Here is a 57,671-nt window from a genome sequence, read left to right on the forward strand (position 1 = left end):
TATAATTTATTAAAAAATCTTTTTTAATTCTTCTAAAGCCTTAAATCTGTGGCTAATTTTATTTTTTTCATCTTGACTAAGCTCTGCAAAAGTCTTACTTAATCCTAAAGGAATAAACATACTATCATAGCCAAAACCATTATTACCGCTTTCTATTTTACTAATCGTTCCATCGCAAACGCCTTTTGCAAATTCTATCTTTGAATTAGTAATTAAGCATAGAACACAAACAAAACTAGCTTTACTAAAATCAACTCCAACTTTTGTTAATTCAAGGCGTAATTTTTCTCTATTTTTAGCATCTTTTTCATCACTAAAATCATTTGCGTATCTAGCAGAAAAAATGCCTGGAGCATTATCTAAAGCCTCAACGCAAAGACCACTATCATCAGCTAATACTGCATAATTTTTCTTATCTTCTTCGCTTAATTTATCCCACAATGCTTTTGCTTTAATTTTTGCATTTTGTTTAAAGCTATTTCCATTTTCAATAGGATTAAAATCACTAACAAAATCACTTGCTAAATAAAGCTCGCAATTTGTTAATAATTCTTTAAATTCTTTTAATTTACCACTATTTGAACTCGCAATTATTATTTTCATTATCTATCCTTTATAATTTTTAGTATTATAAGTAATAAAAATACCAAAAGGACAAACCATTAAAGATTTAATAATTATTGGAGCTGGAGCAGCGGGATTATTTTTGGCTGCTAATTTGAAAAAAAATGCTTTAATTTTAGAGCAAAATAACGCCGTTGCTAAAAAACTTTTAATAAGTGGTGGTGGCAAATGCAATGTAACAAATGAAAATATCAATATTAAATCGTATTTATGCGATGATTATGATAAATTAAAGCAAAGTTTAGATGAGTTTAGCTATCAAGATAATCTTAATTTTTTTAAAGGAATTAAGTTTAATAAAATTAGAAATAAGCAGTTTTTTGCTCCTAATTCTTCGTTAATCCTTGATAAATTATTAAGTCAAAATAAATCAAAAATTATGCTAAATACTAAAGTTTTAGGCTTAGAAAAGGCAAATAATTCTTATAAAATCATCACAAATAAAGGCGAGTTTTTAGCTAAAAATGTAGTAATTGCTACTGGTGGAATTTCTTTTGCTACTTTAGGAGTAAGCGATATTGCATTAAAAATTGCAAAAGAATTTCAAATAGGATTTAGCGAGTTTTTACCTGCTTTAGTGCCACTTACTTTACAAAAAGATGAGTTTTTTATGAAAAATCTTAGTGGAATTAGCATTGAAGTTTGCATTAATGATATTTTTAAAGGTTCTATGTTATTTACCCATAAAAGTATTAGCGGCCCTGTGGTTTTGAGTGCTTCATTGTTTTGGACTAAAGGCAAAATCAAAATTAATTTTCTAAATGATTTTAAAATAGATTTTAGTAGTTTAAAGCAAGCTAGCACGCATTTATCTTTACCTAAAGCTTTTATTAAAGAATACTTAAATGCAAATAATTTAAGCGATAAAGCAATGAATAAATATAATTTAGAAGAAAAAGAGATTATAAATAAATTATATAATTATGAGTTCGCACCAGCAGGAAATCTAGGATTTAATAAAGCAGAAGTTTGTAAAGGTGGAATTAGCCTAAAAAGCCTAAATGAGCATTATGAAAGCTTAGAAAATAAAGGTTTATTTTTCATAGGTGAATGTTTAAATGTAGCAGGGATTTTAGGCGGATTTAATATACATTTTGCATTTGCTAGTGCAAAAAAATTGGCAAATTATTTAAACAAGGAGTTAAAAGATGATTGATTTATCAAATAATGAAAATACCTTAATAAAACACGATTTTAAAAGCATTATGAATGATTATGATTTAATGTGTAAATACCCTTGCGATAGCGAGTATTTGCTAAAAGAAGAACTAGCCAAAAAGCATAATGTAAAATCAAATAACATAAGCTTAGGTTGTGGCTCAAGCGATATTATTTATAGAACAATTTGTGCTTTAAATGCAAGAGCAAAAAGCGAAAATAAAGAGCTTAATTTAATAGTTCCTATGCCAACATTTGATTTGGTTTTAAGCATTGCAAAAGCTTTAAAAGTAAAAATCACTTATATTTATTTAAAAGATGATTTTATCCTAAATGTAAATGATATAAAGCCATTAAAAAACTCATATAATTTAATTTATATTACCAACCCAAACAACCCAAGTGCAAAAGAGCTTAGCCAAAATGATTTAGGGTATTTATGCTCAATTTGTAAGGATAATACTTATATGATTTTAGATGAAGCTTATGCCGAATACAATACTAATTTTATAAGTATTAAAAAATGTCAAAAAAATATAATAATTACTAGAACCTTTTCTAAAATCTATGCTCTAGCGGGACTTAGAATAGGATATGCTATTGCTGAAAATGAATTGCTTTCTTTTATTGATGAGTTTATTTTAATAGACAATATCAATGCTTATGCTTTATTTTGTGCTATAAATGCTTTAAAAGATGAAGAATTTGTAAGTAAAACAAGAGCTATGACTTTAGAAAATAAGGCTAAATTAGAACAGGTTTTAAATGAATTGGATATTTTTTATTTTAAATCTAATGCTAATTTTATTTTACATAAAATAAAAAGTGAAAATTATCATAATTTTATGCTAGAAAACGGCGTTAAAGTAGGTAGAAAAATACATAATTATCCTTTATTTAACAGAATTAGCGTAGGAAATATTGAAGAATTAAATGTATTTTTTAAAGCCTTAAAATTAGCAAAAGAAAAAGATTTGGTGTAAAAATAAATTAAGAATTTAATTCTTAATTTATATCAAATAAAGAAGGTGTATAACCACTTAATTTTAAAAGCGAATAAGCTTTAGTGGTTGCTACTCTTCCTTTTGCACTTTTTTCTATGTAATTATTTGCTATTAAATAAGGCTCGATTACATCTTCAATAGTTCTTTCATCTTCGCTTAAAGCTGCTGCAATAGTATTTAAGCCCACTGCTTTTTTAGCCTTGCATAAAAACTCAAGATAATTTAAATCGCACTCATCAAGACCTAATTCATTTACACCTAAACTCTCAAGCGCTAATTTAGCTCTTTTTAAAGTGATTTTTGTTTCATTATTTACTATGGCAAAATCCCTAACTCTTTTAAGAAGTCTAAGGGCAATTCTTGGGGTGCTTCTGCATCTTTTAGCTATTTCTTTACTAGCGTCGTTATCACAGGTAATATCAAGCTTTAAAGCAGCTTTGCTAATAATTAAAGCAAGTTCATCAGGGGTATAAAACTCTAGCCTACAATTAATCCCAAATCTATCCCTAAGCGGAGTTGAAATTCCACCGCTTTTAGTAGTAGCAGCAATTAAGCAAAACTTAGCTAAATCAATTTTAACGGTTTGAGCTGCAGGGCCACTTCCTATTATAATATCAAGACGAAAGTCCTCCATCGCTGGATATAAAACTTCTTCAATAGCAGGGCTTAAGCGATGAATTTCATCAATAAATAATATATCTCCATCTTCAAGATTTGTAAGAATTGCAGCTAAATCTCCGCTTTTTTCTATCATAGGCGCTGCTGTTGTTTTAATATTTACTCCCATTTCATTTGCAATTATATTTGCTAAAGTGGTTTTTCCAAGACCTGCAGGGCCAAAAAATAAAGTATGATCTAGTGGGGCATTTCTTAACTTTGCTGATTTTATAAATACTTTTAAATTCTCTTTAGTTTTGTTTTGACCTACATATTCATCAAAAGTGCTTGGTCTTAGGCTAATTTCATATTTGCTATCATCTTTAAATTGTTCAATTTCAACTATTCTTTCCATTTTTTACCTTAAATAATGTTTGTAAATAATTTGTATAATCTTAGCAAAATATAAAAACGAGTGATTACATGAATAAAAATTTAGGACTTTTAGGGCAATTAGAATTAGAATTTGATTTTGATATCGTTGATGATTTTATGACCCATTTTAATATTTTTTGCGATTCTTTAGAGCCTGTTATTATCGCACTTGAAGATGAAGATAAATATAAAAATAAAGTAAATGAGCTTTTTAGAATGTTTCATAATATGAAAAGCGCTAGTGGTTTTTTAAAAATTAATCAATTCGTAAATATTTGTAAAATTGTTGAAGATGTCTTAGATGAAGCTAGAGATATGAGAGGTCCTGCTAGCGATGAATTAGTAGATTGGCTACTTTTTGTAACTGACCAATTTATGATATACAAAAGAGATTTTAACGATAATAATCCTTATCTATCAGCTTTAAATCCAAAAATTATTCACCTACCACAAAGGCTAAATAAATGAATGCTAAATATTTTATAACAGCTATTGTTTTATTGGTTTTATGTTGTTTGCTTTATTTATTTAAACCTTTTTTATTAACTATTGCAATCGCTGTTTTAATGGCAGTTGCTACTGCAAATCTTCATCATAAAATATTCATAAAAACAAAAAGAAAATATGTAGCTCCAATAGTTTTAACAACTATGATGTCTTTATTATTTTTTGCTCCACTTGCATACACTAGCTTTTCTTTAGCAAGTTCAATTAAAGACTTAGATATAGTTCAAATTCAAACAACAATTACAAAATTAAAATCAGCAGAATTTAATTTACCAAGCAATTTAGACTACATAGAGCCAAAAGTAAAAGAAGCTTTAAATGAAATAGATTTAAATAATGTAGGTAAAAATATATTAAATTATGCTTCAAATTTTACAAAATCAGGTGTTAAATTCTTTACTGAACTTATATTAATAATAATATTTTATTTCTTCGCAAATTATTACGGAGTAGAACTTGTAGGATTTTTTAGAAAACTTATGCCGCTTAAAAAAAGTGAATTTGAAAATGTATTAGGCGAAGTATCTAATGTAATGAGCGTTGTGTTTTATTCTGTAATTATTACTGCTGTTTTTGAAGGTTTATTATTTGCAGTATTTTTAATGTATTTTGGATATAACGGACTTTTAATGGGTATTTTATATGCAATATCTTCGCTAATTCCATTAATAGGCGGTGCTTTACTTTGGGTTCCTGTTAGTTTGTATGAATACTCTCACGGCAATACAGCAAATGCTATAATAATTGCACTTTATTCAATTATTATGATTTCTATTATTGCAGATACTTTTGTAAAGCCATTAATAATTAGATGGATTAATGAAAAATTGTTAAAAACTCCAGCAAATGTCAATGAGCTTTTGATATTTTTTGCAATGATTGCTGGTATTTCTACATTTGGCTTTTGGGGAGTTATATTAGGGCCTGCTATTTTGGCTTTATTTTTATCAGTTGTAAAACTTTATGTATTAATTATAGAAAAGCATTAAATTATTATTTTTTTAATACTTGGATTTAATCTAACTAAAGCTTCATAAACATTAGTATTAAAATAATTTGCGTATTTTAAAGCATCGTTAAATACGCAGATATTTTCTTTATTAGTATCTTCAATACTAAAGCTATCCATTGAGATTTTGCCTAAAACTTGTTCATTATTTGCTAATTTAAATTCTTTTAAACCTTTATAATATAAAAGCCCATCTCCATATCCTAAATCATAATTAGCAACTTTTAAATCCTTATTAGATACAAAAATCTCATCATATCCAATACTATCTCCAGCACTAATAATTCTTGAGCTAATTTTTTCAGCCCAAAGACTTAAAACCGGCTTTAAATTAGCCTTTACATCGCAATATCCAAATTGTGCTAAACCTACTCTAGCAGCCTTATCGTATTCATTTTCATCTAAAAATAAAGTGCTAGAATTTGCAGAGTGAAAAAACACTTCATCAGAATAATTATTCTTTATAAACTCGCACATTTTTATATAAAGTGGTTTTTGATTTTTAATATTATTTGGACTTGAATAATGAGTGAAAGCTGATACTAATTTCAGCTTTTTTTCTTTAATAATTTTTAGAGCTAATTCTAAATTGTTTTCACATATTCCACTTCTATGCATATTAGTATCAAGTTTTAAAGCGACTTTATCTTCATTATTTAAATAATCAAAATAACTCAAATCATTAATCGCTAAAATATAATTATCGCAAGCTTTATAATGCTTTGGAATTTGAGATAGTATTAATATATTTTTAAATTTATTTTGAATAATACTAGCTTCATTTATGTTTTTTACTGCGACATTTTTAATACCAAATTCTAAAGCCAAATCACTAATTATATTAATATCGTGCCCGTAAGCATTGTCCTTTAAAATAATGATTAATTTATCAATGCTACTAACTTTTTTTAAGCACTCATTTAAATTATGAAAATAATTTGCTTTATTAATTGTGATAAATGCCATTATTGCTCCGTTAAGATTGATATTTTTCCATTTACTAATTCAACATATAAAACTTTTTCGCCATTAAAAGTATAACTTGAAGTAGCATAATTTTCATAAAAAGTAATCTTAAATATTTTTCTTTGCTCTAAATTAGGATAAGGAATTATATTTATATCTTTAAATTGTATTGTTTTATCCTGCTTTCTACTAAAAATTGCCTTTTTTTGCTCCTTAAAAGCAGATATTTTCGTGCCATCATATTTAATAAACTCATCACTATAATAACTAAGATATGTTTTATAATCATTGTTAGTCCAAGCATTTTTCCAGTCAAATAAATTAGCCAATATTAAAGCAATTTCATCAGCATTTGTGCTAACAACGCCTTTTTCATTAATTAATACATATATTTTTTTATTATTTACAATGCCATTAAAATCTAGCAAAACATCATTAGTCATTACAACACAACCCTTAGTCTTATAAGCATCATATCTTACATCGCCTTCAAGTGGAAAACCATGAATCCAAATTCCAGAGCCTGTTTTTTTACGAACTTTATCATATAAATTAGGATAGTTTAAAACAAAAGCATAAGGTCCATAATAATTATCAGGTGGAACCATTTTGTTTAAAACCTGATAAGCTCCAATAGGGGTTTTTAAGTCCCCTTCTCTTTCTTTATTACCCATAAGACCTGTTATTACACTTTGCTCGAATTTAGGTGTTAATTTGTTGTTTTTTTCTTCAAATAAAACTAATTTTTGTTTATCTTTATCAACTACTACCACCATAGCATCATCGCTATAGTATCCATATTTTAAATCAAGTCCTTGCAATTGAGTTTGCCAAAACTTAACATCACTAAGTCCAGCTTCAAGCTTATTTTCAACTGCACCTATGCCATCTTTTAAATAAATTTGTAATAAATTGTCTGAATATAAATAAATTGATAATAATAAAATTATGATTTTTTTCACTATTAGCTCCTATAAAAGTTAAGGACTAATTATAAAAAGTAATTTTAAAGCTAAGTTAATACCAAAAATGTTTTTTTGATTATTGCTTTCATTAAGAAAAATTTATTTATAATCCTTATCGTTTTTATTAAAAAGGAGAATTCAATGAAAAAGATATTATTAGCGTTAAGTTTAGGTGCAAGTTTATTTGCAAACAATATAGAAATAAGTGAGCCTTATGTTAAAATTACCCCACCAAATGCAAAAAATTCAGCTATTTTTATGAGTATTAAAAACAACTCAAATGAAGATATAAAGTTAGTTGATGCTAAATGTGATTTTGCAAAAAATACAGAAATCCACACTCATATTCACGAAGATGGTATGATGAAAATGATTAGAATACAAGACGCAACAATCAAGGCAAATGATACTTTAGAACTAAAACCAAAAAGCTATCATATTATGCTAATGGATATTAAAGATAGCATTAAAGAAGATACTAAACTTAATTTAGAACTAAGCTTTAGTAATGGCGAAAAAGTTGAATTAAAAGACATTCCAGCAAAATCAATAATTCACGCTCATTAATGAAAAAATTAATATTTTTATTAGTAATAATTGCTATTTTTGCAAGTTTGTTTTATTTTTATCCAAATTCTAAAAAAAGGGAGTTAATCACTACATTAACTCCACTTAGTTGCGATTTAAATGTAAGTGAGTGTGAAGTAGATTATAATGGTAAAAAAATCATATTTGATTTAAGTCCAAAACCGCTAAAAACCTTAGAAGAAACAAAAGTAATTATTAAAAATTTAGAAGATTTTCCCAAATTAAATGCAAGACTTTATGGGCTTAATATGTATATGGGAGATATTGTAGGAGAATTTGAAAAGATTAATAATGCTTATATTGCAGATATTGTTTTTAGTGCTTGTACTGAAAATACTATGAGATATAGATTAGAATTATTTAATGACAATAAAAGCCTTGATTTATCTATAGATTTTGATGTTAGGAGATAGTATGAAAAAGCTAATTATTTTTATTTTTTTAGGATTAATCTTAACTGCTTGTTTTAATAATAAATATGATTTTAATTTAAAAGGAGCAGGTGATAAAACTTATACCCTTAAAGATTTTAAAGGAGATAATTTATTAATTTACTTTGGCTACACATTGTGTGCTGATATATGCCCTACTTCTTTAGCTATTGCCACTAAAGCTTTAAATGAATTAAATAGAAATGATATAAAAATATTATTTATTAGTCTTGACCCTAAAAGAGATACGGCAAATGATATAAATGAATATGTGCAATATTTTTATAAAAACTCACTAGGACTTGTGCCTAGCGAAGATGAGCTTAAAAGAATTTCAAAAAACTATGGGGTAAAATATGAGTATATTTATCAAGATAGTGCTGCTGAATACACCGTAGCTCATAGCTCAAGTTTTTATATAATTGATAAAGATGGTAATTTCAAAGGAGAAATAAGCAATTTAACAAATGCGAATGTTAAGAAAAAAATTAGCGAATTTTTAGGTAATAATTAACTATTTACTTTTACAATTCGGTTTTTAAATATATAAAGGAGAAATAATGGCTACTAAAAAAACTAGCGAAAAAGAAACAAAGCAAACAGCTAAAAAAACTACTGCTAAAAAAGAAACGGCTAAAAAAGAAGTAAGTAAAAAAGAAACTTCTAAAGAAGTAGCAAAAAAACCAACTGCAACAAAAGCTGAAAAAGTAGAAAAAGAAGTAGTTGAAGATAAAGCTGTTAAATCTAAATCAAAGGAAACTACATTGTCTAACGAAGTAAGTAAAGTTGAAGAATTACAAAATGAAATTGAAAAATTAAAAGCTGAACTTGGTATTATGAAACAATTCAATAATAATCGTGATAAAAACTCAAGCGATAAAATCTTTATGGAACTTGAAAAATTAAAAGAGATTATTTATGGTTTAGAAGATAGAATTGAAGAGCTTGAATATCAAGTAAGCGAAAAAGACGATTATTAATATTCATTCCGTTTTTCGGAATGAATTAAACTTATGCTATTTACATTTATTCTTTCATTAATTAGTTTTGTTGTTTTAATTATTTTTAAAGGTATTGATTTTACTTATTTAAATTCTTTATATGATTTTATAAGTTTTAAGACACTTGCCTTACTTTCTATGTTTATAGCTGTTAATAAATCCTTAGAATTAATAGGAGCATTTAAGCTACTTGCCTTTTATGTATTAAACAAAATTACCAAATTAAAAACCATAGCAATTTTACTAATACTAATATGTTTTTTTAGCTCTATGTTGGTTACTAATGATGTAGCATTGCTTTGTTTTGTGCCTTTTAGTATTTATTTATTAAAAGAATTAAAAGCGAAAAAATTTACTATGCAAATCATAATATTACAAACAATAGCAGCAAATCTTGGCTCAATGCTAACCCCATTTGGAAATCCACAAAATTTATTTATATTCACATATTTTCATTTAGATTTTTTAAGCTTTTTTAAAAGCACTTATATTTACTGCATTATATCTTTAATATTATTATTTATTTTTACCATAAATATTAAAAACAAAAACATAAAACTAAAAAATCTTATAAAAACTCAAATAAATCAAAAATTATTTATCCAAAACCTAGCATTATTTTTCATATCAATTTTATGTGTTAGTGATATTTTAAATATATTTTTAGGCTTTTTTATAGTTTTTATAAGCTTATTTATTAGCAATAAAAACGCAATTTTTAAAGCTGATTTTTCTCTTATTATAATTTTTATAAATCTTTTTATATTTGTAAAAAATATAAGTTATTTTATAAGTATTAAAGAATTTGATATTTTTTATCTAAGTATATTTTTATCTTGGATTATTAGCAATGTTCCTGCTTGTGTGTTTTTAGCTAGTTTTACAAATGATTATAAAGAATTATTACTAGGGGTAAATATTGGCTCATTAGGGACTTTAATAGCTTCTATGGCGAGTTTAATTTCTTATAAATACTATATTAATTCTTATAAAAATAAAGCTTTTAAATACATAATCAATTTTACTTGGATAAATATTGTATTTTTAATAATTTTAGTAGTTTTTAAAGAATTATCCCGAATTTAATCGGGATAAAATTATTTCGTATTAAATATAAATTCCTTATCAAAATCAACTTCTACAAAAGATTTCAAATTCCCTTGTAAAATAAGCTCACTAAGTCTTGAATCAATTTCTTGATATATAGTTCTTTTTAAGGCTCTAGCACCATATTCATCACTATATCCTAGATTTAAAATTTCTAATTTTGCATTCTCACTAATACTAAAGCTAATTCCAAGTTCTGCTAATTTATTGCTAGTATTTTTAAGCAAAATATCAACAATTTGTAAGCATAAATCTTTGTCTAAAGCATTAAATCCTACTATTTCATCAAGCCTATTTACAAATTCTGGTTTAAAGTATTTTAATAATTCTTTATTTATTAATTCATTTCTTTCTTTTTCATCTTTAATCTCTACAAACTTAGCTGCTCCAATATTACTTGTAAATATTATTAAAGTGTTTTTAAAATCAACCCTAAAGCCTTTATTATCACTCAAAGCTCCTTCATCTAACATATTTAAAAATATATTAAAAATCTCAGGATGAGCTTTTTCTATCTCATCAAAAAGTAACACCGAATAAGGTCTATTTTTAACAGCTTCTGTTAATTGTCCGCCTTCATCACTTCCTACATAACCAACCGCAGAACCTATTAAATTGCTTACTCTATAGCTTTCAGCATATTCATTCATATCAAAACGAATTAAAGCCTTTTCATCATCAAAAAGCTCTTTTGCAATTGCTTTTGCTAATTCAGTTTTACCAACTCCTGTAGGCCCTAAGAATAAAAAGCTTCCTATAGGACGATTGCTATCACTAAGCCCTGCTTTATTTGCCCTTACTGCACGAGCTAAAGCTTTTATAGCTTTATCTTGTCCTACCACACGAGTTTGTAAATTATTTTCAAGATTTAAGTATTTTTCACTCTCATTGCTTAGTAATTTACTAACCTTTATTCCTGTCATTTTTGCCAAAATTAAAGCGACTTGCTCATCATCAACTTCGTTTTTAAGTAAAGTTCCGCTTTGTTTTAACTCTTGCCAATTTGCCTTAGCATTCTCAAGCTCATTTTTAACTTGTGGGATTTTTCCGTATTCAATCTCTCCTGCTTTTTGATAATCTCCTTTATTTTTTGCAATATTTGCTTCATTTTGCAAATTATTAATCTCGTTCATTTTCTTTGAAATTTCGGCAAATACTCTTTGCTCGTTTTCAAATTTCATTCTTAATTTTCTTTCTTCTTCGCTAAATTCACTTAATTCATTTTCAATTTCTTTTAATCTTTCTTTATTTTTTTCTTCGCCTTCCATTAATAAAGCTTCTTTTTCAACTCTTAATCTAACGATATTATTTTTTACATTTCTTAAAGCACTTGGCTCACTTTCAATTTGCATTTTAAGTTCAGCCGCAGCTTCATCTATTAAATCTATTGCCTTATCAGGCAAAAATCTTCCTTGAATATAACGATTACTAAGCTTAACAGCAGCTACTAAAGCTTTATCATTAATACTTACATTATGATGAGCGCTTAATCTTTCTTTAAGACCCCTAAGCATTGCTATTGCATCATTTACGCTTGGTTCATTCACAATTATGCTTTGAAATCTTCTTTGCATTGCAGCATCTTTTTCAAAATATTTTTTATATTCTTTTAAAGTGGTTGCACCAATGGTTTTAAACTCGCCCCTACTTAAAGCAGGTTTAAGTATATTAGCAGCATCCATACTTCCTTCGCTTGCACCTGCACCTAATATTGTATGAATTTCATCAATAAAAATTATAATATTAGGATTTGCTTTTACACTTTCAATTATATTTTTAAGTCTTTCTTCAAATTCTCCGCGGTATTTTGCTCCTGCAACAAGTGCTGCTAAATCAAGACTTAATATTTGTTTATTAGCTAAAGAGCTTGGCACTTGTTTATTAGCAATTGCTTGAGCTAGAGCTTCTACTATAGCTGTTTTACCAACTCCTGGCTCACCTAATAAAATAGGATTATTTTTGCTTTTTCTAATTAAGATTTGCATAAGCCTTTCTAATTCATTATCCCTTCCTGTAATCGGGTCAAGTTTGCCTGATTTTGCTAATTCAACTAGATTTGTGGTGTATTTTTCTAATTCTTTATTACTTATATCATCTTGCTCTTTTTCGCTAATTTTTCTATCACCTCTTAAAGCATTTAATTCACTTTTTAATACAAGTAAATCTAAATAATCTTTTAATAACTCACAAATTCCACCCTTATCACACTCACTAATTATCCACATATCAGTGCTTAAGTAGCTATCACCTTTGCTTAAAGCAAATCCAATAGCCTTTTCAAGTGAAGTTAAAAGTGCATTACTAGGTTTTACATTATTAGCATTTACTCCATCGCTTTTTACTAAATTATCAGCCTTGCTTTTTAGCATTAATGAAATTGCAGTTTTATCTATTGATAATTTATTAAATACTTGATTAAGAATAGAACTTGAATCATTAGCAATAGCCCATAAAATATGAAATGGTTCTATATTTGGATTTTTATTAAATACACATAAGCTCACTGCTTGACTTAAAGTTTCATTAAATTGATTTGTTAATTTATCTTGAATATTCATATTATCTCCTTTAATTGATATGGTTCGCATTATATTACTTTAGTCTATTATTGTCAAGTATAAAATTAAATTTATCACTTAAATATCTTAAGTGCTAAGTTTTTTATTTAAAAATACATATAATTGCTTACTTGTATTTAAAAAATTGCGTTAAAATCACAGCTTTAATCTTAAATCTTATTGGAGCTATCGTGAATTTTAATAAAAAGATATTTTTGTGTGTTGCACTTGGAATTTCGTTGTTTGCAAAAACTGATGAAGAAGCTGAAAGACAAGCATTCTCAAAGCTTATTAAGACTTTTAGAATGATTGAAGCAAATTATGTTGATGAAATCAGTATAGAGCAACTTGTGGATAAATCTTTAGAAGGATTATTGAGTAATCTTGACGCACATTCAGCATTTTTAAATGAAAAGAATTTCAAATCTTTACAAGAAAGCACAAACGGAGAATTTGGCGGTCTTGGAATGACTTTATCAATTAAAGATAATGCAATAACCGTTATTGCACCGATTGAAGGAACACCTGCTGATAAAATTGGTATAAAATCAGGCGATGTTATTTTAAAAATTGAAAATGAAAGCACGATAGGAATGAATCTTGATGACGCAGTTTCTAAAATGCGTGGCAAACCAAATACTAAGATTAATATTACAATATATAGAAAAGGCGAGAAAAAGCCACTAGATTTTACGATAACAAGAGATATTATAAAAGTTGAAAGCGTTTATACTAAAAAAATAGAAAATACAGACTTTTTATACATTAGAATTACAAGTTTTGATAGAAATGTTGTAAGTAAAGTAAAAGACGCATTAGCTATTAATAAGGATATTAAAGGGATAGTAATTGATTTAAGAAACAATCCAGGTGGTTTATTAAACCAAGCTACAGATTTATTGAATTTATTTATTGATAAAGGTATTTTAGTATCTCAAAAAGGAAGAGATGAAAGTGCTAAAATAGATACTTTAGCAATTAAAGGTGCTGCAATAAATACAAAAATACCTATTAGTATAATTGTAAATGGTGGAAGTGCAAGTGCAAGCGAAATCGTAAGTGGAGCTATGCAAGATAGAAAAAGAGCGATTATTGTTGGTGAGAAGACTTTTGGTAAAGGAAGTGTTCAAATGATTAGAGAAATCAATGATAAAGAAGGTATAAAACTAACAATTGCAAAATACTACCTACCAAGTGGAAGAACAATTCAAGCAGTAGGAGTTACTCCTGATATTATTGTGTATCCTGGTAAGGTAAATACTGAAGATAGTGGCTTTAGTATAAAAGAAAGTGAACTTAAAAAACACCTAGAAAATGAATTAGAAAAAATTGATGGTAAAAAAGAAAACAAAACCGATAAAAATACGCTAACTCAAGAGCAAATCAATGAAGATTCTCAATTAAAATCAGCAATTGACGCTTTAAAAATCTTAGTAATTAAAGGAAATTAATGAAAAAAATAATCTTTTTGATATTTGCTAGTATTTTATTTGCAGCTCCATCAAAAGAATTAAGTGTAATGGACGCTCAAGTTTATACAAACCTTAATCAAAATAATGAAGATGCAAATAGTTTTACTAGCGATATTAAAGAAGAATTTAATGATAAAGTAGAACTTGCTATTAATGCTAATTTTTCAAAAAATTCTGTAAAAACTAAAGAAGTTTTTTATATAGATATAACAATTAATTCTAATTACAAAACAAATTTTACTCCGCAAATTAATTTTGAAAAAAGCATTGATATGCAACAATTAAATAAAGATATTAAATTTAATAGCGAAAATGGAATTTATACTACTCGTGTTTATTTTCAAGCAAATACAGCAAATGCTAAACTAAACTCAATTGATGCTAAGTTATTTAGAAATACTCAAGAAGTAGGAAATGCTAAAATCAGCCTAGATAATTTAAAAATTGAAGAATTAAAATTTAATAAAGATTATGTAGAGTTAGTTGCAAGTGATTTAAAAATTACGAATTTAAAATGCACTGAATATGATGAAACTAGCGTTATATGTGGAATGGACGCAAAAGCAAATAACACTAATTTTAATAATTTTTCTTTAAAAACTGCAAAATCACAAAGCATTACAAATGTCGGAAAAGACTATGAAAATGCAAAATGCTCAATTGCTTTAATTTTTCCTAATAATATGAAAAATTTCTCTTTTTCATATTATGACCCATTAGAAAATAAATTCATAGAATATTCTAATAAAATCATAGTAGAATCTGAAGAAATAAGCACTCAAACAGACTTAAATCCAATAACAAAAGAAATTAATTTTTATTTACAAATTGGAAGCTTAATCTTAGCTGTAATTTGTCTCATAATTGTAGTAATTTTTAAAAGGTTTTTTTCTTTAATAGCACTTGCTATAGTTTTTGTGGCTTTTAGCTTTATTGATGGTGGGAATTTTAGTAGTGCTAAATTAAAATCAGGTGCAAGTGTTAGAATTTTACCAACTAATAATTCAACTATTTTTTATAAAAATACTGACATAAAAGAAGTAAAAATCATAACCAAAAAAGACAATTTTGTAAAAATAGCACTTGATGAAAATACAAGTGGTTGGGTAAAAAATGAAGATATTGAATAAAATCTTAAGTATTTTTCTAGCAATAATCATAGCAATCAGCATTGCTTTTGTAATTGTTTTAATGTTTATTTTCCCTAAAAAAAATTGGGTTATTAGAAAAACTTGGGCAAAATTTATCCGTAAATTGTGCTGTTATAAAATAGAAATAAAAGGCGATTTTAATCCTAATGCAAGAATGATTATCCTAAATCATCGCTCAATGCTAGATATTATCGCACTTGAAGATGTATATCCATACGATTTAGCTTGGATTGCAAAAAAACAGATTGAAGAATTATTTTTCTTTGGAAATATCATAAAATTACCTAAAATGATTTCAATAGATAGAGAAAACGCAAGAGATTTTGTAAGAGTTATAAATGAAGCAAACGATAGATTAAATAATAATAGAAACATATCTATGTTTCCTGAAGGAACTAGAAGTGATGGTTATGAGTTATTAAGATTTAAAAAAGGCGCTTCAATGCTAGCTACTAAGTTAGATGTTTTAGTTCAACCTGTTGTAATTATTGGTTCAAAAGAGATTTTAGATAGTAAAAGAATAACAATTCACTTAGGTAAAAAACTTACAATAATACCTTTACAACCACTAAAAGCTAATGAATTAGACAATGCAAAAGACTTAATGCAAGAAGCAATTAATGAATATTTCAAGGCTAATGAGTGAATATTTTTATGGTTGCTTTAGGTGGAGCCATTGGTGCTGTTTTAAGATATATTTTAAGCACTTTTATAAATCGTAATTTTGATTTTAAATTCTTTATAGCTGGGACATTAATCGTTAATTTAATAGGCTGTTTTTTGATAGGATTATTTTATGCACTAGCTAAAAATTACGAGAGTTTAAACGAGATAAGATTATTAATAGTAGTAGGATTTTTGGGTGCTTTTACTACTTTTTCATCAATTACTTATGAGAGCATAACATTATTAAAATCATTAGGCTTCGTTGCCTTTAGTGCAAATATTATTTTAAATGTAGTATTTGGACTAATAGCAACTTATATTGCTTTAAATTTTTTTAAATAGGAGAAAATATGGAATTTAAAACCGAAGTAAATCAATTACTTAATTTAATGATTCATTCACTTTACTCAAATAAAGAAATATTTTTAAGAGAGCTTATATCAAACTCAAGCGACGCTATAGATAAGCTAAATTTCTTAAGCCTTAGCGATGAAGCTTATAAAGGAATTAGCTTTAATCCTAGTATTAAAATTAGTATTAATAAAGACGCTAAATTATTAATCATAGAAGATAACGGCATAGGTATGGACGAAGCTGATTTAAATAATAATTTAGGCACAATTGCTTCAAGTGGAACTAAGAAATTCTTAGAAAATTTAAGCGAAGATGCTAAGAAAAATAGCGATTTGATAGGTCAATTTGGTGTTGGATTTTATTCAGCATTTATGGTTGCAAATAAAATTGAAGTTTATACTAAAAAAGCCTTAAGCAATGATTCGTTTTTATGGAGTTCTGATACAAATGGTTATGAAATCACTAAAACAAATAAAGATAGTTTTGGCACAAAAATAGTTCTACATTTAAAAGATGATGAGTTTTTAAACACTCACACTATTGAAAATCTAGTTAGCAAGTATTCAAATCATATTTCTTATCCGATTTTCTTGGAAAAAGAGATAAGTGTTGGAGAAGGAGAAAACGCTAAAACTGAATTAAAATTCGAGCAAATCAATAAAGCAAAAGCTTTATGGAGAGAAAACAAAGCAAGTCTTAAAAAAGAAGATTATTTAAAATTCTATGAAGGTATAAGTTATGATAGCAAAGAGCCGATTTTATATGTTCATACTAAAAGTGAGGGCGGTTCTTTAGAATATTCAAGCTTATTTTTTATCCCTGCAAATGCTCCACACGATTTATATAGAGTAGATTATGAAAAAGGTATAAAACTTTATGTAAAAAGAGTATTAATTAGCGAAAAAGAAGAGATTTTACCAAGTTACTTAAGATTTGTTAAAGGTGTGCTTGATGTTGAGGATTTACCTTTAAATGTAAGTCGTGAGATACTACAAGAAAATGTAATTTTAAGAAAAATCAAAGAAATCAGCACTAAAAAGATTTTAGGTGAATTAGAAAAATTACAAAAAAATGACGCTAATAAATATGATGAGTTTTATAAATTATTTGGTGCTGTATTAAAAGAAGCATTGTTTGACCCAAGTGCGAACAAAGATGAGATTTTAGCATTATGCAAATTTGATAATAGTCAAAACGATACTCAAATCACACTTGATGAATATTGTGCTAATTTAGGTGAAAACAAAACTATTTATTATCTAATCGGTGAAAATAAAGAATTATTAAAACACTCACCTTTACTTGAAAGCTACAAAAAAAATAGCATAAATGTATTGCTTTTAAGCGACAAGATTGACCCAATCGTAATTCCTATGGTTCATAAATATAAAGATTTTGATTTAAAAGCTATAAACGAAGTTGATGAAATCAAAAAAGATGAATTAAACGATGAGCAAAAAGGCTTTTGTGAAAAACTAAGCAAAATATTAGAAAATGATGTAAAAGAAGTAGTTCTATCTAATTCTTTAGAAAGCTCATTATCAAGCTTAGTTTATGATACTAAAGACCAAGAATATATGATGGCTAAAATGATGGCTCAATTTAGCGGAGAAAAAATGAATGCTAAAGGCGTTTTACAACTAAATGCAAAACACGAATTAGTAGCAAAACTAATAAACGAAAATAACGAAGATAGCCTTAAAAATCTAGCATTTATAGCTTATGGCACCGCAGCACTTGCTCAAGGCTTAGAATTTGCTAAGGTTAGTGAGTTTAACGAAGCTGTTATAAATCTAGCTAAAAAAGCGTTTTAATGCAAGAAAACAAAGCCTATTTAAGCGAACAAATAATTACTTATTTAGGCAATAAACGCTCATTATTAGGCTTTATTGAAAAAGGCGTAAAATATGCAAAAACCGAGCTTAAAAAAGATAAATTAAGCTCGGTTGATTTGTTTAGTGGTAGTGGCATTGTCGCAAGATTTTTAAAACAACACTCAAGCTATTTAATAGCAAATGATTTAGAAAGTTATAGCAAAGCAATCAATGAATGCTATTTATCAAATATTGATAATAATTTTTATAAAGAGCTTGAAATAGAGCATAAAAAACTAAAAGAACAAATCATTAATAATTTTAATGAAAACGGCTTTATAAGAGAGCTTTACTCTCCTAAAGATGAGCTAAATATCACTCAAAATGATAGAGCTTTTTATACAAATTATAATGCTAGTTATATTGATACAGCAAGATTATTACTAGAAAATCACAAATATAAAAAATACTTTTTAGCACCACTTTTATATGAAGCTAGTGTAAAAGTAAATACAAGTGGTGTTTTTAAAGGCTTTTACAAAAATAAAAACGGCATAGGAGAATGGGGTGGAAGTGGCAAAAATGCTCTTAGTAGAATTATTGCTAATATTGAATTAGCAATGCCTATTTTTTCAAACCATAATGTGCCTTTTAATGTGTTTTGGCAAGACGCAAATGTTTTAGCAAATGAGCTTGATTGTGATTTATGCTATATTGACCCACCTTACAATCAACACCCTTATGGCTCAAATTATTTTATGCTAAATCTAATTACAAATTATATTAAACCACAAGATATTTCTAAGGTTTCAGGTATTACAAAGGATTGGAATAAAAGCGTTTATAATTCTAAAAAAACAGCTAGCGAAAGCTTTTTTGAGCTAATAAACAATCTAAAAGCAAAAATAATTTTAATCTCATATAACAACGAAGGCATAATAAGTGAAGATGAATTTAAAAATACTCTTTTAAAATTTGGTAGCTTAAATATATTAGAGCAAAAATATAATACCTTTAGAGCAAGTAGAAATCTAAACAATCGTAAAATCCATGTAAAAGAGATTTTATATATCCTTAAAAAAATATAAAATAATATATGATTTAATATACTTAATCATAAAAACTACCTAAAGCCTTGTTTTTATCTACAAACTATACTACTTATAATAAACACTTAAAATTATCATAAATATTTATATTTTTATTAAAAGAATTTAAAAACACACTTCAAAATATATTTTTATAAAATAAAAAGCTTTATTATTAGTGTTTAATAAAATACTAATTAATAAAAATTATTATTTATATTATCCATAGATATAATATTTAAAATATAATTACCTATGCAAATATTATTTGTATAAATTATTTAAGGAGTTTTTATGAAAAAAATCATTTTTTCTTTACTTTGTTGTAGCAATTTATTAATATCTCAAACTTTTATAGAATTTAACACTCTAGGTGCAAGTATTAAAGACAAAAATAATATTTTTGACAATGATTTATCTAGCACCTTAAACGCAAGTGTATATTTATATAAAATGGATAATTATGATAATGATTTTGTAGGTGGAATAGACTTTAGCCATTTTAATATATATTCAAGGTTTTTTATAGGCAATCAAGGAAGCAAAACTGATATTGATTTATATAATTTCACAGCTTTAGGTGGATATGGATTTTATAATGATATTTACAATATATCGCTTTCTTTATTAGGCGGTGTAGGATATGAAAAGGCTAAATATAATTTAAGTAGTGATATTATAAAAAACGCTAATTTTAATAAGAATTTAAAATCAAATCTATTAACGCTAGGAATTGCTGCTAAATCGTATTTGGACAGCAATTTAATACTTGGAATGAGATTATTTGCTAAGCACTACACAAACAATAATATAAAAGAAAAATCAGTCCTATCAGGAGATATATCATTAGGTTATAGTATTTCAAGACAACTTAATGGGTTTTATACTCAAGTAAAAGTAGGCTATGATAATAATTTAGTAGGTAAAGGCGTTAATTTTGGAATAGGATTAGGCTATTCATTTTAAAACTTAGGTTTTTTATCCAAAAGATAAAAAACCTTAAATTAAATCTCTTTTATAAATTCTTTTTAACTTTCTATCTAATTTATAGCATACTTCATAAATTGCAGGAATAGCAAAAAGTGTTAATATGGTTGAACTAATAAGACCACTAATTACTGCAACTGCCATAGGAGAATTGCTCTCATAACCAGCTCCGTGTGAAATAGCTAAAGGTAGCATTGCAAAAATCATAGCAATCGTAGTCATTAATATCGCTCTAATTCTACTTTTACCAGCTATTTTAAGAGCTTCTTTAACCCCTACTCCGCTATCACATAATTTATTTGCAACATCAATTAATAAAATTGCGTTTTTGCCAACCATTCCAAATAACAAAATAAGAGCAACCAAAACAAATAAAGAAAATGTATTGCCTGTCAAATAAAGACCAATACAAGCTCCTGCAAACGCAAGTGGCATTGTAATCATTATTACAAATGGAACGATAAAGCTTTCATAAAGAGCTGCTAATACTAAATAAATTAATAAAAACGACAAAATCATAACCATAATAAAACCAATAATCGTTTCTTCTAAAAGGTCAATAAAACCAGTAAATGTATATCTTAATCCAGTATTTTGCATAATTTTACTCATATTAGTTTCTAGTTTTGTTTTTACCTCATCTAAAGAAACTCTATCAACTCCTGCAGTAATTTTTACAGAACGAGTTTTATTAAGTCTATTGATACTACTACTATCCTTAATTAGTTTGATATTTACTACATTTAATAAACTAATTACATTATTATCCATAGTTCTTATTTGTATTTTTTCAAGTGATTTCATATCTTCTTTAGATACTTTTTCAAGTTGAATAAATATATCTTTACTATCTTTTAAACCATCTAAAACCCCAACATTAGCGTGAGCAAAAGAAGTTTGAATTATCCCTGCTAATTCTTGAGTATTTACATTTAATTTTCTTGCTTTTTCTTTATCTATATAAATAGCTAAAACATCTGCATAAGCATCAATATCATCGCTAATATCAACAACGCCTTTTAATTCGCTTAAAATATTTTTTGCTCTTCTACTAGCACTTACTAAAGAAGGGAAATCATCACCTAATAATACAAACTGAACCGGCTCATCAATACCCGCACCTTCAAATTTAGGTATTTCTAAAACTTTGATTTTAAATTCTTTTAAACTCAAACTATCTCTTAGATTAGAAACAACTTCTTTTTGTCTTTCAGTTCTTTCATCTAATGGTTTTAACTTAACATATATTTTAGATTTTTTTCTATCTTTTGCATCATCGTAGCCTACTAATAAATAAGCATAATCTACATTTTTATTTTCTTTAATTTGTTTTAAAACTTCTAAAGATTTAGTTTCCATAATATCTATTGATACATCTTTTTTAGATTCTATTTGAACTTGAAGTTCGCTATCATCTTCCATAGGTAAGAAATCAAGTCCTATTTTAGGTGCTAAAGAAAAAGATAAAGCACATAAAATAAAAATAATACCTATAAAAATCTTTTTGTATTCTAATATAGTATCAAGAGTATTTTCATACCATTGTTCTAGTCTAGTAAAATACTTTTCTGTATTATCGTGAAACTTACTATCTTTAACATTTAAAAATCTAGCACTAATGGTTGGGACTAAAAATACACAAACCAAAAACGAAATAATTACCCCAAAAGCAACGCTCATTCCTAATGTATTAAAAAACAAACCAGAAATACTATTCATAAACGAAATCGGAATAAACACGCATAATAAAACTATACTGATACTAAATACAGAAAAAGCAATATCCTTAATACCTTCATAACTTGCATATAAAGCATTTTTTTCTGTTTTAATCTTTTTACTAATATTCTCAATTACAACTATAGCATCATCTACAAATATACCAATAGATAAAGTAAGTGCTATTAATGTCAAACGATTTAAATCGTATCCAAATAAATCTATTAAAAAAAAGCTAGAAATAATTGAAGTAGGAATTGCTATGCTAGCAATAATAGTAGCACTGATATTTCTTAAAAATAAAAACACTATTAAAATTGTTAAAATCACCCCTAAACACATATCAAATACAACTTGATATATGTGTTTTGTAATATTTTCTGATTTATCATACACAACACTAAAATCTATATTTTTATGATAATCTTGAATACCTATTAAGGCTTGTTTAATATTTTTAGCAACTTCTAAACTATTTTGACCTGTGATTTTTTTAAGCTCTATTAAAACTCCATTATCTCCATTAAAATAAGCATAACTATCTTTTGAAGTATAGCCTATACTAATATCTGCTACATCTTTTAAAAATACTCCTGGAGCTATTCTTAATTGTTCTAATTCTTCTACACTATTTGAATCAAAATAACCTTTAATAGTAATATTTTTAGCTTCATTTTCAATACTTCCTAAAAAGGTTTTAAAATTCTGCATTTTTATCAGTTTTGCCACATCTAAAGAGTTAATATGGTATTTGTTTAATTCATCTATATTTAAATCAATTTTTACATTGTTTTTTAAATACCCTACCATTTTAACTTCTCCAACGCCTTTTATACGCTGAAAGTCGCCTTCTAAATCATCTTCAATCAACTGCATTAAATCTTTATCGTTTAAATCTTTAGATGAGATAAAAATACTCATAACTGCACCTGCATCTGATGAGACTTTTTCAACACTTGGTGGGTATTCTAATTTCATTTTTGATATTTTTTCACGAATATCATTTACTGCTATTTCTAAATCTTTACCTAGTTCAAATTCTACGACTATTACGCTTAGATTATTAAAACTTTTTGAACTAATTCTTTTTATCTGGCTAACACCTGAAATTTGATTTTCTAACTTTTTAGTAATTTGAGATTCTACATAGCTTAAATCAGCATTTGCAAATGTAGTGATTTTAACAAGTGGAATATCAACATTAGGATATAAATTAATTGGCATTGTAAAAATTGATATAACACCAAAAATCAATAACCCTAAAAAAGTCATCAAAATAGTAACAGGTCTATTAATTGCAATTTTTAACATTTATTTATCCGTAATAATATAACCATCTCCAAATGAACCAATTTGTATATCATTTGCTAAGACTTCTGCATAAATTTTTCTAGTTTTTATATCAATATTTGGATATATTTTACTAATTACACCTTTCATATTTAAGCCATTTATACTATATTCATAAGTATTACCTACTTTAACTTTATCAGAGTATTTTTCATCAAAACTTAAAAGTAATTTAACTTCAGGGTAACTATCTAAAATCAATAAAGGTTGATTAGGACTTGCTACGCCTTCTCCAACTTCAATATATTTTGCCGTAATTACTCCATCAAAAGGAGCTTTTAATTTTTTTTGATTTATTAAAGTTTCATATTTTTTACTAGACATTCTTGCTGATTTTAGTCTTTGTTCTGCTTCACTTTTTTTAAAGTTAATTTCATCTAAAATTTGTTCATTCAATACTGATTTTACTTGCTCGTATCTTTTAAGAGTGCTAATTGCTAAAGTTAAAGCTTCATTTGCTAATTTTTGTTGAACATTTGATTCTTCTAATCCAACTTGCTCAATTGAACTATCAAGTTCTAATAAAATATCACCTTTTTTCACGCTTTTACCTACATCTACATTAATTTTATTTACAATTCCAAAAGATTGCAGTGATAATTTAGCACTTTTTTGAGCAACCACATCAAAACTAGCATAAATAGAATCTGCAAATAAATTAAGACTAATTAACAAAAATAATAATTTTTTCAACATTTCTCCTATAAATCAATTACAAAATCTTTAATAATAATACCTTTAGCAAGTAATAATTCTGCCTTAGTTATTTCAAATTTAGCTTTACTTAAGCTAAGCTTCGCCAAAGCTCCTTGCATAGTTTCTAAAGAATTTAAATATTCAACATATCCAACAAGTCCAGCTTCATATTTTTTAGCAATACTCTCATAAGCAATTTTGCTAGCATTTAAAAGCTTTTCATTGGCATTGATTTCTTCTTGTAAAAATGAAATTTTTTGAATTAATAGTTTTTCCTTTTCACTAACTGATTTTTTACTATATATATTCATTTCTTTAGCGGCTAAATTACTAAGTTTTGCACTCTCATAAGCTTTTTTGTCAGCTCCAAAAGAAAAAACATTCCAAGATAAACCTAGCATAAATATATTTGAAAACATTTTTTCTTTTACTCTTTCTTTTACTATCATATCAAAAGGAGCATATAAAGAATAATTGAAATTATTTTTTGAAAATCCCACAATATTTTTTACAAAAATAGTAGGTTTAAATGGTGCTAATGATAAATCCTTATTAAGCTCGCTCATCTCTTCTTTTAAAGAATTTATTTTAATATCATAAGATTTATTAGCACTATCTTCATAAATAATAGCACTGCCTTTTGTAGGAATAAAATTATTATTAGTTATTAAATAAATATTACTTAATATCTCATCTTTTTGATAATTTAAATTATTTAATTCACTTTTATTTAATTCTACTTTTGCTCTAAATATTTCTAGCTCATCATTAGGTCTTAAGCCTACTTTATTTAAATTTTCTAATCTACTTAAACTCGCATTTAAATATTTTAAATTCTGCTCTTTATATTCAATATTTTCAATTAAAGCTAAATAAGAATAATATAAACTTGCTAAATTAAATTCCAATTCATTTTTAGCCTTTTCTAATTCAATTTGACTTAATTCGTGATTTTTTTTCGCAAGATTTATATTAGAATTTCTTTTACCATCATAAATTAAAGCATCTATTGCTAAGCTCACATTTGTTAAATTATTTGGATTTATTATATATCTATCATAATCAAAACTAACAAATCCAACTTGTAAAGTAGCACTAGGATAGTATTTGTATTTTACGCTTTTTGCACTTTCTTCTTTGCTTAAAGTTTCATAATTTTTAGCTTTTAATTGCTCATTATTCTCAATACTTTCTAGCATAGTTTTTAAGCTAGTTGCATTCAGCAAACTAAGACTTAATAAAATTAAAGATAATTTTTTCATATTTTTTCCTATGTAAAACTTTTAACCAAATTACCAATTAATAAATTCCAACCATCAACTAAGACAAAAATTAGAATTTTAAATGGTAAAGATATCATAACCGGCGGCAACATCATCATACCCATAGCCATTAATACCGATGATACAACCATATCAATTACTAAAAAAGGTAAGTATAGCAAAAATCCTATCTCAAATGCAGTTTTTAATTCACTAATCATAAAAGCAGGAACTAAAGTTACTAAATCTACATCATCAATACTCTTAGGATTATCAATATTTCTTAAGCGATAAAATAGTGCTAAATCCTTTTCTCTAGTATTTTTAAGCATAAATTCTTTAAACGGCTTAACACTTAATGCAAATGCTTCTTCATAGCCTATTTTTTCTTCCAAATAAGGCTTAATTCCTGTTTCATAAGATTTATTAGCAGCTGGTTGCATTATAAAAAAAGTTATCACAAGTGCTAAAGATATTAAAATTGTATTAGGCGGCATTGCTTGTGTTCCCATAGCTTGTCTCATAAACGAAAACACTATAACTAATCTTAAAAACGAAGTGCATACAAATATAATACTAGGAGCTAAAGCCAATATAGTTAAAACTATGACTACATTTAAAGTAGTTACTAATTGACTAGGCGTTTCTGGTGCGCTTAGATTTAGATTTAATGTAGGAACGCTAAGTGGAGTATCAGCATAAATAAACACTGAAAACAATAATAAAAGCAATAGTTTTTTCACTAATTTCCTTAAATAGTTTTTAAAAATGTTATCCAAAACTTGCTAACATTTTCTTAAAATCTAAAGGAAAAATATGAAATTAAGCATAGTAATACTAGCAGCTGGTTTTGGCACTAGAATGAATAGTAATTTAGCAAAACCTTTGCATACAATTTGTGGAAAATCTTTAATTAAAATTATTATTGAAAATGCTTTGCAACTTAGTGATGATATAACTTTGATTTTACACCATCAAGCAGACGCTATAAAAGAGCATTTAAAAGATTATTCTAATTTAAAATATATATATCAAGATATGCAAAATCATAAAGGCACAGGCGGGGCTTTAATAAATTATGAGCCAAAATACGAAGAAGCGTTGATTTTAAATGCTGATATGCCTTTAATCACACAAAATAGTCTAAAAATTATAGCTAATACAAATTCTAAAATAGTTTTAAGCACTTTTAATAAATATAGTGCTAATTCTTACGGAAGAGTGATTAAAGAAAACGATAAAATAAGTAAAATTGTAGAAACAAAAGACGCAAACAATGAAGAATTAAAATGCACTTTATGTAATGCTGGAATTTATAAAATCAGTAAAGATATATTAAAAACTTACATTCCTAAGCTAAACAACAACAACGCTCAAAAAGAATATTATCTAACTGATATTATCAAAATGGCTATAGATGATAAAATAAGCGTTAGCGAATGCACCTTTGATGAGATTGAGTTTTTAGGCATTAATAATAAATTAGATTTAGAACAAGCCGAGCAAATTATGCAAAAAAGAATAAAAGATGAATTGCTTATAAATGGCGTTATTATGCATAATAAAGATAGTATTTTCATAGAGCTTGATACACAAATTAGTAATGATTGTGAGATTGAAAGTGGAGTTGTGATTAAGGCAAATTCTATTATAAAAAGCTCAAAAATCTTAGCAAATAGCGTTATAGAAAATAGTGAGATAATTAATTCAAGCATAGGGCCAATGGCTAGAATTCGTCCAAAATGCGTTATTAAAGATAGTAAAATCGGTAATTTCGTAGAATGCAAAAATGCAAAATTAGAAAATGTAAAAGCTGGGCATTTAGCTTATTTAGGAGATTGCGAGATTAGTAGTGGTGTAAATATTGGCTGTGGTGTGATAATTTGTAATTACGATGGCAAAAACAAACACCTAAGCAAAATCGGTAAAAATGTCTTCATAGGCTCAAACTCAAACCTAATAGCACCAATTAACATACCTAGCGATACTTTAATTGCAGCAGGTAGCACGATTAGCAATAAAGACGCTGCTAAATTAAAAGCAAAAGATTTATTTATAGAGCGTAATAAAGGCGTGATTTTTAATAATTTTAAGGATTTTTAATGAAAGTATTATTATGTGTTAGTGGAAGTATTAGCTTTTATAAAAGCTTTGAATTAATTTCTATGTTTAAAGAAGAAGGAATTAAAGTAAAAGCTTTATTAAGTGATGGGGCTTTGAAATTCGTCAATAAATTAGCTTATGAAGCATTATGTGAAAGTGTTTTAACAAGTGAGAATGAAAGCTGGGAAAATGATAAAAATCACATAATGTTTTCAAAAGATTGTGATGCTGTTGTATTTGCTCCTGCTAGTGTTAATTCAATAAATAAACTAGCTAATGGAGTTTGTGATAATGTATTTTTAAGCACCTTAATTGCTTCAAACAAACCACTAATAATAGCACCTGCAGCAAATACTAATATGTATTTAGCAAGTCAAACTCAAAAAAGCTTAGAATATTTAAAGAGTTTAGGTGTGAAAATAGTAAAGCCAATTAGCAAAACCTTAGCTTGTAAAGAATTTGGAATAGGAGCTTTAGCTAATACAAAAGATATTTTTCTAGCAACTTTAAGAGAAATTTATAAAGATAAATTCTATATGGGAAAAAATATTTTAATAACAGGTGGCGGCACTCGTGAGAGCATTGATTTGGTAAGAAATATAGGAAATTATTCAAGTGGAACTATGTCAGATGCACTAGCTAAACAAGCTTATTTAAGGGGTGCAAATGTGGTGTATTTAAAGGCTAGATGTGATGAGATTAAAAATGAAAATTTCACACAATTAAGCTACGATACAAGTGCTGAATTAAAAGCCTTAATGCAAGATTATAAAGAATTTGATTATTTATTTATGTGTGCTGCGGTTAGTGATTTTATCCCTATCAAACAAGAAAGAAAAATAAAAAGAGATGAATTTGATGAAGAATTTAATATCAAAATAAGACCCAATGATGATTTATTAGCTACTTTTAATTTTTCGGGTAAAAAAATCGGCTTTAAGCTAGAGTGTGATGAAAAGACTGCCTATGATAATGCAAAAAAAGCTTTAGTAAATAAAGGTTTAAGCTTATTATGTCTTAATATTTTAGGAGAACATACTCAATTTGGCTCAAGTAAAAACGAGATATTTTTCTGTGATTATTCAGGCATTAGTGAAGGGTATTTTGATACTAAAGAAAACTTAGCAAAAATTATTTTTGATAGAGTAAAAGCTGATGTTTAATGATGTTTTGCCAATTAAATTTAAAGTAATTGATAAATTAATGTTTAATCGCTACAAATTATTAATTGGTAAAAAAGAATTAACCACAAAATCAAACATTAATTTAGAGCCAAATACTTATTATTTAGCTGAAATTTATGATAGTTTAGTCTTTAAAAATCTTCAAGCTGATAAGGTTTTTGCCTATATTGATTATGATTGTTTTGAGTTATTAAAAATCGCTTTTAGAGATGATTTTAAATACACGCTAATTAATTCATTAATCCAAACAAATCAAAAATCAGATTATGAATGCTATAAAACAATGCTTTTTGCTTTGAATGAAGATATTTTATATTTACCTTGTTTGCTTGAAGGAAAACCTATATTAATTGAATATAGAAAGAAAAAAAATGAATTAGCAATTTATTATGATGTTTTTGCTAAATTAAGCCTTTTTTTAAATGATAATAAAATATTAACTAGCTTTTCTAAGGTTCAAAAAATCTGCTTTGAATATTCGCAAAATGTAGAATTGACTACTTATAAAGATGATTTTTTTAGCCTTAGTTATAAAGGAAATTTATGAACGAGTTAAATCATTTAGCAATCATTATGGATGGTAATGGCAGATGGGCTAAAAATCAAGGTTTATTAAGAAGTTTCGGGCATAAAGCAGGTGCAAAAACTATTGAAAGATTGGTAAAAGCTTGTATTGAAGAAGGCGTTTTAGAGCTTAGTTTGTTTGCATTTTCTACCGAAAATTGGAAAAGACCTAAAGAAGAAATTGAGTTTATTTTCAAACTACTTAAAGAATACTTATCTAGTGAATTAAACAATTTTATAAAAAACGAAATTAGATTTAAAAGCTTTGGAGATATTAGTGTTCTTGATTTGGATACTAAGAATTTAATTAATGAGTTTGAAGAAAAAACTAAAAATTACTCAAGAATTATTTTTAATCTAGGCATAAATTACGGCGGAAAAGATGAGATTTTAAGAGCTTTTAAAAAATTAAAAGCAAGTGATGAAGAAATAGATGAAAATAATTTTAATAAATATTTAGATATTAAAAACAATGTTGATTTATTGATTAGAACTGGCGGACATTTTAGGATTTCAAATTTCTTACTTTGGCAATGTGCTTATGCAGAGTTTGTTTTTACCCCTACTTTGTTTCCTGATTTTAAAGAAGATGAATTAAAAGAAATTATTAAAAATTATAGAATTTGTAAAAGGAATTTCGGTGGAGTTTAGTATTTTAGTTTTTATATTTGGGCTTGTTTTTGGCTCGTTTTTAAATGTATTGATTTTAAGACTACCTGAGAGAAAAAGTATTTTTTATCCGCCAAGTTCTTGTGGAAGCTGTAATAACAAATTGAAATTCTATCACAATATCCCTATTATTTCTTGGCTAGTTTTAGGTGGTAAATGTGGGTTTTGTAAAAGCAAAATAAGCATTCAGTATCCATTAATTGAGCTAATTGTTGGCTTTATATTTTTATATTGCATAGATATTAGTAGTTTAGAAAATCTTGCTTATTCTATTTGCTTAGCATTATCATTTAGCTTATTATTTGCACTTTGCATTATTGATGTTCGCTACCTTGCTGTGCCTAGCTTTACTTTAATGCTAACTTTGATTTTTGCTCTAATTTATACTCATTCAATAAGTAGTTTTAAAGATGCTTTAATCTTTGCAGGTGGTGCGTATTTGCTAAAATCTTTAATAGAGAGCATAATGAATGCAAAAGCAAAAAGCGATGATGAATGTATTCAAGTAATGGGCGAAGCTGATATTGAAATAATGGCATTAATTGGAGCGTTATTAGGAATTAAACTTGGTTTTGTGGCTATATTTTTAGGAGCTGTTGTGAGTTTGCCTGTTTTTATGTATCTTAGAATAAAAGGCAAGGAAAACATACAAGTTCCTTTTATACCATTTTTAAGCATAGGACTTGCTTTAGTATGGTTTTTCCCTAGCGTTGGGCAATTTTGTTTAGATTATGTGCAATGATTAAAAAATATTTATTTAGACAATTCATAGGCTCTTTTTTATCAATATTTTTAACGCTATTTTTAGTAAGCTCTATCATTGTCTTATTTCAAATAGCAAAAATTACTTCTTATATAGAATTAAGCTTATATGAATTATTTAAATTATATTCTCTTATGAGTGTAAAACTCATCATTTTTACTACTCCTATTAGCTTTTTTATTACCTGTTTTATGTGTATTCTAAGACTATCTAAAGAAAACGAAATAATTATGCTTTTTTCTCTAGGATTAAACCCTAGAAAAATAGCTAATTTTATTAGCTTTTTAGCCTTTATAGTAAGTTTGGTTTTATTAGTAATTAGCATAGTTTTAATGCCACTTAGCTTTTCTTTATATGATAATTTTATTGATTATAAAAAAGCCTTTTCTAAAATTAATCTTAAAAATGCTAATTTTGGTCAAAAATTAGGAGATTATATATATTTTGCAGATGAATTAGAGAATGGAATTTATAAAAATATTGTTTTATATTTGCCAAAAACAAATTCTAAAAACGAACAAATATTATTAGCCAATCAAGGAACAATCCTAAACGAAGATAATAAAATCACATTTAATTTAGACAATGTAATGCTATATAATTTCAAGCAAAATACAGAAATTGCAAAGATTAAAAACCTTAGCTTTAGCACCTTAATTAATTCAAAAATTACTAATATTCAATCATTTAAAGACTATTGGAAAGATTATAAAACCCCTTCAAAATCAAAAGAATTAGTAATTTATGTCCTACTTAGCCTACTTCCTATTGCAAGTGTTCATTACGCACTAGCATTTAGCATTATTAGCTCAAGGTATGAAAAAAGCCACGAGTATTTAGCTATGCTTGTGTTTTTGATAATTTATCTAGTTCCTATGATGATGTTTTTAAATTATCATTTTTATACTATTACTTTTGTATTTTTCACTTCGCTAATAATTTCTAAGATTTGCTTTAGGAAAAAGATTTTATCAAGGTATTAAATGTTTTCAACTCTTAAGATTTTTAATAAAAATATGATTATTTTAAGAGATGATTTATTAGGCGAAATTAACGGCAATAAAGCAAGAAAATTAGATATATTTAAAGACTTAAAACTCCCTTATAAACACATAATCTGCTATGGCTCAAGTCAATCAAATGCTATGCAAGCACTAGCACTCTGGACTAAAAATAATAATTATAATTTTTCTTTTGTCTGTGCTAGAAGATGCGAAATTAGTGGGAATTTAAAAAGTGCATTAGAAAATAATGCTGTGATTTATTATGCGAATAATCCTAAAGAATTTGCAAAAACTTTGCATAAAAATGATAATAATAGCTTTTTAATTAGCGAAGGTGTTTGTGAAGATTATGCTAGATTTGGCTTTTATAAAATGGCAAAAGAAATAGCAAAAATTGTAAATGAATTAGATTGTGATGTGGTATTAGCAAGTGGGACTTATACAAGTGCGATTTATCTTGAAAAATATCTAAGCACACTTTCAAATGCTAGAGTTTTTACAGCATCTTGCGTAAATGCTAATGAATATTTTGTAAAACAAATAAACAAACTTAATCCAAATTCCAAGCTAAAATTATTAAAAACTGCTAGAAAATATCATTTTGCAAATCTTTATGAAGAGCTATTTATATTAACAAAAAATATTAGCGATATTGAGTTTGATTTGCTTTATGATAGCGTTTGTCTAAAAGCAATTTATGAAAACCTTGATGAACTAAAAGAAAATATCTTATACATTCATCAAGGCGGATTAATTGGTTCTAAGAATTTAGAACTTCGTTATAATAAAAAATATAATCTCATAAATTAAAATTTCTTATTCTTAGCACCAAAGTGGCAAAGTAAAGAAAACACAATACACATAATACAAGCAAATAAAAGCATATATAAACCTGCATTCCAACCAAAAGCATCAACCATAGCACCTAAAAGCATAGTTCCTAAAGAAGCTCCTACGACATAGCTCATAAATCCACGAAGACCAACGCAAGAACCTACAGCAAAAGCAGGAACAACTTCCATAGTTTGAACACTTGCTAAAAATTGTGGCACATATACTAAACACCCAGCTGCTGCTGCAAAAAATATAGTGTAGTAAATATTATCGCTCGTAAAATATCCAATAATCATAAAAAATATTATACAAACAGCAAGAATTGCAGGTGGCATTCTATATCCTTTAAATAATCTATCAGATATAATTCCTGCTAACATTGTTGATGGAATTGCAGCCCATTCAAAGAATAAAAACGCTGTATGCATTTGCTCTTTACTAAAGCCTTTTACAGATAAAAGATAAATAGGAAGCCAATTTATCAACCCAAATCTAATCATATAAACAAAAGTATCCATCCAAGCAACATACCAAGCATTAGGGTTTTTTAGAACATATTTAACAAATATTTCTTTACTACTTAAATCAGTAGTTGAAGCTGAGTTTTTAATATCTTCTTCATAACCTCTTAATTTATTAATCTCGTTTAATTCTTTTAACCCTTCATTTTTAGGATTATCCTTAACAGCGTATAAAACATAAACACTAATTAACAAGGCTAAAATTGCTGGGACATAAAAGTGATTTACTTTCCAATAAGTAGCATTAAAATCAGCCGCAGCAATCCCTAATACAGGAGATAATATTAAAACAGATTTAGAAATAATTGGAGCTACCAAACCCCCTCCAATATTATGGCTTATATTCCAAATAGCAGTATAAATTCCTCTTTCTTTTTTAGGATACCAATTAGCAAGAGTAATAAAACTAGGTCCAACGCCCATTCCTTGAAAAACTCCAAGTGCAATAACAGCACCTACATAAGCATATAAAGCATTGCAAAAGCCTAATAATACATTAATTAACGCACATAAAATAAGACCTAAAGCCATATATCTTTTTGGGTCAGCCTTATCACTTAAAGCACTCATAACGCCTTTACTAATACCATAAGCAATTAACATAGAACCAGTAATTAAACCTATATCAGAATTATTTACTGCTAAATCAGTCTTAATTAATGGAGTAGATAGGGTAATATTGTTTCTTACTAAATAATATCCCATATAACCAACAAACACACCACTTAACGAAAGTTTTCTATACTTATAATAAGTGCTTAGCAACTCATCATCTTTAACCACCCTATCCTTTTTGACAGGTCTTAAAAAAGAAATCATCTTTAATCCTTTTAAAAAATTTTTAGAGATTTTATTTCAATTTATTTTAAAATAATATTAATTGTTAAGCCATACTAAGAATAATTTTTGTTTTATAGTATTAATAAATATTTATTATTAAAAGTTTAAGAATTTAATTATTCATAATTAATTATAAGTGCAAAATATAATGATTTTACTTTATTATAAAAGCTAAAATTAATTGATTAAATTATCTAATTAGTATGAAAATTTTATTTTAAATTGTTTTAATATAAGAATATTTGTTTTTAAGAATTTGAAATTATTTTTATTTATAAATATTAAATGCCTAAAAATAGGCATTTAATTAAGCTTTTATATCTACTACATTGCCGCCTAATTCAGCTATTTTATCATCTATAGCTTTTACAGCGCGTTCAATTGTAGCATTCGCAATATCAGCATATCCTTTGCTAAAACCACCTAAAGTCTTATCGGCGTCTTTAAAACCACGCATAATTCCTTCACGACCTGCTTTTAACTTTTCAATATCATCTCCAGCACCAGCTAGAACAAAACCAGCTATTCTATCGCCAGTTTGCTTACTACCCCAATAGCCATCTTCACTAATTAATTCTTTAGCTTTTGCAGGAGTTAAGTTTTGTAAATTCTCAAAACCATCACCTAATTTACCTAAAGTTCCAAGAAAAGTATTAAGTTGCATTTCATTTTTTGAAAAACTAAATATACTTCCTTGAGTATTAAATTGAGAAAAGCTAATTTGCATACTTTGTGCTATATAAGCATTTGTAATATCCTTACCACTAATACTACTTAAATCCCTATCTCCTAAGTCAATGCCTATATTTTTTAAATTATCTTTTATAGCATTTCTTGCATCATCTTGAGTTTTTACACTTTTTGGTAAGCCACTCGTAAAACCTGAATTACTAACAGAACCTACATTCATAATCTTCTCCTTTTAAATATAGTCTTTTTTATATCGGCTAAATAATAAATTTATTTAATTTTTTAATAAAAATAAATTTATTTTAAATAATTTAATACTAAATTTGCAAAATACTTACTAGCTAGCAGCAATACTTCATCGTTGAAATTATATTCTGGATGATGAAGATTTGCACTATCTCCGTTATTTATAAAAGCATATGTTCCTTTAACCTCATCTAAAAATGCAGAAAAGTCTTCACTACCCATTAAATGCGGGTGTTCAAACTCACATTCATCTTCACCAAAACTCTCAATCGCAGCAAGTCTTGCTAACTCGTGTGCTTCATCGTTATTGATAGTAGCTTTTATATTTTCAGCTCTTTTTACTATGGCTTTTATATTAAAAGCATTTGCTAAGTTTGTTGCTAATTCTTTAATTCTTGTATCAATAAATTCAAGCTCTTGATTGCTAAGACCTCTTACATTTATCATAACACTAGCTTCATTTGGGATTATATTAAATGCTTTTGTAGTCCCTGCTAGAAAGCCTGTAACATTTACAACGCTATCTTTTAATTCTAAAGATTTAAAAGTATATAAAGCATTTACAAAATTATTTGCAACGCTTATTGGGTCTTTGCATAAATGTGGAGCCGATGCGTGTCCGCCTAAGCCTATAAAATCTACTTTATAAGCACTTACACCTGCCATCATTACGCCTTTTTTCATAAAGAATTTCTTATTTTCATAGCCTTTCATCTGTGAAATTGGCATATTATGAATTCCATAAATATAATCAACCTTAAAGCGTTCTAAAACTCCATCTTTTATCATTCTCATAGCACCGCTTAGCATTTCATTATCACAACATTCTTCAGCAGGTTGAAAAAATAAATTAAGAGTTCCATTAAAATTAGCACTTGCTAAATACTTAGCAGCCATTAATAATCCTGCCGTATGCCCATCGTGTCCGCAAGCGTGCATACAGCCATTCTTACTAGCATAATCAAGTCCTGTGCATTCTTCTATACTAAGCGCATCCATATCAGCTCTAAGACCTATGCTTTTAGTAGAATTTCCTTTCTTTAATACTCCTACAACACCTGTTTTTCCTATGCCTTCATAAACTTCATAACCAAATTCTTTTAGTTTATTTGCAACTAATTTTGCGGTATTAAACTCATTAAATCCTAGCTCTGGATTTGCGTGTATGCTATGTCTTAACTCTATAAATTCTTTATGTAAATTATTTAATTCTTTCATTAATAATACACCTTATTTTCTTTTAAAAAGCTTCTTAAATCTTCGTATTCGCTATTGGTTAAAAATCTATATTTTTTAGGCTTTAATACACCCAAATCAACCCTACCAAAAGCAACCCTTTTAAGCTCCACTACTTCTAAATCAAATTCAGCAAAAAAGCGTCTTAATTCTCTATTTTTACCTTCATCAATAATAACTCTTAGTTTTGTATATCCGCCACTACTTCCAAAAATCTCATATTCTAAAAAAGGCTTTAGACTAAGATTTGTGATTTTGCTTTTTGGATGTGCTCCTTTTAAGCTATTTACAATCTCAAGTCCATTTTCCATAGCATTAATTACTTCTTTTGTGATAGTTCCTTTAATTTTTAAGTAATATTCACGCTCTAAGTTACTTTGCATTAAAAAATCAGCTATTACAGGACTATCTACTAATAAAAGTATGCCCGTTGATGAAAAATCTAATCTTCCAACAGGATTAAAATGTCTAAAATCTCTTGGCAAATTATCATATATCAAGGCTCTTCCACGCTCATCTTTATGGCTTACTAATTCGCCTTTATCTTTATGATATACGATGACGCTAAATTCACTTTTTTTATAAATTCTTTTACCTTTTACAAAAACTTTATCATCAATTCCAACTTCACTCCAGTCTTCTAAGCAAACTTTGTTATTAATCTTTACTAAGCCTTCTTTTATTAATTTGTCAGCTTCTTTTCTTGAATACTTGCTATTGTGTGCTATAAATTTATTAAGTCTCATCACTCATCCAATAATTGTAATAATCCTATTATTTTTTCATTCTCAAGAACTACTAAAATTGATATTTTGTTTTCTTTCATATAAGAAAACGCCTTATGTGCTAAAACTGATTTTTCTATAGTTTTAGGATTTTTACTAGCATATTCTAAGGCTAATTGCTCTAAAGAAAAATCGTCCTTAGCCATAGCTCTTCTTAAATCCCCATCACTTAAAAATCCAACTAATTTTTCATTATCAACTAATAAAGCACAACCAAAACTTGCCTTGCTCATACAAATAATAGCGTCTTTTAAACTAGCATTTTTGCTTATTATCGGTAGATTGTTTTTATGCATTAAATCACTAACTTTTACATAATACTTTTTACCTAATGCTCCACCTGGATGATTTATACCAAAATCACTAACGCTAAAATCTTTTAAATTAATAACACAAGCTAAAAGCGCATCAGCTAAAGCTAGAGTTAGAGTAGTTGAGCTAGTAGGTGCTGGTAGATTTGTGATTGCTTCATTGCAATTTGTAGCAATATTGAAACTACAAGCATTTGCTAATGGAGAATTGCTTTGAGAAATGCTAATTAAAGTAGCATTTCTATCATTTAAAAATGGTAATATTTTTAACACTTCTTCGCTTTTACCACTAAAAGAAATTAAAATTACCACATCATCTTTACAAATATTTCCCAAATCTCCGTGCATTAACTCACTAGCATGAATAAAAAATGACCTTACCCCACAACTAGCAAACGAAGCTGCAATTTTGCGTCCAACGATACCACTTTTACCAACTCCAACAATGATTAAATTCCCTTTGCATTCACTAATTATCTTAGCAACTTCACAAAAACTCTCATCTAAAGAATTTGACGCTTCTTCTAAAGCGAAGGCTTCTCGCTTTAGAATGTTTTTTGCAATTTCTAGCATATTTTATCCTTAATGAATATTTAATAATAAATACGGATATTTTTTATATTTTTTGAAAAAATACTTCTTAAGTGCATTTCTAAGTGCAGGTTCAAATGCCTTTTTATCCTTTAATAAAGTATCTTTTGCATCAGCTATAAATAATTTAATATAATTGCTAACATCAGTTGCAAAATCTTGAGCTAGTTTATTTGATACTAAACCAAAATTGATTATATGTGCGTGATTTAGTGTCCTTGCACCCATATTAATATGAAGATTAAGCTGCACTATTCCATGCTCTGCAAGATTTTTTCTAGTATTTAATAAATCATCATGCACTTCTCTATCTACTTGATTATCTATATAAGTTTTACCTGTTTTAACGGTTTTTAATCTTCTTAATTTATTCCAGCTAATCTCCATTTGATCGCCGTTATTTAATAAATATATATTTTTTTCATTCACACCACAAGCAATTGCACTAGCTTTGTGCTTACTGATATGAGAATACTCTCCATGCACAGGCAAGAAATATTTAGGTTTTACAAGTCTTAAGATTAGCTTTTGCTCTTCACTTGCTGCATGACCGCTTACATGAATTTCACTAAATTCTTGATAAGCAACACTTGCTCCATGACGCATTAATAAATCAATTACACCTGATACACTTGCTTCATTACCAGGAATTGCTTTAGCACTTATAATTACTTGATCATTAGGCTTAATTTTTACATGTTTGTGTTCGCTTGTAGCCATTCTATATAATGCACTCATACTCTCACCTTGTGAGCCTGTAGTTACTATTAATATCTCTTCATCAGGATATTTATCAAGCTCATCAGCACTTATAAAAATCTTTTTATCAAATTTTAAATATCCAAGCTCAATTGCTGTAAATAGATTTCTTTCCATAGAACGACCTATAATACAAACTTTTCTATTATATACAAGTGCGTGTGTGATTGCTTGATGGATTCTGTGAATGTTTGAGCTAAATGTACTCATAATCACACGACCTTTGCATCTTGAATAAATCAAATCAAAAGTCCCACCAACGGTGCTTTCGCTCTTAGTTACACCTTCGCGGTAACTATTAGTACTATCGCTAAATAAACATAAAACACCTTTTTCGCCATAATAAGCTAAACGATGTAAATCACTAGCATAACCATCTATTGGAGTATGGTCAATCTTAAAATCTCCCGTATGAATAATAGTTCCAGCAGGAGTATTTATAGCTAATGCACAGCTATCTATAATACTATGAGTTATATGCATAAACTCAACTTTAAAAGAGCCAATTTCATAAATTTGTCTTTTTGTAATTGGTCTAAATAATTTGCATTTATCTTTAAGCCCGTGTTCGCTAAATTTATTTGAAATCATTCCAAGTGGAAGCGGCGTAGCATAAATCGGAAAATCAAATTCTTTATAAAAATAAGGCATTGCTCCAATATGATCTTCGTGAGCGTGAGTGATAAGAACAGCTTTTACTTTATCTTTTATCTTTCTAATATAAGAAAAATCAGGAACTACAATATCAACACCTAAAGTATCAGCATCAGGAAAGCTCATTCCAATATCAATGATAATAGCTTCATCTTCATACTCAATTACGCTCATATTTCCACCAATAGCACCAAGTCCGCCTAATGGAGTAAATTTAACACTTGCATTACCTTTGTAATTTATCCAAGGATATAGCCTTTTTTCTTGAGCTTTTTCGTTTTCTTTCATTGATTCAGCTAAGGCTTTTTGCCAATCTAAATCACCTTTTAAAGAAGCTGGTAAGATTTTTTTCTTACGCTTTTTTTTCTTTTTAGCTTTTTTATCGTCAATTTCTTCTTCTAATTCTTCTAAAAGTTCATCTTCGTTTTCAGCGTTTTCATAACTTCTTGCTACTTTTGTTTTTTCTAAATCTTCAATATTCATTTTCATCCTTTAGTAATTTAAAAAGTTCTAAGAATGATTTAACAGGTATTTCATGAGCTCTTTTGTTTTCATCAATTTCTAGCTTATCTAATGCTTGTTTTACCTTTGTTTTATTTGAAAATGAACTAAGCATTTTTTTTCTTGGTTGATTAAAGGCTATCTTGATAAAAGAATTAAAAGCTTTTAAATCTTTTTTATCCAACAAACTAGGCTTTTTAATAAGCTTAATTACACTAGAATTTACTTTTGGCATAGGAGTGAATGCACTAGGTGGCACTTCACAAACATTAACTTTATCACAAAGTAAATCCGTAATAACACTTAAAGCACAATAATCAATCCCAAAAAATCTATCTGCTAATTCTTTTTGAATCATCACAAGCATACCTATGCAGTTATCATCAAATAAAGCATTTATAATAATTTGCGAACTAATATAATACGGCAAATTAGCACATATAAAATAAGGCTCATCGCTAATTTTTACATTCATAACATCAGCATTTATTAGCGTAAAATCTCCACTTAAAATCTCTTTATTAAAACGCTCGTTTAAAATAGGAATTAAACTATCATCTATTTCAAAACTTGTTAATTTAAAACCGCTTTTAAGTATTGGAGCAGTTAAATCACCTAAGCCAGGCCCAATTTCAATTAATTTTGCTTTTAAATCTTTGGGTATCGCTTGGATGATCTGCTGTTTTACTAACTCATCTTTTAAAAAATTTTGTCCGAATTTCTTTTTTGCCTTAATCATTTGGGGAGTATATGAAAAAATATTTAATGTATAGAAAAATTATTTTGAAATTCCTATTTCAAATTCTCAAACAAAAAATAATAAAAAGTGGGAAATTTAAAATGGTGGTTAGAGGCAGAATCGAACTGCCGACACGCAGATTTTCAGTCTGCTGCTCTACCGACTGAGCTATCCAACCACCGAAGTAAAAGCCGTTATTATATATGATAATTCTTAAATTATGCTTAAATTTTTTCTAATGCGAAAATTTGTTGTTTTAAAAACGAATAATTAAGTATTGAAAGTATAAAAACTACAATACTAGCAATACTTAAAAATGAAATACCTATTTCAAATTCTTGAAAAAATAAAATTATCAAACATAAAATCATTACTAAAAAACTAAGACTTATCGCTTTTATTTGTCTTTTTTTAGCCTTATCAAAATTATTTTCATTTTGATTTTTAAATAAAATCACCCTATCAATAGCAACTACAAAATAAGTATTTTCGTAATTTTTTAATTCATCTTGGATTATAAATTCTTTATTTTTATAAAGTAATTTATTATTTTTCACACTATACTCACTTGTAATTAAAGCACTTTTTGCAAGTCTTAAAAAGCTAAACATCTAAATCTTTCATATATTTTATAAACAAATCCCCACGCTCAGCATAAGAACTAAACTCATCTAAACTAGCACACGCAGGACTTAATAATGCTATTTCTTTAGTTGTTAAATCTTTATAAATCATACTTACAGCTTCTTTTAGATTGGTTCTAATTGGGTTTAATCCGTGCTTTTTAGCAATATCACTAAAATCGCTCTTACCTATTAAATAAAGCTTTGTATTTTTGTCTAATTTTGAGAAAAACTCATTTAAATCTTGACCTTTAGCATCTCCACCAGCAATTAAATGTAAAGGCTCTTTAAAACTATTAATAGCAGCAAGTGCAGCTGAAATATTAGTAGCCTTGCTATCATCAATCCAAATTCTATCTTTGCTATCTTTAAAAATCTCAACTCTATGACGACCAATTTTAAACTTAGATATTTTTTCATATTCAATTTTGCCACTAATAATCTTACAAGCAGCCAACGCTAAACACGCATCTAATAAAAACGGCTCATTGTAATTTAATCTAGCTAAATCAATATCAAAAAGCTTAGCTAAATCACTAGAATTCTCATAAAAATATTTAATACAATTTGCACTCTTTAAATACTCTTCATATTTTTTAGGCACAATAATACTTGCTGTTTTATTCATTCTAAAAATTAAATCAAGTTTTGCTTTTTCATAATTATTAAAGCTTCCATGCCAAGAAATATGATCATCACAAATAGGTAATAACACATAAAGTTCAGGTCTTGCAACCTTAGTATAATGAAGGGCAAAAGAGCTCATCTCAAGGACAACTAAAGGTGCTTTAAGATTCATTAATGCAATTGGTTTTCCTATATTTGCTCCTGCTTCAATATTAAGCAAATAAGAAATCATTTCCGTTGTAGTAGTCTTACCATTAGTCCCACTAACCCAAATGCTAAGCCCTAAAGCTTCGTTATAAAAATCAATCTCACTTGTTAAATTCTTAGCACTTTTACATAAAATATGATTAGGCGCAATTCCAGGACTAACTACTTCTATGCTACTTTTATCAGGATTAAAATAGCTTGTAGGTAAAAGCTTATTACCAAATTCATCTTCACTACAAACGCTAAATTTATCATCATATATATACCATTCACCCTTTTTATAAGTGCTTGTAATTGCCTTAGCAACATTTCCATATCCAAACATTGATAACATAAAACTCACCTTAATTTAATAGTAATTAACGCTAAAACATTGCAAATAAATGCAATTAGCCAAAATCTAACTATGATTTTATTTTCACTCCAACCAATTTGCTCAAAATGATGATGAATTGGAGCCATTTTAAAAATCCTTTTATGAAATATTTTAAAACTTCCAACTTGTAAAATAACGCTAATAGTCTCAAGAACAAAAACAAAACCTATTAAAATTAATAAAATCTCATTTTTTGAAATTATCGCTAAATATCCAACAATAGCTCCTAATGTAAGAGAACCGCTATCTCCCATAAATACTTGTGCTGGATGGCAGTTATACCATAAAAATCCTAGTAAAGCACCAATTAATGCAAGTGCAATTACAACGCATTCTTCACTCCCGCTTACTCTAGGTAGTAGTAAATAATTAGCATAAACAGCATTTGAGCTAAGATATAAAAACACTGATAATGTAAATAATGAAAACACACTAGGCACACAAGCAAGCCCATCAAGCCCATCAGTTAGATTAATAGCATTTGAGCTAGAAATTAACACCAATACCCAAAATAATAAAGCAAAATACTTCATATCAATTATAGGATATTTATAAAATGGGACAAAAAGTTCTGTGCTAAAATTCCCATATATCATAATAGGTAATATTGTTATTAAAGACGCAATTAACATTAAAATCATTTTAGAGCGTGGTTTTAACCCAGCCTTATTTGCCTTTTTTAATACCTTGCCTAAATCATCAATTATTCCAATAGCACCAAAACAAACAATACACAAAATCGCACTAAAACTATAAACATTAAATGTAGTAAAAACAAGACTAGATAATAAAGCAGCACAAATAAAAACAACCCCACCCATTGTAGGAGTATTAGATTTTTTTTGATGATTTAGTGGTGCATCACTTAAAATTGGCTGATTTGCCCCTACACTCTTTGCCCAAGAAATAAAAAGTGGCATAATAATTAATGTAATAATAAACGATAATAAAAACGCTAAAAAAGCCCTAACGCTAATGTAAGAAAATAAGTTTATATCAAGGTTAAACATTTTTGTTCCTAATAAATTTATAAAAAAGGCAAATATTATAATAAAATTATAAATTTTTAGAGTATTATTTCCGTTTTAACCAATATAAGGAGTTTATATGTTAAATCCAGTTCTAACAATAGCAGGAAGTGATTGCAGTGGTGGTAGCGGACTTGAAGCTGATTTAAAAACCTTTACTATGCATAAAACTTTTGGAATGGCAGTAGTTTTAGGAGTATATGCTGTAAATACTCAAGGAGTTTATGGTGCTTGTGTTATGAATGAAGATATTGTATCAGCTCAATTTGATGCAGTATTTAAAGATATTCCACCAAAAGCACTAAAAACAGGATTAATGGGGGATGCTAATTTAATAAGATTAACTATTGAAAAATTTAAAGAATATAAACCTAAAAATATAGTAATTGACCCTGTTATGTTTGCTAAAAGTGGTTTTAGATTAATAGGAGATGAAGATTTTAAGCTTTATGTAAATGAGTTTATCAAATTCGCTGATATTTTAACGCCTAATAAATTAGAAGCTGAACTTTTATGTGGATTTGAGATTAATTCTAAAGAAAAACTAAAAGACGCTGCTAAAAAATTAATAGACTTAGGTGCTAAAAGCGTGATTGCTAAAGGTGGAAAATATTTTGATTTAGCAATAGATTATTTTTATGATGGAAAAGACTTTTACGAGCTTTACGGAAAAGCTTTAAACACCACAAACGATCACGGCGCAGGATGTACTTTAAGTGCTTCTATAGCTGCTAATTTAGCTAATGGACTTTCTAAACTACAAGCTGTAAAAGATGCTAAATTATATACACAAAATGCAATGGAATTTGCTCCAAACTTAGGAAGTGGTAGAGGCCCATTAAATCATATGTTTAATTTATAAAAAGGCAAAATATATAATTTTGCCTAAAACTTATATCCAAAACCCATTCTAAAAAAATAAGAATTAAATTCTTTAAAAAACTGCTTACTTAAATCAATATCCAAACTTAAACTATCATTTAATAAATACTTAGTTTGTATTCCAAGCTCAAAACTATTAAGATTTTTAAAATATAGATTTTCTTTAGAATATCCATCACTTATCATAAGCAATTTATCCTTGCTTAAACTTTTAAAATAATTACTATTGAGAGAAAATGTAAAATCATTATTAAGGTATTCTAAAGCAAAACCTAATTTTAAAAAGCAATTATTTTGCCTTTTAAATAAAGCTTTTATATATTCATTTTTATATTTTGTCTTTGGTAAGTATTCAAAAACAAAAGCAATATTTGGCTTATATACAAAATAATTTTCATAACTTAATCCAAATTCTACTTTTGAATTAACGCTAAAATAATCTTTATTTATAATCCCTAAATCATCAAGATTTATCGCAACTTCGTGCTCATTGTATTTAAAATCAGTATTTATATAAAAATTATCAAAATTAAAATTAGCATAAAATCCGCCGCCATAGATTTTATGATTTTTGCTTTCATTATTTAAGCTATATAAAAATAATCCTAAATTATTATAAAAATAATTATATTCATTAGATTTATTTATTTTTATTAGATTTAGCCAATAATTTATATCATTTATATCCCCACTTAAATACTCATAATCTAAATAATCAAACCTTTTGCTATCAAAATTTAATCTTGAAATAGAATAATTTAATAAATCTTCTTTATAGAATTTATTTTTTATATTATTAATTAGCTTTTTATCCACACCAATTTTTGCAATATCAGGATTTTTCGCTGTAATTTTATTTATTGCATTATTTTCTAAATTCTTTTTATATTTATCATCAAATAATTCATTAATATCGCTAATATTTAAAGAGTTAAAATCCCCTATCCCAAGCAAAAAAGCTCCATTTTGCTCTTTTTTTACTATTACTTCTTTATCAAAACCAAAAACACTAAAGCCTTTTATAGTATATACAGCAAAATCTTTACTTAAATCCTTACTACTCCTTGCTAAAAGTAAAGGAAAAAATCCTAAATTATTTTGATAATTTACAATTTTTATATCATTATTTACGCCTTTTATCTCTTCATCAACGACAATAGCCCCACTAAAACCATCATTAAAATAAAGAACAAAATTATTATTATTAGCTTCTAGTGTTTTAGCTCTAAAACCACCATAAATTGATGAAGAATTTAAAATCAAATTATCAAAAATCATATTTTTTGAATTAATTGTAGAATTATTGATTTTCGCATTTTTTACTTTTAATTCTTCATTAGCTAAATTACTATAAGCAATCTCAATATCCCCACCTAAAATATCAGCATTAATAGCAGATGCATTAGCATAAAAATACGCATTATCGCTTTGAGTAATGGTATTATTAAAAGTAGATTTATAGCTTGTAAAAAATCCACTATTATTTATCTTTTCAAAACTAGAATAAATACTATCTACATTTAAAGTATTTTCTAATTGATTTTTAAACTTAAAATTGCTTCCTACTAAATCACCATTATTAATAACCCTATCATTAAAGGTAATATCATTTCCAATAACCCAGCCATTAATATCATTATCTAATTCTTTATTAAAAGTAGTAATATCACCTAAAATCATACCATCATTATAAGTATTTGCAAAAGTTAAATTCTCTCCAGAAATAGTGCTATTTTGATTATTTTTTAGATTATTTTTAAATTCTAAAAAATCCCCATTGATAGTATCATTATTGATTACTTCGCCAATAAATTCTGCATTATTTACATCCATAACAGCATTGTTAATTACTTCATTAAAACTAGCTTTATTATCTATAAAAATATATGAATTATTTTCTAAAATTGATTTAAATGATAAATTATTTCCAGATATAAGCCCATCAGTATCATTTAAAACATCTCCATTAAAAGTATTGTTATCTCCAAAAATCCAGCCTTCTTGAAAGTTAATAAAATCATAAAAAATATTATCATCTCCATAAATTAAGCCATAATTTTGCATATTAAAAAAATTATTATGATTAGCTTCTATCATTCCATCATATAGATTAAAAAACTCTTGATTTGTAGTAGTATTGGTGCTTAAGAAATATCCATTATTAACAAACATTTGAATATTATGAAATGAGCCTTCAAAAAATCCACCATTATACACCTCGTTAAAAGTAGAAAAATTACCACTTAAAGTAGCACCAAAATTATTATTAAAAACACCAGAAAATTGATTTTTATCACTATTTATGACGCCTTCATTATCTATATCTTCATTTGTAATTATCTGATTTGAAATCACTTCATTTTCATTGATAATTAAAGCATTTAAAAAAGTTAAACTAAATAAAAATAACAAATATTTTTTAAACAATATAAACCTTTATATAAAAATAATTTTTAATTATATTTAAAAATTAGCTAATATTAAAATATCAAAATAATATTTTAAATTCTAATTTAATTTTTTATATAATATTTATAATTATTTTCAATTATTCTTAAGAAATGATTTTTATAATTAATATTTTTTAAGGAGAATGTATGAAAAAATTATTATTTGTGTCAATTTTATCAAGTTTAGCTTTTGCTGATGTAAGTTATTTATTAAATGTAAAAAATATGGGTTGCAATGGTTGTGCTAAAAAAATAATAGAAGCGTCTAAAAGTATTGCTGAAGTTAAAGATTACAAGGCTGATTTTAATTCTAAAGATTTAGTTATTACTTTTGCTAAAGATGTAGATATTAAAGCAATAGTAGAAAAAATCAACGAAATCGGCTATAAAGCAGTGCAACAATGAAGGCATTTTTTATAATGCTTTTAGCACTTAATCTTAATGCAAATGTTTATTTTATAAAAGATATGGCTTGTGAAGTTTGTGTTGATTTTATTAGTTTTTGTGCTAGTAAAGTTAGCAAAAATTATAAAGTAGATTTAAATTCTAAAACTCTAAAAATAAGTGATAAAACTTATGATGAAAAATCACTTTTAAAATGTTTAGCAAAAGATGGCTATGAAGCAATTTTGCAAAAATAAAATTAAGCTAAGCATATTTTTAGCTACATATATTTATGCAAATACCTTAGATGAAATCAATATTAATGCAGTGCAAAATATTGATTATTTAGAATTTTCTAACACTATTTACAATAAAGCCTATCTTAATACTCAAATAAAACAAAATCACACTTTAGATGAACTTATCAAAAATCATACAAATATAAGAATTACTACTAAAGATAGCGATAATTCAAATTCTTTAAAGCCAGATGATTTTTCAATCAATGGTGCTAAAACCTATCAAAATCAAATGTTTATAGATGGAATAAACATAACAAGCACCATTCAACCAGCTATGTCAAAAACGCTATATAAAAATGTCTGGTATAACCCATCTCTTGGTTCATATTCGCTTAATATAGATAGCGAAATTATAGATAATTTAAGCATTTATGATAGTTTTGTAAGTGCTAGTTATGGTGGATTTTTAGGTGGAGTAATTGATGCAAAAATCAAAAGTCCATCAAAAAATCCAATCGGTGGATTTAGTCTTGGATATAGCTTTCAAGATAATATTTTTATAGATGATAAAATAAGGCAAAAATATTCTAGTGGATATGGTTATCAAGATTTTAGTAATTATTATAAAAGATATTTCAGTGCTAATTTTAGCTCATACTTAAATGATACTTTTGGAATTTTATTTTTTGTAAGTAGTAATTATTCAAATACAAAAATAAAGCAAAAAGATATATACACAATAAATAAAATCAGCGATACAAATAACTTAATTTTGCTAAAAACTCAAAAAGATTATGATAACCATATTCTTAGCTCAACTTTTATTTATAATCCTTATTTAATAAATCAATTTCAAGAAGGCGTAATTGATTCTAATATGAAAGTAAATTATGGTGGATTTAGCCTAGCTTTTAATCTTGAAAGTGAATTAAAAAATATAAATCTTAATCAGCATTTATCATTTTTAAAATCAAATTCTTCAAGAATTTATGATAAAAAAGTTCAGTATCAATTCATTTTACCTTCAGGTATAAAGCAAAGTTATGGTGGGCTAGGAGATACCTTACAAACTGAAAAATCATATCAATATAAATTAGATGCTAAAACTAATGAATTTAAAAATAATGATTTAGAATATAGCTTTAATTTTGGTTTTGAACTTAGTAAAAATCAAGGCAAAATAAATAGAATTAATCCTTATACAAGATATGAAAAACCAATTGATATTCTAGCTTGTAAAGAAAATGATATTAGTTGCATAAATAATCAATATTTTTCATATTATGAAACACATTTTGCAAAAGCTAAAAAATCAATAAATAACTACGCTCAATTTATACAAAGCGATATTAAATATCATAATTTTAGATTTAGATTAGGTCTTAGAAATGATTATGATAGCCTTAGCAAAAGATTTAATATAGCCCCTAGAACAGGACTTGAGTATTATTTAAATGATAATCAATTTTTAGGATTTGGATTTAATAAATATTATGATAAAGGGCTTTTAGCTTATATTTTATATGATGATTATTTTAGTGGATATGAAGAGTATTCAAGAATTGATTATAATAGCCCTTGGATACAAGATACAAAATGGCAAAAAGATAGAGTTTTTATGGGATTAAAAAGCCCTTATGCTAATGAGTTTAGCCTATATTACAACGCAGAATTTAAATATTTTAAAATGTTATTAAAATACATTAAACGCAAAACTTATAATGAAATTTATTCAGCAAATCAAGAAGAATTAGGCTTAGAAAGTATAAAAGATACTGATAATAATTATAAAGTTTATTATAATGGCAAAAAAACAGCTAATGATATTGTAAGTCTTAATTTATCTAGCAATGAAATTAGTATATTTAATACTAAAAATTATTTTGATTTAAATCTTAGCTATCTACATAAAAAAGGTAGTGCGACTAATTATTTAAGCACAACTGGTAAAAACATAATCTATAATGGTAAAACTATAAAATCAAGCGAATTGCCATTTGTTTATGAGCCTTTTATAGCTAATTTTACTCATAATTTATTTTATGATAATTTTAACTTGATTAATGAAATCACTTATCATTCAGCGAAAAATGATTTATACTCACAATACGATAAGAATTTAAATATGCAAATATTTAGCGATACTAAACTTAAGTCATATTTGAATTGGAATTTAGGATTTGGCTATACTAAAAATATTAAAAATACTAAATTAAAAATAAGTTTTAATATCTTAAATATTTTAAATAGCAAAAATAAAATCAACGTATTTAATTGTAATAACGAATTATGTTATAAATACGCTAATTCAAGGCTATATACTTTTAATCTAAATTATAATTTTTAAATTAGTGCAATTAAGCACTAATTTTTAATGTAAGCTAAACTTAAGCGGCACACTAATATCTAAAACTCTTTCATAACGCTTAAATTTCGCTATCTCAACGCTTTTAATCCCTGCTTTATTTAGATTTTCATATTTTGATGGCTTAAGTATTTTTATATTTTTTGCCTTACCATAATCATAGGTAAATCCTACAACCACTACTCCTTGCTCACGCCTTTTTCTTGAACTCATAGGATAATTGCTCTTAGCAGTTTTATTTAAAACTGATTGAATATGAGAGATTAATTCATCTTGATTATTCCCACCTGCAGGAGTATTATTACTAATTGTAGTAGTTGGTTTAGCTTCATTTATCTTGCTTGCTAAAGGTTCGTTTTTAGGTGTGATTGGCTCATCTTGAGTTTTTTTAATTTCTTTTACTTCTTGCTTTGGTTTTGGTTTTTTATGGTGCTTTTTTTTAGGTTTTAAAGCAAATTTTTCTTCTTTTATCTCTTCTTTGATTATTTCTTCTTTTATTTCTTTTACTTCTTCAATTATTTCTTCTTTAACAGCATTTTGAGGTATGCTAGGAGCATAAAAAAGCACTGCTAAAGCTTTGTCATTTTTAATCTCACTTGTCTTTACATCAATTCTAAAAAAACACGCCAACAAAACCGCATGAACTAAAAAGGAGATGAAAAATGCGATTTTATTTTTCTGTTGCAATAGCAAAATTTTCATGCTTTAACTCTTTTAAAATATCCACTATTTTTACAAAATGTTTATAACTAGCGTTCTCATCAGAGCGTAAAATTACAATTTCATCTTTACTAATACTTGATAATTTTGTCTTTAATTCATCTACGCTAAGCAAACTCTCATTATAAAATATCTCGCCAGTTTCATTAATACTTATAAATACTTTTTGCTTATCATCAATGCTTACGCTATTTTCTGATTTTGGTAAGTTTATAGCGATTTTTTCTTCTGCTATAAAGGTGCTAACACTTAAAACAATGCAAAGTAAAACTAGCATAATATCAATAAATGGAACTAGATTTAAGCCTTCTTTATTTACTCTCATTATTTTCCTTAAATCTTGATAATACAACATCAACTTTTCTAATAAATGCGTTATATATCATAAGAGTTGGGATTGCCACAACAAGTCCAAGTGCTGTTGCTTTTAGTGCTAGCGAAAGCCCTAGCATAATACTTTTTGCGTCCATAGTAGCCGCATTTGCCATATCATAAAATGTAATCATTATGCCTATTACCGTGCCAAGCAAACCTATATAAGGAGCGTTTTGATAAACGATGTAAAGACAGGTGAGATTTTTACTAAGTGCTATTTCTAATTCATCTTTACATTTATAATTTTTAATATCAATATTTTTAAAAAATATTAGCCTTTCAATACTAAATGCCACAACTAAAAAGCTCATAAAAAATAATATCGCAAACACAAAATAATCTAAATATTCTTTTAAAAATTCCACATTTTCTCCTAATAATTGATATTCTAAAAAAGGCTAAAAGCCTTTTTTAGTTTAGAATTTGTAACTAAAGCCTAGTTTTATATTTCTTCCTGCTTCATAGTCGTTTGCAGTCTCAACCCCAAATCTTCTTTGAGAATGTGAAACATAAGTTTTATCAAATAGATTGCCAACGCTTAAGTTTATTTCAAGATTTTGAGTAGGCATATAACTTGCATATATTTCGCTTACTCCATAACCTGCTTTTTTAGTTCCATCTTCTAAAGTCTTACCAGCAAAAGCTATTAGGTTATAACCAAATAATGTATCAATTGGACTAGCAAAATATTCAGCATTAAATGTATATTTATCCCCACTATCACTATATGCCATTACGCCACCAACTTTACTTTTATCTTTATGTTTTGTTGTTTGATGAGTATAACTTGCACTAAATTTTAAATTCTCATAAGCATAAGAAGCATATAATTCAACCCCACGAACATTAGATTTACCCATATTCATACGATTGTAATTATTTGTAACTGCTTGTCCGTTTTGAGTAGTTGTTACGCTTACATTTTCTTTAATTAAATTCTTATAATCAGTATAAAAATACTTAGCTACAAAATTAACATTATGTTCATTAAAGTTATTTTTATACCCAAATCCAGCTTCATAAGCATCACCTGTTTCAGGCTCTAAATTCTCATCAATATAATTTGTATTAAATGTATTTTCACTAAGTCTTAAAGCTTCAATCGGATCAGGTCCTCTAAATACTTTTGAATACCCAGCAAATAAATTAATGCCGTTTTCTGCCTTATAATCAAGTGCTAATGCAGGGCTAAAATTATTAAATCCTTGAGTTTTCTTACCAAAATTATCTATAGTAAATCTATCAAATCTCACTCCAGGAATTATGCTAAATCCACCAATTTGAATAGTATCTTGTAAAAATACTGATAGGTTGTTTGCTACTTCTTTAGGATGATTTTTAGTAGGAGTTACCGAAATTGCTCCATTTGTTGCATCTTTTAAACTTGAATGATTTTTTCTAAAGCTTGTAGTTTGATACCACTCAAGTCCATAAAATACTTCTTGATTAAAGCTAGTATTTTCAAATCTTGATTTATTGTTTAAATAAGCACCTGTGGTTTTTACCCCATCATTTGATAAAAATGCTTTACCACCTGATTTTTTAAACTCTGCATAATTTGGAACTTCATCTTTTATAAGCCTATGCTCTGTATGATAAACTCTAAATTCGCTATCAATTAATTCATTTGGATTGTAATTGTAATTAAAAGTATAGGTATCTCTTTGCATAATTTGAGGCAAAATAGCTTGAGCTCTTTCTCCTGCTTTTAGTGTGCCTGTATCAAATGCCACCGAGCCACCAAACTCACCTCTAAATGGAAAATCACCATCATATTCAGTATGCTCATAGCTAAGACCTGCTTTATGCTCATCTTTTTCATAATTTACTTTAAATAAATAGCTTAAATCATGACCCTTACCACCAATATCATTGCCATTTCCATCTTTTCCGAAGCCATAATTTTTATGATTAATATATGCTAAAAGACCAAAATTATTATCAGTTTTACCATAAGCCATTATGCTTTTTTGCCATTCTTTATTATTAGTTGAATAGCCTGTCTTAAACTTACCACCAAAACTCTCATCACCTTCTAATAAATCAAATGCACTTGCAGTCTTAAACGCAACCGAACCACCTAAAGCACCTGAGTTATTAGCAACACTTAAAACACCCACGCCAACATCAATAGCTTTTAATAAATCAACATCTAAAACTAAATCAGCCGAGTGATGAAAAATATTTCCACGTTGTCTTGCACCATCAATAGTAATATTAATACCCCTATCATTTACGCCACGCATATAAAGTTTTTGATTAAACTGATTTGTCCCTGCTACATAAACACCTGGAATATCACGCATAACATCTCTTATTGCACCTGCGTTTTTGTTTGAAATTTTTAGCGAATCAACATTAGAATATCCAATTGAACTAGCATTTACTTCAATAGTATCAAGATTAGCATTCTCATTAGCCAATAAGCCAACACCACCAAATAAGCATAAAGCCAAAGAAAGTTTTAAAGATTTTCTCAAAATATCTCCTTAATTGATAATAAAAATGATATTCTATAATATTTTTAGTTAATAACAAAAATAATTATCATAATATTTATAAGTTTTAAATAAATGATAGTTATATTGATAATAAATTTTATTTAAAATTCAAATTCATTGTAATATTGTTTAAGATTTTTAAAATAAAGAATTTAATTTAGCTTTTGTAGTTTTATAATTTTTTAGAAAATACTTCGTATAATAAATCTATTTCGCCATCTTCAAATATAGCTGAATTTTTATTTTTTAGATAATCTTTCATCTTAATTTTATTGATACTTACACTCACTTTACAACCCCTACAATACATTAAAAATCCTTCTCCTAAAGAAAAAAAATCATTTAATTCTTTATTGCATTCCGTGCAAGTTTCACTAAAATAAAGCCTACCTTCATACTCAATCATCAAAGCATAAGCATCTAAAAATACTCTTTTATAATGTTGAGTTTTTAATCTATTAATTATTCTTAAACTTAAATCATAATAAAAACTTCCACACTCTTGATTATCTTTTAAATGCTCATACAAAAGCACACAAAAACTCTGCCAAGCTTTAATAATCCCATAATCATTCCAAGGCAAGGCTAGTTGCATTGTTGAATGTAATTTTGGCAAAAATAAAGGCTGAATACTTAGCTCATAATCAATAATATTTCCGACTATTAAATGCGAGTGTCTAACTCCGTAAAATCTATAGCATTTTACTAATTCTTCGCTACTTAGGATAAAGACTATTAAATCTTTATCCCTAACGCTAAAGGTATTTAAAATTATTCCTTGCAATAATTAGCACCTTCGTTTGCAAAAAAAGTATCATAATGAATGTTAAAAAAGGCATTTTCAAGGCTTTTAAATAATTTTGGATTTTGTGCTTCAAGACTTGCTAAAAGCTCTTTTGTTTCTGCTCTTGCGTGTGGCATTTTTACATCAAATCTCATAGCAGGACAAGCTTCATCACCTATTGTTTTAAGACCATTTTTAATAGCATTTTCTCTTAACATTCTTTCACGAACAAATATCAAAGGACGAATTACGGTAATTCCTTGTGCTGAAGTGAATTTCGCAGCAAGTGTTCTTAAAGCTCCATTATAAGTAAAGTTCATAAAAAAGCTCTCAATAGCATCATCTAAATGGTGTCCTAAAGCTAATTTATTAAAGCCATTTTCCTTAGCATAAGTGTATAAATATCCCCTTCTCATACGAGAGAAAAACGAGCAAAAGCTTGAATTTTGACGGATTTTTTCACTAGAAATCTCATAAATATTACTTTCAATTATTGTATGCTTTATACCTAAAATCTTGCAATAATTGCTTAAATATTTATAATCTTCACCCATTCCATAACTAAGCGTTACTGCTTCAAATTCAAACTTAAACGGGACTGCTCTTTGCATATGTTTAAGTAGCATTAGTAAGCTTAAGCTATCTTTTCCACCGCTAAGTCCTACTAAAACCTTATCGCCTTCTTCAATTAAATTAAACTTATCACAAGCTCTTGCTACTTCTTTAATAAGTCTTTTGCTAAGCTCATTTTTAAACAAATGTTCGCACATTTTTAAGACAAATCTAGCACTATTTTTAGCAGCTAGTTCTAAAAACTCATCAAAACTAACATCAGCATTTCCACCTGCATCATCGCTAATTGCTCTTAATATAAAACAAGGCACATTAAGGCTTTCGCAAACTAAAGCAACGCTTGCTCCTTCCATCTCAACCGCATCAGCATTAAAAGTATCTTTAATCCAATTTTTCTTAGTTTCATCGCAAATAAATTGGTCTGATGTCGCAATAATACCGCTAACTACATTTAAATCAAGCTCTTTTGCTACTTTTTTAGCAATATTATTTAATTTTTCACTTGTTTTTATAAAAACGCTAGTTTCAGGGACATAGCCAGGTTTGTGTCCAAACGCTGTTATATCTATATCGTGCTGCACTAATTCTTCTGCAATTAATAAATCACCTATTTTTAAATTAGGATTAAGCGACCCTGCAACGCCTGTAAAAAGCAAACAATCAGCCTTATATTTTTCTATCATTACACTTGCACTTAGAGCTGAATTTACTTTGCCTATTTTTGAATAAGCAATAATTAGTTCATGACCTGCGTAATCAATGAAATAATAAGTATTATTTGCATATTTACTTTCTTTATAAGAATACTCATTTAAAATTGGCTCAATTTCTTCACGCATAGCACCTAAAATTGCTATTTTCATAGGTTTTCCTTAAATGTTTTTATAAAATTTTCAATATCTTCTAGGTTTTTTATACTAATACTTGGTTTGTTTGTTATTTTTTTATTAAGTCCGCATAAAACACTGCTTCCAAATTCTATAAAACCATCAACGCTATTTTCTATACTTTTTATGCTTTGTTTATATAAAACAGGCTTAATAAGTTGCTCTTTTATAGCTAAAATGGCTTCATTTTTAGTGCTATAAGGCTTTGTAAAAGCATTTGAGATTACTGGTATGAAATCATCATTAAACAACAATTCTTTTTCTAATTTATTAGCTGCACTTTGCATTAAAGGGCAATGACTTGCTACGCTCATATTAAGTAGCATTGCTCTTTTTGCTCCAGCATTTTTAAAATCATCTATGCTATTTTCTAAATCCTTTTTAAGCCCAGCTACAACTATTTGACCATCGCAATTGTAATTTGCCGCATAGATTTGCTTATTTTCCTTATTTGCTTTAGCACAAATTTCTTCTACTAAATTATCATCTAAACCTAAAATAACCATCATAGAAGCAGGATTTTCGCTACTTGCACATTCTTGCATATATTTTCCACGCATATTTACTAGCTTTAAAGCATTTTTTAATTCAAGTGCATTATTTGCACATAAAGCCGAAAATTCTCCTAAAGAATGTCCTAAAGATGGAGTGCTTTCATAACTAATAAAAGGCTTTATATCATCTTTTTTTCTTAAAGAAATTCCATTTTCTTCTAATAATTTTTCAAATACTTTATAATACATAATGCTATTTAGTAATATTGCAGGTTGGGTAAATTCACTTATATCTAATCTATCATTTTTACTAAAAATTAATTCTTTAAAATCAATACCGCAAAAACTACTAACTTCATCATAAGTTTTTCTTACAAACTCAAAATTATCAAATAATTCTTGACCCATAAAAGCACTTTGAGAACCTTGACCTGGGTATAAAAATGCGTAATTCATATTTTTCCTTTTTAATTTATTTTATTATCAAATCTTATAATACAAGTATTAAAATCTTTTAATTACAGCTATTATAAATCTTTTTTACATTTTGTATAATATTATAAAAATATAAATTCCATTATTAAAATAATAAACGAAGTTTAACTTGTAATACTAATACAATCTATATTTTTAATATCACAATTTTAGCACTTTTTTATGATTGAATTAAAAATCAAGTTAAAAATAATAAGTTTTGTATATTTATAACTTACGATTATATATTAAAGATTACTTGTAATTTGTGAATTTGATAGCAATAAATGTATTTTAAAGTTTTGACATAAAAAATAAAATTATAAAAATGATTAATTTTAAAAAACTGAATACTTTGAGTATATAATAAATATTAGTATAAGGCGAAATAAATCGCCTTAACAATTTTAGCTAAACCTTAGCTCTTAACCTCTGCAACAACCGCCGCCGTGGTGATGATGGTGATGATCATCTTCATCATCATGATGATGACCGCAACTTCCATCGCCTTTGCAACCACTATGTCCGTGATTTCCACATCCACATCCACCAGCTTGTGCTACTGCACCACTTTCTAATTCTTCAGGAGTAGCATCTCTTACTTCTTTAATATTTACGGTAAATAATAAATCTCTTCCTGCATAAGGATGATTGTAATCAATTACTACGCTACTATCTTTGATTTCTTTAACAACAACTCTAACCGTTGAGCCATCTTCGTTTTCTCCGAATAATTCTAAGCCAACATTTAAATCAATGCCTGCGAATTGTTCTTTTGGTAATTCTTGAACCAAATTCTCATCATATTCTTGCCAAGCTTTATCTTTAGTGATTAAAATATCACTTTCATCACCCTCATTTAGTTTAGCAATTTCATCTTCTAAAGCCTCTAATACTTGATTTCTACCTAATAAAAATGAAATAGGATGAAAATCAGTATTATTTTCTAACACTTCATTAGTTTTTGCATCACGCAATATAAAATTAAGTGATACTACGCTGTCTTTTTTTATAGCCATTTTTAATCCTTTCTATTAATTTATACTTTTAGCTTCACTTGAATCTGGAAATTGTTTTTTAAGTGCTGCATAAAAATTATTTGCTTTTTCTGTTTCATTAATTGCCTTCAACGAATTTGCGGTATTTAATAAAATTAAAGGCATATTAGGAGCTTTT

56 protein-coding genes, 1 tRNA gene and 1 pseudogene (1 of these 58 running past the window's edge) are annotated in these 57,671 nt (G+C 27.1%); 27 read left to right on the forward strand and 31 right to left on the reverse strand.

Annotation, left to right across the window (positions count from 1 at the left end; genetic code table 11):
- Positions 1-9 precede the first annotated feature (9 nt).
- Positions 10-603 (reverse strand): RdgB/HAM1 family non-canonical purine NTP pyrophosphatase, encoded by a 594-nt coding sequence (rdgB, locus tag AVBRAN9334_RS03860; RefSeq protein ID WP_214117295.1) that lies wholly within the window; start codon positions 601-603, stop codon positions 10-12.
- A 76-nt stretch (positions 604-679) separates the two neighbouring features.
- Here rdgB and AVBRAN9334_RS03865 point away from each other — a divergent pair, with 76 nt between their 5' ends.
- The gene (locus AVBRAN9334_RS03865) at positions 680-1,780 is read left to right on the forward strand and encodes an aminoacetone oxidase family FAD-binding enzyme (RefSeq protein ID WP_336607116.1); all 1,101 of its coding nucleotides are present in this window, start codon (positions 680-682) and stop codon (positions 1,778-1,780) included.
- Positions 1,773-2,765, forward strand: a complete 993-nt coding sequence (locus AVBRAN9334_RS03870) for a pyridoxal phosphate-dependent aminotransferase (RefSeq protein WP_336607081.1) — start codon at positions 1,773-1,775, stop codon at positions 2,763-2,765. The genes AVBRAN9334_RS03865 and AVBRAN9334_RS03870 overlap by 8 nt, the downstream gene beginning before the upstream one ends.
- Positions 2,766-2,787: 22 nt before the next feature.
- Here the strand turns inward: AVBRAN9334_RS03870 and ruvB are convergent, their stop codons facing one another.
- Positions 2,788-3,798, reverse strand: a complete 1,011-nt coding sequence (ruvB, locus tag AVBRAN9334_RS03875) for a Holliday junction branch migration DNA helicase RuvB (protein WP_214117299.1) — start codon at positions 3,796-3,798, stop codon at positions 2,788-2,790.
- 68 nt (positions 3,799-3,866) lie between these two features.
- Between ruvB and AVBRAN9334_RS03880 the strand changes: the two genes are divergently transcribed.
- Together AVBRAN9334_RS03880 and AVBRAN9334_RS03885 are read left to right on the forward strand one after the other, a co-directional pair.
- Positions 3,867-4,286, forward strand: coding sequence for an Hpt domain-containing protein (locus AVBRAN9334_RS03880; protein WP_214117301.1), 420 nt, complete (start codon positions 3,867-3,869; stop codon positions 4,284-4,286).
- Positions 4,283-5,314, forward strand: a complete 1,032-nt coding sequence (locus AVBRAN9334_RS03885; RefSeq protein WP_336607082.1) for an AI-2E family transporter — start codon at positions 4,283-4,285, stop codon at positions 5,312-5,314. Before AVBRAN9334_RS03880 ends, AVBRAN9334_RS03885 begins: the two co-directional genes overlap by 4 nt.
- On the opposite strand, the gene AVBRAN9334_RS03890 is transcribed toward AVBRAN9334_RS03885, so the two are convergent.
- Complete coding sequence (locus tag AVBRAN9334_RS03890; protein WP_214117309.1) at positions 5,311-6,300, reverse strand: alanine racemase; 990 nt, start codon at positions 6,298-6,300, stop codon at positions 5,311-5,313. The genes AVBRAN9334_RS03885 and AVBRAN9334_RS03890 overlap by 4 nt on opposite strands.
- Positions 6,300-7,262: a L,D-transpeptidase family protein gene (locus AVBRAN9334_RS03895; protein ID WP_336607083.1), complete on the reverse strand. Its 963-nt coding sequence runs from the start codon at positions 7,260-7,262 to the stop codon at positions 6,300-6,302. Before AVBRAN9334_RS03895 ends, AVBRAN9334_RS03890 begins: the two co-directional genes overlap by 1 nt.
- Positions 7,263-7,406: 144 nt before the next feature.
- On the opposite strand from AVBRAN9334_RS03895, the gene AVBRAN9334_RS03900 reads away from it, so the two are divergent.
- The 5 genes from AVBRAN9334_RS03900 to AVBRAN9334_RS03920 are packed head-to-tail and all read left to right on the forward strand — an operon-like array spanning position 7,407 to position 10,371.
- Positions 7,407-7,832 carry a copper chaperone PCu(A)C gene (locus AVBRAN9334_RS03900; protein ID WP_214120431.1) on the forward strand — a complete coding sequence of 142 codons (426 nt, stop codon included), beginning with the start codon at positions 7,407-7,409 and terminating at the stop codon, positions 7,830-7,832.
- Complete coding sequence (locus tag AVBRAN9334_RS03905) at positions 7,832-8,266, forward strand: hypothetical protein (RefSeq protein ID WP_336607084.1); 435 nt, start codon at positions 7,832-7,834, stop codon at positions 8,264-8,266. The genes AVBRAN9334_RS03900 and AVBRAN9334_RS03905 overlap by 1 nt, the downstream gene beginning before the upstream one ends.
- A 1-nt stretch (position 8,267) precedes the next feature.
- The gene (locus AVBRAN9334_RS03910; RefSeq protein ID WP_214117317.1) at positions 8,268-8,798 is read left to right on the forward strand and encodes an SCO family protein; all 531 of its coding nucleotides are present in this window, start codon (positions 8,268-8,270) and stop codon (positions 8,796-8,798) included.
- 46 nt (positions 8,799-8,844) lie between these two features.
- On the forward strand, positions 8,845-9,264 hold the full coding sequence (locus AVBRAN9334_RS03915; protein ID WP_214117318.1) for a hypothetical protein: 420 nt from the start codon (positions 8,845-8,847) through the stop codon (positions 9,262-9,264).
- A gap of 33 nt (positions 9,265-9,297) precedes the next feature.
- Entirely contained in the window at positions 9,298-10,371 is a 1,074-nt protein-coding gene (locus AVBRAN9334_RS03920) for an SLC13 family permease (RefSeq protein WP_336607085.1), read from the forward strand.
- An 11-nt stretch (positions 10,372-10,382) separates the two neighbouring features.
- Here AVBRAN9334_RS03920 and AVBRAN9334_RS03925 read toward each other — a convergent pair whose 3' ends face one another.
- Positions 10,383-12,950, reverse strand: coding sequence for an ATP-dependent Clp protease ATP-binding subunit (locus tag AVBRAN9334_RS03925; RefSeq protein ID WP_336607086.1), 2,568 nt, complete (start codon positions 12,948-12,950; stop codon positions 10,383-10,385).
- Positions 12,951-13,105: 155 nt separating this feature from the next.
- On the opposite strand from AVBRAN9334_RS03925, the gene AVBRAN9334_RS03930 reads away from it, so the two are divergent.
- The 7 genes from AVBRAN9334_RS03930 (at position 13,106) to AVBRAN9334_RS03960 (ending at position 20,461) form a co-directional block, all read left to right on the forward strand.
- Positions 13,106-14,401 (forward strand): S41 family peptidase, encoded by a 1,296-nt coding sequence (locus AVBRAN9334_RS03930; RefSeq protein ID WP_442862234.1) that lies wholly within the window; start codon positions 13,106-13,108, stop codon positions 14,399-14,401.
- A complete protein-coding gene (locus tag AVBRAN9334_RS03935; protein ID WP_214117324.1) occupies positions 14,401-15,552 on the forward strand; it encodes a hypothetical protein in 1,152 nt (383 codons plus the stop codon). Before AVBRAN9334_RS03930 ends, AVBRAN9334_RS03935 begins: the two co-directional genes overlap by 1 nt.
- On the forward strand, positions 15,536-16,219 hold the full coding sequence (locus tag AVBRAN9334_RS03940; protein WP_239802974.1) for a lysophospholipid acyltransferase family protein: 684 nt from the start codon (positions 15,536-15,538) through the stop codon (positions 16,217-16,219). The genes AVBRAN9334_RS03935 and AVBRAN9334_RS03940 overlap by 17 nt, the downstream gene beginning before the upstream one ends.
- On the forward strand, positions 16,216-16,581 hold the full coding sequence (crcB, locus tag AVBRAN9334_RS03945) for a fluoride efflux transporter CrcB (protein ID WP_214117327.1): 366 nt from the start codon (positions 16,216-16,218) through the stop codon (positions 16,579-16,581). The genes AVBRAN9334_RS03940 and crcB overlap by 4 nt, the downstream gene beginning before the upstream one ends.
- An 8-nt stretch (positions 16,582-16,589) precedes the next feature.
- Positions 16,590-18,407, forward strand: a complete 1,818-nt coding sequence (gene htpG, locus AVBRAN9334_RS03950) for a molecular chaperone HtpG (protein WP_336607088.1) — start codon at positions 16,590-16,592, stop codon at positions 18,405-18,407.
- Complete coding sequence (locus AVBRAN9334_RS03955) at positions 18,407-19,495, forward strand: DNA adenine methylase (RefSeq protein ID WP_239802976.1); 1,089 nt, start codon at positions 18,407-18,409, stop codon at positions 19,493-19,495. The genes htpG and AVBRAN9334_RS03955 overlap by 1 nt, the downstream gene beginning before the upstream one ends.
- A gap of 294 nt (positions 19,496-19,789) precedes the next feature.
- Positions 19,790-20,461: a hypothetical protein gene (locus AVBRAN9334_RS03960; RefSeq protein ID WP_239802977.1), complete on the forward strand. Its 672-nt coding sequence runs from the start codon at positions 19,790-19,792 to the stop codon at positions 20,459-20,461.
- A 33-nt stretch (positions 20,462-20,494) separates the two neighbouring features.
- Here the strand turns inward: AVBRAN9334_RS03960 and AVBRAN9334_RS03965 are convergent, their stop codons facing one another.
- Genes AVBRAN9334_RS03965 through fliP form a run of 4 tightly spaced genes read right to left on the reverse strand, consistent with a single transcriptional unit; the run spans position 20,495 to position 26,252 of the window.
- On the reverse strand, positions 20,495-23,512 hold the full coding sequence (locus AVBRAN9334_RS03965) for an efflux RND transporter permease subunit (RefSeq protein ID WP_336607089.1): 3,018 nt from the start codon (positions 23,510-23,512) through the stop codon (positions 20,495-20,497).
- On the reverse strand, positions 23,513-24,244 hold the full coding sequence (locus tag AVBRAN9334_RS03970) for an efflux RND transporter periplasmic adaptor subunit (protein ID WP_336607090.1): 732 nt from the start codon (positions 24,242-24,244) through the stop codon (positions 23,513-23,515).
- Between the two features lie 8 nt (positions 24,245-24,252).
- Positions 24,253-25,509, reverse strand: coding sequence for a TolC family protein (locus AVBRAN9334_RS03975; protein ID WP_214149815.1), 1,257 nt, complete (start codon positions 25,507-25,509; stop codon positions 24,253-24,255).
- Positions 25,510-25,517: 8 nt separating this feature from the next.
- Positions 25,518-26,252 (reverse strand): flagellar type III secretion system pore protein FliP, encoded by a 735-nt coding sequence (gene fliP, locus AVBRAN9334_RS03980; protein ID WP_214117334.1) that lies wholly within the window; start codon positions 26,250-26,252, stop codon positions 25,518-25,520.
- A gap of 73 nt (positions 26,253-26,325) precedes the next feature.
- Here fliP and glmU point away from each other — a divergent pair, with 73 nt between their 5' ends.
- From glmU to AVBRAN9334_RS04015, 7 genes are read left to right on the forward strand one after another with little or no spacing between them, the layout of a single operon-like run.
- On the forward strand, positions 26,326-27,612 hold the full coding sequence (gene glmU / locus AVBRAN9334_RS03985) for a bifunctional UDP-N-acetylglucosamine diphosphorylase/glucosamine-1-phosphate N-acetyltransferase GlmU (RefSeq protein WP_336607091.1): 1,287 nt from the start codon (positions 26,326-26,328) through the stop codon (positions 27,610-27,612).
- Complete coding sequence (gene coaBC / locus AVBRAN9334_RS03990) at positions 27,612-28,775, forward strand: bifunctional phosphopantothenoylcysteine decarboxylase/phosphopantothenate--cysteine ligase CoaBC (protein WP_214117336.1); 1,164 nt, start codon at positions 27,612-27,614, stop codon at positions 28,773-28,775. The genes glmU and coaBC overlap by 1 nt, the downstream gene beginning before the upstream one ends.
- Complete coding sequence (locus AVBRAN9334_RS03995) at positions 28,768-29,343, forward strand: hypothetical protein (RefSeq protein WP_214117337.1); 576 nt, start codon at positions 28,768-28,770, stop codon at positions 29,341-29,343. Before coaBC ends, AVBRAN9334_RS03995 begins: the two co-directional genes overlap by 8 nt.
- Entirely contained in the window at positions 29,340-30,011 is a 672-nt protein-coding gene (gene uppS, locus AVBRAN9334_RS04000; RefSeq protein ID WP_239802983.1) for a polyprenyl diphosphate synthase, read from the forward strand. Before AVBRAN9334_RS03995 ends, uppS begins: the two co-directional genes overlap by 4 nt.
- On the forward strand, positions 30,001-30,771 hold the full coding sequence (locus tag AVBRAN9334_RS04005) for a prepilin peptidase (protein ID WP_336607092.1): 771 nt from the start codon (positions 30,001-30,003) through the stop codon (positions 30,769-30,771). Before uppS ends, AVBRAN9334_RS04005 begins: the two co-directional genes overlap by 11 nt.
- Positions 30,750-31,775 (forward strand): LptF/LptG family permease, encoded by a 1,026-nt coding sequence (locus AVBRAN9334_RS04010; RefSeq protein ID WP_214117340.1) that lies wholly within the window; start codon positions 30,750-30,752, stop codon positions 31,773-31,775. The genes AVBRAN9334_RS04005 and AVBRAN9334_RS04010 overlap by 22 nt, the downstream gene beginning before the upstream one ends.
- The gene (locus AVBRAN9334_RS04015) at positions 31,776-32,606 is read left to right on the forward strand and encodes a 1-aminocyclopropane-1-carboxylate deaminase (RefSeq protein WP_214117341.1); all 831 of its coding nucleotides are present in this window, start codon (positions 31,776-31,778) and stop codon (positions 32,604-32,606) included.
- Here AVBRAN9334_RS04015 and AVBRAN9334_RS04020 read toward each other — a convergent pair.
- From AVBRAN9334_RS04020 to mraY, 11 genes are all read right to left on the reverse strand, one after another.
- Complete coding sequence (locus AVBRAN9334_RS04020; protein ID WP_336607093.1) at positions 32,603-33,970, reverse strand: MFS transporter; 1,368 nt, start codon at positions 33,968-33,970, stop codon at positions 32,603-32,605. The two genes, AVBRAN9334_RS04015 and AVBRAN9334_RS04020, sit on opposite strands and share 4 nt — an antisense overlap.
- A 328-nt stretch (positions 33,971-34,298) precedes the next feature.
- Positions 34,299-34,901, reverse strand: coding sequence for a hydrogenase-4 component G (locus AVBRAN9334_RS04025; protein ID WP_214117343.1), 603 nt, complete (start codon positions 34,899-34,901; stop codon positions 34,299-34,301).
- Positions 34,902-34,978: 77 nt separating this feature from the next.
- Positions 34,979-36,145, reverse strand: coding sequence for an amidohydrolase (locus AVBRAN9334_RS04030; RefSeq protein ID WP_214117344.1), 1,167 nt, complete (start codon positions 36,143-36,145; stop codon positions 34,979-34,981).
- Positions 36,145-36,909: a pseudouridine synthase gene (locus AVBRAN9334_RS04035; protein ID WP_336607094.1), complete on the reverse strand. Its 765-nt coding sequence runs from the start codon at positions 36,907-36,909 to the stop codon at positions 36,145-36,147. The genes AVBRAN9334_RS04030 and AVBRAN9334_RS04035 overlap by 1 nt, the downstream gene beginning before the upstream one ends.
- On the reverse strand, positions 36,909-37,832 hold the full coding sequence (locus AVBRAN9334_RS04040; RefSeq protein ID WP_214117346.1) for a KpsF/GutQ family sugar-phosphate isomerase: 924 nt from the start codon (positions 37,830-37,832) through the stop codon (positions 36,909-36,911). Before AVBRAN9334_RS04040 ends, AVBRAN9334_RS04035 begins: the two co-directional genes overlap by 1 nt.
- Before the next feature lie 9 nt (positions 37,833-37,841).
- Entirely contained in the window at positions 37,842-39,746 is a 1,905-nt protein-coding gene (locus tag AVBRAN9334_RS04045) for a ribonuclease J (RefSeq protein ID WP_336607095.1), read from the reverse strand.
- Complete coding sequence (gene rsmA, locus AVBRAN9334_RS04050) at positions 39,736-40,503, reverse strand: 16S rRNA (adenine(1518)-N(6)/adenine(1519)-N(6))-dimethyltransferase RsmA (RefSeq protein ID WP_336607096.1); 768 nt, start codon at positions 40,501-40,503, stop codon at positions 39,736-39,738. The genes AVBRAN9334_RS04045 and rsmA overlap by 11 nt, the downstream gene beginning before the upstream one ends.
- A 102-nt stretch (positions 40,504-40,605) precedes the next feature.
- Positions 40,606-40,681: transfer RNA gene (locus tag AVBRAN9334_RS04055), tRNA-Phe, on the reverse strand.
- Between the two features lie 46 nt (positions 40,682-40,727).
- On the reverse strand, positions 40,728-41,114 hold the full coding sequence (locus AVBRAN9334_RS04060) for a hypothetical protein (protein WP_267523279.1): 387 nt from the start codon (positions 41,112-41,114) through the stop codon (positions 40,728-40,730).
- Positions 41,107-42,294 (reverse strand): UDP-N-acetylmuramoyl-L-alanine--D-glutamate ligase, encoded by a 1,188-nt coding sequence (gene murD, locus AVBRAN9334_RS04065; RefSeq protein WP_336607097.1) that lies wholly within the window; start codon positions 42,292-42,294, stop codon positions 41,107-41,109. Before murD ends, AVBRAN9334_RS04060 begins: the two co-directional genes overlap by 8 nt.
- A gap of 5 nt (positions 42,295-42,299) precedes the next feature.
- Entirely contained in the window at positions 42,300-43,346 is a 1,047-nt protein-coding gene (mraY, locus tag AVBRAN9334_RS04070) for a phospho-N-acetylmuramoyl-pentapeptide-transferase (RefSeq protein WP_214117351.1), read from the reverse strand.
- Positions 43,347-43,443: 97 nt separating this feature from the next.
- On the opposite strand from mraY, the gene thiD reads away from it, so the two are divergent.
- Positions 43,444-44,226, forward strand: a complete 783-nt coding sequence (thiD, locus tag AVBRAN9334_RS04075) for a bifunctional hydroxymethylpyrimidine kinase/phosphomethylpyrimidine kinase (protein ID WP_214120200.1) — start codon at positions 43,444-43,446, stop codon at positions 44,224-44,226.
- A gap of 23 nt (positions 44,227-44,249) precedes the next feature.
- Here thiD and AVBRAN9334_RS04080 read toward each other — a convergent pair whose 3' ends face one another.
- Positions 44,250-46,673, reverse strand: coding sequence for a hypothetical protein (locus tag AVBRAN9334_RS04080; RefSeq protein ID WP_336607098.1), 2,424 nt, complete (start codon positions 46,671-46,673; stop codon positions 44,250-44,252).
- Between the two features lie 170 nt (positions 46,674-46,843).
- On the opposite strand from AVBRAN9334_RS04080, the gene AVBRAN9334_RS04085 reads away from it, so the two are divergent.
- Genes AVBRAN9334_RS04085 through AVBRAN9334_RS04095 form a run of 3 tightly spaced genes read left to right on the forward strand, consistent with a single transcriptional unit; the run spans position 46,844 to position 49,669 of the window.
- On the forward strand, positions 46,844-47,101 hold the full coding sequence (locus AVBRAN9334_RS04085) for a heavy-metal-associated domain-containing protein (protein WP_214117354.1): 258 nt from the start codon (positions 46,844-46,846) through the stop codon (positions 47,099-47,101).
- Positions 47,098-47,337, forward strand: a complete 240-nt coding sequence (locus AVBRAN9334_RS04090; RefSeq protein ID WP_214117355.1) for a hypothetical protein — start codon at positions 47,098-47,100, stop codon at positions 47,335-47,337. The genes AVBRAN9334_RS04085 and AVBRAN9334_RS04090 overlap by 4 nt, the downstream gene beginning before the upstream one ends.
- Entirely contained in the window at positions 47,315-49,669 is a 2,355-nt protein-coding gene (locus AVBRAN9334_RS04095) for a TonB-dependent receptor plug domain-containing protein (RefSeq protein ID WP_336607099.1), read from the forward strand. The genes AVBRAN9334_RS04090 and AVBRAN9334_RS04095 overlap by 23 nt, the downstream gene beginning before the upstream one ends.
- Positions 49,670-49,693: 24 nt before the next feature.
- Here the strand turns inward: AVBRAN9334_RS04095 and AVBRAN9334_RS04100 are convergent, their stop codons facing one another.
- From AVBRAN9334_RS04100 to AVBRAN9334_RS04145, 10 genes and pseudogenes are all read right to left on the reverse strand, one after another.
- The gene (locus AVBRAN9334_RS04100) at positions 49,694-50,389 is read right to left on the reverse strand and encodes a TonB family protein (RefSeq protein WP_214120197.1); all 696 of its coding nucleotides are present in this window, start codon (positions 50,387-50,389) and stop codon (positions 49,694-49,696) included.
- Positions 50,358-50,732 carry a TonB system transport protein ExbD gene (gene exbD / locus AVBRAN9334_RS04105; RefSeq protein ID WP_214117358.1) on the reverse strand — a complete coding sequence of 125 codons (375 nt, stop codon included), beginning with the start codon at positions 50,730-50,732 and terminating at the stop codon, positions 50,358-50,360. The genes AVBRAN9334_RS04100 and exbD overlap by 32 nt, the downstream gene beginning before the upstream one ends.
- Complete coding sequence (exbB, locus tag AVBRAN9334_RS04110) at positions 50,719-51,147, reverse strand: TonB-system energizer ExbB (protein ID WP_336607100.1); 429 nt, start codon at positions 51,145-51,147, stop codon at positions 50,719-50,721. Before exbB ends, exbD begins: the two co-directional genes overlap by 14 nt.
- A 51-nt stretch (positions 51,148-51,198) precedes the next feature.
- Entirely contained in the window at positions 51,199-53,262 is a 2,064-nt protein-coding gene (locus AVBRAN9334_RS04115; protein WP_336607101.1) for a TonB-dependent receptor domain-containing protein, read from the reverse strand.
- Between the two features lie 193 nt (positions 53,263-53,455).
- A complete protein-coding gene (gene recO, locus AVBRAN9334_RS04120; protein ID WP_336607102.1) occupies positions 53,456-54,067 on the reverse strand; it encodes a recombination protein RecO in 612 nt (203 codons plus the stop codon).
- Positions 54,055-54,837 (reverse strand): ATP-binding protein, encoded by a 783-nt coding sequence (locus AVBRAN9334_RS04125; RefSeq protein ID WP_214117410.1) that lies wholly within the window; start codon positions 54,835-54,837, stop codon positions 54,055-54,057. The genes recO and AVBRAN9334_RS04125 overlap by 13 nt, the downstream gene beginning before the upstream one ends.
- Positions 54,823-55,503: pseudogene (locus AVBRAN9334_RS04130) on the reverse strand (5'-methylthioadenosine/adenosylhomocysteine nucleosidase); the annotation flags it as partial. The pseudogene AVBRAN9334_RS04130 and the gene AVBRAN9334_RS04125, both read right to left, overlap by 15 nt.
- Positions 55,500-56,477 (reverse strand): ACP S-malonyltransferase, encoded by a 978-nt coding sequence (locus AVBRAN9334_RS04135; RefSeq protein ID WP_336607103.1) that lies wholly within the window; start codon positions 56,475-56,477, stop codon positions 55,500-55,502. The gene AVBRAN9334_RS04135 and the pseudogene AVBRAN9334_RS04130, both read right to left, overlap by 4 nt.
- Before the next feature lie 443 nt (positions 56,478-56,920).
- Positions 56,921-57,514, reverse strand: a complete 594-nt coding sequence (locus AVBRAN9334_RS04140; protein ID WP_214117363.1) for an FKBP-type peptidyl-prolyl cis-trans isomerase — start codon at positions 57,512-57,514, stop codon at positions 56,921-56,923.
- Between the two features lie 15 nt (positions 57,515-57,529).
- Positions 57,530-57,671: the 3' end of a tetratricopeptide repeat protein gene (locus tag AVBRAN9334_RS04145; protein ID WP_214117364.1), read on the reverse strand. 701 nt of this gene lie beyond the right edge of the window; the window shows 142 of its 843 coding nt (coding positions 702-843); its start codon lies off the right edge, out of view — the gene reads right to left on this strand; it ends in the stop codon at positions 57,530-57,532.

The organism is Campylobacter sp. RM9334 (genome assembly GCF_020138145.1).
Classification (GTDB): Bacteria; Campylobacterota; Campylobacteria; order Campylobacterales; family Campylobacteraceae; genus Campylobacter_E.

Excerpts from the sequence above, each read along its gene's own strand:
- ruvB (WP_214117299.1), bottom strand. The coding sequence starts at position 3,798 with ATGGAAAGAATAGTTGAAATTGAACAATTTAAAGATGATAGCAAATAT.
- AVBRAN9334_RS03870 (WP_336607081.1), top strand. The coding sequence starts at position 1,773 with ATGATTGATTTATCAAATAATGAAAATACCTTAATAAAACACGATTTT.
- AVBRAN9334_RS03975 (WP_214149815.1), bottom strand. The coding sequence starts at position 25,509 with ATGAAAAAATTATCTTTAATTTTATTAAGTCTTAGTTTGCTGAATGCA.
- AVBRAN9334_RS04045 (WP_336607095.1), bottom strand. The coding sequence starts at position 39,746 with ATGAATATTGAAGATTTAGAAAAAACAAAAGTAGCAAGAAGTTATGAA.
- coaBC (WP_214117336.1), top strand. The coding sequence starts at position 27,612 with ATGAAAGTATTATTATGTGTTAGTGGAAGTATTAGCTTTTATAAAAGC.
- AVBRAN9334_RS03915 (WP_214117318.1), top strand. The coding sequence starts at position 8,845 with ATGGCTACTAAAAAAACTAGCGAAAAAGAAACAAAGCAAACAGCTAAA.
- AVBRAN9334_RS03940 (WP_239802974.1), top strand. The coding sequence starts at position 15,536 with ATGAAGATATTGAATAAAATCTTAAGTATTTTTCTAGCAATAATCATA.
- AVBRAN9334_RS03890 (WP_214117309.1), bottom strand. The coding sequence starts at position 6,300 with ATGGCATTTATCACAATTAATAAAGCAAATTATTTTCATAATTTAAAT.
- exbD (WP_214117358.1), bottom strand. The coding sequence starts at position 50,732 with ATGAGAGTAAATAAAGAAGGCTTAAATCTAGTTCCATTTATTGATATT.
- AVBRAN9334_RS03885 (WP_336607082.1), top strand. The coding sequence starts at position 4,283 with ATGAATGCTAAATATTTTATAACAGCTATTGTTTTATTGGTTTTATGT.
- AVBRAN9334_RS03900 (WP_214120431.1), top strand. The coding sequence starts at position 7,407 with ATGAAAAAGATATTATTAGCGTTAAGTTTAGGTGCAAGTTTATTTGCA.
- thiD (WP_214120200.1), top strand. The coding sequence starts at position 43,444 with ATGTTAAATCCAGTTCTAACAATAGCAGGAAGTGATTGCAGTGGTGGT.
- AVBRAN9334_RS04095 (WP_336607099.1), top strand. The coding sequence starts at position 47,315 with ATGAAGCAATTTTGCAAAAATAAAATTAAGCTAAGCATATTTTTAGCT.
- AVBRAN9334_RS04060 (WP_267523279.1), bottom strand. The coding sequence starts at position 41,114 with ATGTTTAGCTTTTTAAGACTTGCAAAAAGTGCTTTAATTACAAGTGAG.
- AVBRAN9334_RS04125 (WP_214117410.1), bottom strand. The coding sequence starts at position 54,837 with ATGTGCGAACATTTGTTTAAAAATGAGCTTAGCAAAAGACTTATTAAA.
- AVBRAN9334_RS04030 (WP_214117344.1), bottom strand. The coding sequence starts at position 36,145 with ATGAAAGAATTAAATAATTTACATAAAGAATTTATAGAGTTAAGACAT.
- AVBRAN9334_RS03960 (WP_239802977.1), top strand. The coding sequence starts at position 19,790 with ATGAAAAAAATCATTTTTTCTTTACTTTGTTGTAGCAATTTATTAATA.
- AVBRAN9334_RS04035 (WP_336607094.1), bottom strand. The coding sequence starts at position 36,909 with ATGAGACTTAATAAATTTATAGCACACAATAGCAAGTATTCAAGAAAA.
- AVBRAN9334_RS04100 (WP_214120197.1), bottom strand. The coding sequence starts at position 50,389 with ATGAAAATTTTGCTATTGCAACAGAAAAATAAAATCGCATTTTTCATC.
- mraY (WP_214117351.1), bottom strand. The coding sequence starts at position 43,346 with ATGTTTAACCTTGATATAAACTTATTTTCTTACATTAGCGTTAGGGCT.
- AVBRAN9334_RS04040 (WP_214117346.1), bottom strand. The coding sequence starts at position 37,832 with ATGCTAGAAATTGCAAAAAACATTCTAAAGCGAGAAGCCTTCGCTTTA.
- AVBRAN9334_RS04090 (WP_214117355.1), top strand. The coding sequence starts at position 47,098 with ATGAAGGCATTTTTTATAATGCTTTTAGCACTTAATCTTAATGCAAAT.
- AVBRAN9334_RS03935 (WP_214117324.1), top strand. The coding sequence starts at position 14,401 with ATGAAAAAAATAATCTTTTTGATATTTGCTAGTATTTTATTTGCAGCT.
- AVBRAN9334_RS04140 (WP_214117363.1), bottom strand. The coding sequence starts at position 57,514 with ATGGCTATAAAAAAAGACAGCGTAGTATCACTTAATTTTATATTGCGT.
- AVBRAN9334_RS03955 (WP_239802976.1), top strand. The coding sequence starts at position 18,407 with ATGCAAGAAAACAAAGCCTATTTAAGCGAACAAATAATTACTTATTTA.
- AVBRAN9334_RS04025 (WP_214117343.1), bottom strand. The coding sequence starts at position 34,901 with ATGAATGTAGGTTCTGTTAGTAATTCAGGTTTTACGAGTGGCTTACCA.
- uppS (WP_239802983.1), top strand. The coding sequence starts at position 29,340 with ATGAACGAGTTAAATCATTTAGCAATCATTATGGATGGTAATGGCAGA.
- glmU (WP_336607091.1), top strand. The coding sequence starts at position 26,326 with ATGAAATTAAGCATAGTAATACTAGCAGCTGGTTTTGGCACTAGAATG.
- AVBRAN9334_RS03920 (WP_336607085.1), top strand. The coding sequence starts at position 9,298 with ATGCTATTTACATTTATTCTTTCATTAATTAGTTTTGTTGTTTTAATT.
- htpG (WP_336607088.1), top strand. The coding sequence starts at position 16,590 with ATGGAATTTAAAACCGAAGTAAATCAATTACTTAATTTAATGATTCAT.
- rdgB (WP_214117295.1), bottom strand. The coding sequence starts at position 603 with ATGAAAATAATAATTGCGAGTTCAAATAGTGGTAAATTAAAAGAATTT.
- AVBRAN9334_RS03965 (WP_336607089.1), bottom strand. The coding sequence starts at position 23,512 with ATGTTAAAAATTGCAATTAATAGACCTGTTACTATTTTGATGACTTTT.
- AVBRAN9334_RS03925 (WP_336607086.1), bottom strand. The coding sequence starts at position 12,950 with ATGAATATTCAAGATAAATTAACAAATCAATTTAATGAAACTTTAAGT.
- AVBRAN9334_RS03905 (WP_336607084.1), top strand. The coding sequence starts at position 7,832 with ATGAAAAAATTAATATTTTTATTAGTAATAATTGCTATTTTTGCAAGT.
- AVBRAN9334_RS04135 (WP_336607103.1), bottom strand. The coding sequence starts at position 56,477 with ATGAATTACGCATTTTTATACCCAGGTCAAGGTTCTCAAAGTGCTTTT.
- rsmA (WP_336607096.1), bottom strand. The coding sequence starts at position 40,503 with ATGATTAAGGCAAAAAAGAAATTCGGACAAAATTTTTTAAAAGATGAG.
- AVBRAN9334_RS03880 (WP_214117301.1), top strand. The coding sequence starts at position 3,867 with ATGAATAAAAATTTAGGACTTTTAGGGCAATTAGAATTAGAATTTGAT.
- AVBRAN9334_RS04085 (WP_214117354.1), top strand. The coding sequence starts at position 46,844 with ATGAAAAAATTATTATTTGTGTCAATTTTATCAAGTTTAGCTTTTGCT.
- murD (WP_336607097.1), bottom strand. The coding sequence starts at position 42,294 with ATGTTATCAATGTTTGGATATGGAAATGTTGCTAAGGCAATTACAAGC.
- AVBRAN9334_RS04015 (WP_214117341.1), top strand. The coding sequence starts at position 31,776 with ATGTTTTCAACTCTTAAGATTTTTAATAAAAATATGATTATTTTAAGA.
- AVBRAN9334_RS03910 (WP_214117317.1), top strand. The coding sequence starts at position 8,268 with ATGAAAAAGCTAATTATTTTTATTTTTTTAGGATTAATCTTAACTGCT.
- AVBRAN9334_RS04020 (WP_336607093.1), bottom strand. The coding sequence starts at position 33,970 with ATGATTTCTTTTTTAAGACCTGTCAAAAAGGATAGGGTGGTTAAAGAT.
- AVBRAN9334_RS03995 (WP_214117337.1), top strand. The coding sequence starts at position 28,768 with ATGTTTAATGATGTTTTGCCAATTAAATTTAAAGTAATTGATAAATTA.